Here is a 56,293-nt window from a genome sequence, read left to right as displayed (position 1 = left end):
CCCATTGTATCCACATCAGCGAACATTTCAGGAGAACCGACCCCAAAAAGGTTCAAGGATATCAGTCCCGAAATTTTAAAAGGAGTGGACTATGTGGTAAATTTGCAGGATGAAAAACAAGACCCTTCCCCATCTTCCATCATTAAATTGAGTAATGACGGACAGGTGAAGGTAATTCGGGAATAAATGACGGAGGAATTCCACAAAAATGCCATTCAAGACCCTATTTTTCAGCTCATTGGCCAAACCGCCGATGAATTGGGGGTAGATGTCTATGTGATTGGTGGATTTGTTCGCGACTATTTCTTAAAAAGAGGAACCCCGAAAGATATTGATGTGGTAGCCGTGGGCAGTGGCATTCAATTGGCCAAAAAAGTAGCTTCCAAACTAAAAGGCAAACCCGAAGTTTCGATCTTCAAGAATTTTGGAACGGCCATGATCAAGCATCAAGGTCTGGAACTTGAATTTGTGGGTGCTCGAAAGGAAAGCTACCATCGTGATAGCCGAAAACCTGTTGTGGAGGACGGTACGCTGGAAGACGACCAAAACCGGCGTGATTTCACCATCAATGCCATGGCATTGGCTCTGAACAGCGCCAATTTCGGACAACTTTTGGACCCATTCGGTGGTTTGGATGATTTGGACAAGAAAATCATACGTACGCCTTTGGAACCCGGCATCACCTATTCAGATGACCCGCTGCGGATGATGCGTGCCATCCGTTTTGCTACGCAACTGCATTTTACAATAGAACTGAAGTCGCTCCAAGCCATTACCGAAAACAAAGACCGTATAAAAATTATTTCCAAGGAGCGTATTGTGGATGAACTCCATAAAATATTGATGAGTCCAAAACCTTCCTTGGGTTTCAAACTCATGCACCAAACTGGGTTGTTGCCCCTTATTCTTCCCGAATTGACTGCCCTACAAGGCATTGAGGAGATTGAAGGCCAACGCCACAAGGACAATTTTTGGCATACCTTAGAAGTTGTGGACAATATTTCCGAGACAACCGACAACCTTTGGTTGCGCTGGGCGGCATTGTTACACGATATCGGAAAGGCACCAACAAAAAAATTCCATAAAAAAATCGGTTGGACCTTTCACGGACATGAGTTCGTGGGATCAAAAATGGTATACAAACTTTTTAAACGCATGCGGATGCCACTGAATGACAAGATGAAGTTCGTTCAGAAAATGGTTTTGATGAGTTCCCGACCCATCATTTTGGCTGAAGAACATGTCACCGATTCCGCGGTACGGCGATTGGTCTTTGATGCCGGGGATTATGTCGATGACCTTATGACCTTATGCGAGGCCGACATCACTACCAAAAATCCAAGGAAACAGCGAAAATACAAGAATAACTTTCAGTTGGTACGTCAAAAAATAGTGGAGGTTGAAGAACGTGACCATATCCGAAATTTTCAACCCCCGGTTTCTGGTGAGGAAATCATGCAGACCTTCAATCTTCAGCCTTCCAAGGAAATCGGAATCATTAAAGATGCCATCAAGGAAGCTATTCTGGAAGGTGAAATTCCAAACGACTATGAAGCCGCTTATCAATTTATGTTGGAAAAAGGCAAACAACTGAACCTAAAAGTCCATTCAGAATGAAAAAGAACAAATATGTGGTGTACTGGTTATTGACCGGCTGTGTGCTCATTTTTATCATGGTTTTGGTGGGCGGTATCACGCGACTCACGCATTCGGGACTCTCCATATCAGATTATAAACTGATTCAGGGCACCTTGCCTCCCATGAACGAACAAGCCTGGGAAGAGGCCTTTGAACTCTATAAGCAATATCCCGAATATCAAAAACTCAATTCCCATTTTGACTTAGAGGATTTTAAAGAGATTTATTTCTGGGAATGGTTGCACCGGGTCATTGGTCGATTTATTGGAATTGTCTTTATCCTGCCCTTCCTCTACTTTCTTTTTACCAAAAAATTGGACAGGCCTACCATCAAAAAATGTTTGGTGCTGCTTTTTTTAGGCGGATTTCAAGGCTTTTTGGGCTGGTACATGGTAAAAAGTGGACTGGTAGACCGCCCAGATGTATCCCACTTTCGGTTGGCGGCGCATTTAACCACTGCATTTATCACGTTTGCGTATAGTCTTTGGGTTGCGCTAGACCTTATCTATCCAACCCAAAAAGAAATTAAGAAGCCTATTCGAAACTTGATTCGCATTACCTATGCGCTTCTGCTACTCCAAACTATCTGGGGTGCTTTTGTCGCTGGGCTGGATGCCGGCTTTATCCATAACCACTGGCCACTGATGAGCGAGGGAAAATTGATTCACGAAACGGTGTATATTGAACAACAGCCAGTCATTAAAAACTTTTTTGAGGGAAAAAGTGGTGTACAGTTCGTTCATAGGTATATGGCCTATATCGTCGTAGGTTTCATCGCTCTAATTTGGGTACGATCACGAAAAATTCAGCGGACTCCCCTACAGGAAAAAGGATTGCAATCCTTGGTTTTTTTGGTATTTCTCCAATTTGTATTGGGTGTATTGACCATAATTTACGCCGTTCCACTATGGTTGGGTGTAGCCCACCAAATTGGCGCATTTTTCTTGTTGGCCGCTATGACGTTTACCCTTCATCGATTCTCCAAATAAGATTGAATTGTCGTAAATTTGTGCCCACTCTAAAATTTGATGGATGATTTACAAAATCAGGATTATTCTTGATGCTGAGGAAGATATCTTTAGGGATGTTGAAATTGAGGATAACAGTACCTTGGAAGAATTTCATAATGCCATAACCCAAGCCTTTGGCTTTGAAGGTTCTGAGATGGCGTCCTTCTATACGTGCGACGAAGAATGGAACCAAGATGAAGAAATTGCGTTGTTTGATATGAGCGACAATGGTTCTGATATCCGATTAATGAACGAAACCATTTTGGATGATGTATTGACCGAAGACAATCCCAAAATGATATATGTGTATGATTTTTTCAGCATGTGGACCTTTTTTGTGGAATTGGCCGATATTGTTGAAAAAGAGGATGGGCGACCCTATCCCAATGTGCTGTTCAGCTTTGGTGAATTGCCTGATTCTCCGCCGGAGAAAAACTTCGAATCCAAGCCGTCTACCGAATTTGATGATGATTATCTAGACAGTTATGACGACATGGATTTTGATGAAAACTGGAATTAAAAACCCTTTACCCATAACCATTTACCTTTTATCCATTACCCAAAACCCTTCACCTTTCACCTTAAAACCTTCACCCTTATGCTGAATTTATACAACGCCCAAATAGAACGGATTTCACTTCACCGTGTAGGCAACAAGAGCAAGAACGAAGCAGCATTTATATCCGCGGAGCCTTTTACATTAAATGATGAAATGGCCGGATTGCTAAAGGAATATTTTTTTAAGCCTTTTAGAGAGAAGGAAGAGAATTATTATAAGTTTTACAATGATGTGGATTTGGAATTCAATGAAATCTACAATGCCGTTTCGGAGATTTTTTTAGACAACTCAACGACACATGAGATTTCCAAAAAAATAACCACTCACCTCTTTGAACAATCCAACCACCCGCACATTAAGAGCGGCGAGGTGTACGTAGTGCATTTTTCGGATATGGTCATGGATAACCAAAAATTGGATGCCGTTGGGATTTTTAAGAGCGAGTTGAAACACGATTTTCTTCAGTTCAAGGAAAAAGAACAAAATTTGGAGATTTTGATTCGACAAGGGATCAACATCAATAAATTGGATAAAGGTTGCATCGTTTTCAATACTCAAAAAGAGGAGGGCTACAAAGTGTTGTCGGTGGACAGCAATCGCTACGATGCCAAGTATTGGTTAGAGAATTTTTTAGGGTTGATCCCATTAACCGATGAGAACTTTTATACCAAAAACTACCTAAAGTTCTGTCAAAATTTTGCCAAGGACGTGGTGCTCCCAGCTGAGGACAAGCAACAAGAAGTCCTCTTTATGAACCGGGCGGTGAACCACTTTGCCAAAAATGACAATTTTGAAGAAACCTCTTTTTTAAATGAGGTCATGGAAAACCCAGAATTGATTCCCGAGTTTAAACACTACAAGGTTGAAAAAGGGCCCAAATATAGCATTGAGGACGTTTCAAATTTTGATATTGCGAATAAGGCGGTTTCCGATGCCCGAAAGAAAATCAAGAATGTCATCAACCTTGATACCAATATCCAGATAAAATTGGATTTCATCAACCCTGACTCTGCGCAAAAATTTGTGGAAAAAGGTTGGGACGAGGAACGGCAGATGTACTATTATTTGGTCTATTTCAACAAGGAACAGAAGAGCTAGCTCAATTATCAATGGGCAATACACAATTGTACTAGTCGACAACTTTGGCCACTAAGAAATGTCATTGTTCATTACGCATTGATAATTGAACATTGATTAAAACTTCTTTTCAATTATCTGTTTCATACTTACATCCTCGTAATTTCGTTTCACAAAATCGAGGGCCGTGGCCAACACTTGGCCCATGTTCTCGCATTTCTTGAATTCCATGTCATGGGTGAATTCCTGTAGTTCCGTTTTCAGGCGCTCTACATTTTCGTGGACCGATATTTCATCAACCTTAACGCTATTAATCAAGCGTTTTATTCGATTTCCCGAACTGATGATTCGCTTTGCCACAATGGAACGCTCTTCAATCTTATATTGATCCACCGAATATTCCTGAAGCTTATTGGTGACCAACTCCACCATTTTAATATTTTCCTTGAAGAACTGTGGTAAATATACCTTAAACTTGCCCTCATAGCATTGCTGGTCAAAGTCTATGGCCCTGATGCGGTATACGACGTGGTCAAAATCATGGACTGGAACAATCACGTAGTTGTACGAGCGCATATCGCCCAACAAACGAATCATGCAACGCTCGTTGAACTTTACAAACTCCTTGGCCAATTGTGCCTTTTCGGACTCTGAACATTTGGGCAAAACATCCTTGATGAACATATCCCCGGGGATTCCAGCAATGTGCTCTTCAATTAGCGTGTCCTTATAGACCAAAAAGTTAAGATTATAGGGAGACAGCATGTGCTCCAACTCTAAACCATAAATACGGGAAGCATCGGTTTTTTTTACGTAGAAATAGGTGTAATTGTCATTCAAAATGTTCCTCACCTTAATGCGGAAGGGTTGGGAGTTCCCAAACGTGCAAAAATCAACGGCATCTACGTTAAGATATTCCACAATACGATTACTTCCATCAGAATGCAAAATGGAATAGACCTGTTTCAAGCTCATGTCGATTTCCTTTCGGTCAGAGTCCGAATAATACACCCTCACCCAAAGCGTATCCTCCCCATCATTGTCATAAACAACCACCGACCCGGCAAAACGTAGCAAGTCCTCGTAAAAAATAGGAATCTCTATTTTTCGGTTGTATCGTTCCAAGTACGCATCCAATTTTTTTTGGACCGGATAGGCCGGTTTTTTCTTGGACATCAATTTTTCCTCAGTCATTTTTCTTCAAGATTCAAGATATTGGACATAAGACGCTAGATAATGGAAACTGGACACCAGAAGGACTTCTGACTTCTGACTTCTGACTTCTGACTTCTGACTTCTGACTTCTGACTTTAAAATTTCCACATTTAACTTCTTCAGTCAATATTTTTGCTTTATTGTAACAAATTCCATAATACCTCGTCAAGTTACTATAAACAAATCAAAAAACGATTCCATCTTGGAAACTATACTGACCGTAAACCATCTTACCAAAAAGTTTGGATACCTCACTGCCGTAAAAGACCTTTCATTTACCATTGAAAAGGGAAATGTTTATGGCATTCTGGGGCCAAATGGGAGTGGTAAATCAACTACTTTGGGCATTATTTTAAATGTTGTTAACCGCACTTCCGGGAATTTTAGCTGGTTTGATGGCAATACATCCACCCACGAAGCTCTGAAAAAAGTCGGGGCCATTATAGAGCGCCCTAATTTCTACCCGTACATGACGGCCATTCAAAACCTGAAGCTGGTCTGTAAGATCAAGGAAGTTCCAGAGACGCGTATTCAGGAAAAATTGGAACTGGTTGGGTTGTGGGACCGAAGAAATAGTAAGTTCAAGACCTATTCTCTCGGAATGAAGCAACGTTTGGCCATTGCCTCTGCCCTACTCAATGACCCAGAAATCCTAATTCTGGATGAACCTACCAACGGGTTAGATCCCCAGGGCATCCACCAGATTCGGGAAATCATCAAAAAAATTGCGAATCAGGGCACCACTATACTTTTAGCATCCCATTTATTGGACGAGGTTGAAAAAGTATGTTCCCATGTCGTCATTCTTCGGAAAGGTGAAAAATTATATTCGGGCCCAGTGGATAGTATGATGGCCAGTCATGGTTTTTTTGAACTTCGCACAGCGGATATGGACCAACTAAAAGCCCTTTTAGAAAAAAGCGCCAGTTTCGGAAAAATAGAAAGCTTCAACGGAACAATCACCGCCTATTTAAAAGAAGAGATGGATGCCGAAGAACTGAACAAACTATTGTTTGAAAAAGGCATTGTCCTCTCCCATCTGGTCAAACGAAAAGAAAGTCTGGAAGAACAATTTTTAACTCTGACCAAAAACAACTAATCAAAAAAACGAATGGTACGTCTACTTCAAATAGAATTCATAAAACTTTGGAACAACAGGGCCAGTAAGATTTTAATCACCTCTTATTTTGTCCTGCTCACCTCAATCGCACTGATTGCGGCAATCAAGTTCGATATTGGACCAGTACAGTTCCACTTGGCCGATCAAGGTATTTTTAATTTTCCGTACATCTGGCATTTCAACACCTTTGTCACCGCAATTTTTAAATTGTTTTTGGCCATTGTCATCGTTTCCATGATGTCCAACGAATATAGCAACAAGACCATTAAACAAAACTTGATTGATGGATTGTCCAAGAAAGAATTTATCCTATCCAAGGTACTGACCGTCATTTCGTTTGCATTGATTTCCACTGTTTTTGTCTTTGTGGTCTCCATGATTTTAGGCTTGGTATATTCAGATTACAATGAACTGTCCATCATCTTTTCAGACTTTGAGTTTTTACTGGCCTTTTTTGTGAAATTGGTAGGTTTCTTCTCTTTCTGTCTCTTTTTGGGAATTTTTGTAAAGAGGTCCGCTTTTGCCCTAGGGTTTCTAATTCTTTGGACCATTTTGGAACAAGTTGTCTTTGGATTGTTGGGGTGGAAAGTAATGAGCTGGCCTGCCGCAAAAAGAGTGAAGGACTTCTTCCCATTGGAATCCATGATGAATTTGATCAAAGAACCTTTTACCCGACTTTCCGCTGTACAGAATATTGGAGACCAAATTGGGGAAAATATGCGTTTTGACTACCACACTTACTGGTACGAGTTTTTGATCGTCATCTTTTGGACGGCAGTTTTTATCTACTTGTCCTACGCATTATTGAAAAAGCGCGATTTGTAGTATATTGAAGGGATTTAATCATCCCAAGTGTTAAAAAAATTGCTCCTTTTTGTTGTAATCTCCATCTCCTTTTGGGGAAAAGCACAACAATGTCCAGATTTATTGGCTCCCACCAATGGCGCCACTAATGTAGCCTTGGATGCCACTATTTCATGGGAATCAGTAGACGGTGTACCAGCCTATCTTATTTCATTGGGAACAACGCCAGGGGGAACAGATATTTTATCGGCACAGAATGTTGGGAATTCGCCCCAGTACACCCCACCAACCGGACTGCCCGAGAATACCGAAGTATTTGTAACCATAACCCTTTTCTTTTTTGACCAGCCAGACATAATCTGCAACAGTCAAAGCTTTACCACTGAGACATTGACAAGTGCACCCGCTTGTACCCAAATGACCAATCCAGCGGATATGGCGGTTGATGTGAACCCGGCCACAAGTATCTCGTGGGACTACGTTTATGGAGCAACAGGCTACTACATAAGTCTAGGAACTTCTCCTGGTGGAACCGATTTGATGAATAGCTTTCACGCAGGAAATAATCTTAGTTTTATTCCACCGGGTGACCTTCCTGCGGACCAGACCATTTATGTAACTATAACCCCATTCAATCGAATTGGGGCAGCAGCATCCTGCCCTTCTCAAAGTTTTACTACCAGTGAAGTCTCGCCTTTACCCAGTTGTACCAATATGATCTATCCGCAAAACGGTGAAATCAATGTGCCTTTATCGCCTGTTTTGGAATGGAATGCGGTTTCTGGGGCAACAGGGTATCGAATTACCATTGGATCAACACCCAACAGTTCAGATATATTGAACAATGCCACCTTTTTTACCAATTCCACGCCCGTACTTAATTTTGTCCCTAACCAGACATTTTTCATCACCATAATTCCCTTCAATGATGCAGGTCCCGCACAGGTGTGCACCCAAGAAAGTTTTTCCACACTATTAGGTTGTGGCCCCTATTTAGATTTGGCTTCAGGGGAGTTTGTGACCTTAAATCCCGAAATTGATTTTCCCGAAACGCTGTCCTTTTGTGAAAACGAATCCCCCTTGATTATCACTTCCGACGACACTGCTGATGGCTATCGATGGTACCAAATTGACCAATTCGATAATGAAACAGTTATTTCCCAAACACAAGAAGTCTCCATTCAAGAGAACGGAAGGTATCGCTATGAAGCCTACAATCTGGTATCCCAATCGGGGAACATCATCGAATGTCCATCAACACAAGAGTTTACCATTGTTTCTTCCGAAGCTCCCGTCATCACGCGATTAAGAGTAGCTGGCAACGGTATTGACCAATTGCAGATTACCGTAGAAGTTTCGGGCGATGGAGAATATGAATACGCTGTGAACAATCGGGATGGACCGTATTCTGACAACAACACCTTTAGCAATCTGGAGCCTGGCACCCACACCTTTTACGTGCGTGATAAAAGCGGCTGTGGCATTGTGGAAGAAAGATTTGTACAGGATTTGACATTGGAAGGTTTTCCTAAATTTTTCACTCCAAATGGGGACAACATCAATGATTTTTGGCAATTCATACAGCCACCCAATGGAGAATTTGTAGTGCTGCAAAGCATCCGAATATTTAATCGATATGGCCATTTCCTAAAGGAAATATCCCAAAATTCGCAAGGCTGGGATGGCAATTTCCAAGGACGACCTCTCCCCGCTGGAGACTATTGGTTTTATGCCGTGGATGAGTCAAATCGGGAAATCAAAGGTCATTTTTCGCTAAAGCGATAATCTTTTCCCCTTTACTTTAATTTGGCACTTCCCTTTACTATTTTTATCAGATGAAATTTCAGGTAGTATCAGAGTTCCAACCTACTGGCGACCAGCCACAGGCCATCAAACAATTGGTGGAGGGCATTGAAGCAGGCGATCGGCACCAGACCCTTCTGGGCGTTACGGGTTCTGGAAAAACATTTACCGTGGCCAATGTGGTGGAATCCGTGCAACGACCAACCTTGGTTTTGGCGCACAACAAGACGTTGGCGGCCCAATTATATTCCGAGTTCAAGCAGTTTTTTCCGAAAAACGCCGTGGAATACTTTGTATCCTACTACGATTACTACCAACCAGAAGCCTACATTCCATCCAGTGGGTTGTACATTGAAAAAGACCTTTCCATCAATGAGGATATTGAAAAATTACGGTTGAGCGCCACCTCTTCCCTACTTTCTGGGCGAAGGGATGTGCTGGTGGTGGCCTCAGTTTCTTGCTTGTACGGTATTGGAAATCCGGTCGAGTTTCAAAAGAACGTGATTTCCATTCACAGAGATCAGGTTATTTCCCGAACAAAATTCCTGAAACAGCTCGTACAAAGTCTATATTCAAGGACAACTGCGGATTTTAGGAATGGAAACTTTAGGGTAAAGGGTGATGTTGTGGATGTGTTCCCAGGCTATGCCGATCACGCATTCCGAATTCATTTTTTTGGAGATGAAATTGAGGAAATTGAGGCTTTGGACCCTTTCAACAATAAAGTCATCGAAATTTATGACTCGTTGAACATCTACCCAGCGAATATGTTTGTGACCTCTCCTGATGTGCTTCAAAACGCCATTCGAGAGATTCAAGATGATTTGGTCAAGCAAATAGACTATTTTAAAGAGATAGGTCGACCACTGGAAGCCAAACGATTGGAAGAGCGCACCAATTTTGATTTGGAAATGATCCGCGAATTGGGTTACTGCTCCGGAATTGAAAACTATTCCCGCTATTTGGATGGTCGGGAGCCCGGAACACGACCTTTCTGCTTGTTGGATTATTTTCCTGATGACTATTTAATGGTGATTGATGAAAGTCACGTTACCATTCCGCAAGTTCATGCCATGTACGGTGGCGACCGTTCCCGAAAGGAAAATTTAGTAGAATATGGATTTCGGTTACCGGCAGCCATGGATAACCGACCTTTAAAGTTTGAGGAATTTGAAGCCCTTCAAAACCAAGCGATTTACGTGAGTGCCACTCCGGCAGATTATGAATTGGAATTGAGTCAAGGCGTGTACGTGGAGCAGGTGATACGGCCTACTGGATTGTTGGACCCTGTAATTGAGGTACGTCCGAGTGCCAACCAGATTGATGATTTGGTAGAGGAAATACAACAACGGGTTGAGCTGGATGAACGAACGCTCGTGACTACCTTGACGAAACGGATGGCGGAGGAACTCGCCAAATATTTGGCCCGAATCGATGTTCGTTGCCGCTACATTCACAGTGATGTAGATACCTTGGAGCGTGTTGAAATCATGCAGGATTTGCGTAAAGGTCTTTTTGATGTTTTAATCGGAGTCAATTTATTGCGTGAAGGTTTGGATTTACCCGAAGTTTCCCTAGTGGCCATTTTGGATGCCGATAAAGAAGGCTTTTTACGAAGTAATCGCTCATTGACCCAGACCGTGGGTAGAGCTGCACGTAACCTAAACGGTAAAGCCATCATGTATGCGGATACCATTACGGAAAGCATGCAAAAGACCATTGATGAGACGAACTACAGGAGGGAAAAACAGTTGGCCTACAATACAGAAAACAATATTACACCAAAGGCACTGAATAAAAGTCTGGATAGTGCACTGGCAAAAAACTCCGTATCCACCTATCACTTTCAAAAAGAGGAATTGCGGGCCGCTGAACCTGATTTGGAATACCTGACCGAAGATCAACGCGAAAAATTGATTCGAGAAAAGCGAAAAGCCATGGAAAAAGCAGCCAAGGAACTCAACTTTATGGAAGCTGCCAAGCTACGTGATGAAATAAAACAACTTCAAGAACAGGATTAAAAAGAAAGCGCGCTCCCACATTGCTGAAGGAGCGCGCAAACAAACTAACCAACTAACTAATCAACCCTACCTGCCATCAGACAGGCATCATAAAACACCTAAAATGGTGTGCTCTTTAATTTTTTATCCGATTGAAATCAATCGTTTTGGTTTTGGCAATGCCTCTTGTTTTTTTGGCAAGGTCAATTTCAATATTCCATCCTCATATTTCGCATCGATTTTGGAACCGTCAACGGTTTCAGGCAATGTAAAAGCTCTTTTAAATGAAGAATACGAAAATTCCTTTCGGGTGTAATTCTCTTTGGTTTCTTCATTCTCAGATTTAATCTCACTGGAAATAGTCAATACATCGTTGTCAACTTCAACGGTGAAATCATCCTTCTTCATGCCAGGAACAGCAAGTTCCAATTCAAAACCTTTCTCATTGTCCTTAATGTTTACAGCAGGAACGGAGGTGTTCCACTTTTCGGTTCCACCGAACCAATCAGGTCCCATAAAATCATTCATTACTGATGGAAAAAACAGGCTATTTCTTTTTACTAAACTCATGGTGTTATATGTTTTAAGATTAAACTTCTAAATCACCATACCATAGACAAATCATGTACCAACACAAAAATCATGCCGATATGTCATTGTTTTAACAGAAAATTATGTCAAAATGACATTAGTTGTAATGCGCCTTGAAGATATTGATGAGCACATCGGGCGGTATGACATTATTCGGATACTTATGCATGACCTGTAAAACCTGACTTATGGCCGCGGGTGGCAGTCCCATTCTAAGTCCAATGTTGTAGAGCGTATCCACTTCCTTTTTGTGCTGTTCCCGGTCGACATTCATTAAGAGCAGTAATCGGTGAAACTGTACAATACGCTCGGCTTGGGATTTTAATACCACTTTGGGAGATTTTTCTTTTAAAAGACCTTCAAAAGTTTCCTTGTCCACTCCCAAGTTTGAAGCAACCTTAAGTAAAAAACCATATTCCGATTCCTTGAGGGAATGATCCACCCTGGCAAAGGCTATCATTTCAGAAAGGATGCTCAATTTTTCCTCGTAGGTGCCCATGGGTTAGGTTTTGGTGTAACTTCTGTATAGATAACTCCAAAACACCTCTTTTTAGTACATCAGGAAAGGTTGAATTTTGTTGCGTTGCCCGAACACGCTGTTTTTCCTGTTCGCAAATAAAAAAGGGCGACATAAATATGTCGCCCTTTATAAGTCTGTATATAAGTTTTATCAGCTCAATACTTCTTTTACTTTATCAGCCGCTTCTTGGAATTGAACGGCAGAATGCACCGCCAACCCAGAATTGTCTATGATTTCTTTGGCCAACTCGGCATTAGTACCTTGAAGTCGTACAATAATGGGCACCTTAATGGCATCACCCATGTTTTTGTAGGCATCTACAACACCTTGCGCCACACGGTCACAACGCACGATACCGCCAAAAATGTTGATCAATATTGCTTTTACGTTAGGATCTTTCAGAATAATACGGAAGGCTTCCTCCACCCTCTTGGCGTCTGCGGTACCCCCAACATCCAAGAAGTTGGCTGGTTCACCACCGGCCATTTTGATCAAATCCATGGTGGCCATGGCCAATCCGGCACCGTTTACCATACAACCCACATTTCCATCCAAATCCACATAGTTAAGTCCGACCTCACGCGCTTCAACCTCAATGTGGTTTTCTTCACGAAGGTCGCGCATTTCGGCGTAGGTCTTTCTGCGGTAAAGCGCATTATCATCAATAGAAACCTTGGCATCCACAGCCATAATCTTATCGTCTGAGGTCTTTAAAACCGGATTGATTTCAAAAAGACTGGCATCACTTTCCTCATAGGCTTTGTATAAAGCAGAGACAAATTTCACCATTTCTTTAAATGCAGTTCCAGACAATCCCAAATTGAAAGCAATACGTCTCGCTTGGAAAGGCAAAAGCCCAGTCCCAGGGTCAATTTCTTCGGTAAAAATCAGATGAGGCGTCTTTTCCGCAACCTCCTCAATGTCCATCCCGCCTTCGGTGGAGTACATTACCATATTTCTTCCCGTAGCTCTGTTCAGTAGCACGGACATATAAAATTCATTGGTTTCACTATCGCCAGGATAATATACATCCTCAGCTACCAAAACCTGATGCACCTTTTTACCTTCCGCAGAGGTTTGAGGGGTAATTAGGTTCATCCCAATAATGTTCCCTGCCAACTCTTCAACTTCCTTCAAGTTTTTGGCCAACTTAACACCACCACCTTTACCACGGCCACCAGCATGTACCTGAGCCTTTATTACGTGCCAACCGGTTCCGGTTTCTTGTGTCAGTTGTTTTGCGGCATCAACCGCTTCTTTTGCATTTCGGGCTACGATTCCTCGTTGTATCCTAACCCCAAAGCTGGCCAAAATTTCTTTTCCTTGATATTCGTGAAGATTCATCTGTGAATTAACTTTTGTTTGCCGACAAAAATAGAAAACCCCATTGACAAATTCTAGGTGAAAGGGGATTAATTAGCCCTAAGGTATGCACTTGAAAGAAAGGTGGTATAATTTGTAACAAATCGGCTGCTACATTTTAAAATCCTCAAAGTCCAAAGGATCAAAATTCTTGAAGTGGCCGTTCATTTCAATGACCGCCTTGGTCCGATTCACCTGACTCAACAGCGATGTTGTGGAGTCTAAATGCTCTTTTATGTACAACAAACGGTCTTTTTCGCGGGGAATTTGAAGCAATTCGTATTCCTGCTCAAAAGAAAGCCCCATTTTGTGGGCCAAGGAATAACTATTAAACTGCTTTGGAGAGGTTTTCGTGAAAGGAACATCCATCAAGTCGTACAATACCTCAACTTTCTGCAATACCTCTTCGCGGAGGTCTTCATCCGCATCATTCTCAACATCCAAGAACTCCACTTCTCCTCCAGAATACAATTTACCCTCCATTTGATGCTCAAAAGACAATACCTTAAATACCTGTCTTCCCACGCAGACCACATCCATCTCTCCATTTTTGTAGGTATTCACAACCTCCACCAACTGCACTTCGGTTCCATATGACATGGCATTGTTAATGAACACCGGAATCCCAAAAGTAAGGGCCTCTTTCCTACAATCAGAAATTAACTGCTTGTAACGCTCCTCAAAAATATGCAAGGGCACTGTTTCACCTGGATAAAAAACCGATTGCAAGGGAAATAAAGGTAATTTCATTGTTGAAGTTTGCCTAAATGTACAATCCCAAATGCAAAGCCGCAAGTACCTTTGTTTTTAATTGTTATTTCTGAAACAATTTGTTATAAATAAATGAATTTGTTTTTTATTCTTGTAGAAACCGCGCACATCCTTTAGATTTGCGCGAAAGACTAAACGCAATGAACTCCAAAGACCTGTTAAAACTGACGGAGCAATTTGAAGCTCCGCTTTACGTATATGATGCCGACAAAATTGCTTCGCAATACCAAAGATTGACCAAAGCCTTTGAAGGGGTGCCCCAATTACGGTTGAATTATGCGGCCAAAGCACTGTCAAATATTAGCATTCTCAGGTTGATGAACCATCTGGGAAGTGGTTTGGACACGGTTTCCATTCAAGAAGTGAAACTGGGACTCATGGCAGGTTTTAAACCCGAATCCATTATTTACACGCCCAATGGAGTTTCTTTGGAAGAAATAGAGGAAGCTGCAGCTCTTGGTGTACAAGTGAACATTGACAACCTTTCCATTTTGGAGCAGTTTGGCAGCAAGCACCCCGATATTCCTGTTTGCATTCGCATTAATCCGCATGTGATGGCTGGAGGTAATTCCAAAATTTCGGTAGGACATATCGATTCCAAATTTGGAATCAGCATCCATCAAATTCCGCATTTATTGCGTATTGTGGAGTTGACCAATATGAACATCAATGGTATTCACATGCACACCGGAAGCGATATTCTGGATATTGATGTATTCCTCTATGCCTCTGAAATCTTGTTTGAAACCGCAAAGAACTTCAAGGATTTGGAATTCATTGACTTTGGAAGTGGATTCAAGGTTCCCTATAAAACAGGAGATATTGAGACCAACATAGAAGAATTGGGCAAGAAATTAACCACTCGTTTTAATCAGTTCTGCGAGGAATATGGGAAGAGTCTGACGTTGGCTTTTGAACCTGGTAAGTTTTTGGTCAGCGAAGCAGGACACTTTTTGGCCAAGGTAAATGTGGTAAAACAAACCACATCCACTGTGTTTGCAAGTATTGATTCCGGTTTCAACCATTTAATTCGGCCAATGCTTTACGGGGCCAGCCACGAGATTGTCAATATTTCAAACCCAAAGGGCAGGGAGCGCTATTACTCCGTGGTGGGGTATATTTGTGAGACCGATACTTTTGGCAGCAACCGTAGAATCAATGAAATTTCCGAGGGAGATATTCTTTGTTTCCGAAACGCTGGTGCGTATTGCTTTACCATGGCCAGCAATTATAACTCAAGATTTCGGCCTGCCGAGGTGCTTTGGTACAATGGCAAGGCCCATTTAATTCGAGAACGTGAAACTTTTGATGACATTCTAAGAAATCAGGTAGATGTAAAAGAGCTATTTGAAGCACCTAAAAAAGAAGCTGTGAAGTAGCATGGAAATCATTTCCCTTTTACTGTCCATAGTGTTTATTTTCCTGGCCGGACTTCATTTCTATTGGGCTGTTTTTGGGATTAAGGAACCAGAAGCGGTGTTGCCGACCAAAGTGGACAGTTCCAAAGTAAAATCCCCAGGAAAACTAATGGCGGTCTTGGTGGGAATCATACTCTTATTTTTTGCCTTTGTCTTCATCAATAAAGTTCTTATCTATGTAGACAAACCTTGGTTAAGCTATGTTCCAACGGTCATTGGAATCATTTTTATTTTACGGGCTTTTGGGGATTTTAAGTATATCGGCTTTTTCAAAACTGCAAAGAACAGCAAATTTTCGGCTTTGGACACGCGATATTACTCTCCACTCTGCCTACTATTGGGAGCGCTTATCTTTATTTTGGAGTTTTTGGGGTAGATACTTTTCTGGCACAATTTTCGTTATTTTTGTATGGATAGGACGACCAATGTCCAAAAAAGGAACTATGCGCGCTATTTTTACCCAAATCAGTTTATTTTTTTTATTGCTTGTAGGATTTCAATCCCAGGCCCAGGATATTAATTGGATTTCTTGGGAAGAGGCCGTGGAACTTTCCCAAACCGATGCCCAACCCAAGAAAATGTTTATTGATGTTTACACCGACTGGTGCGGGTGGTGCAAGAAAATGGACAAAGACACCTTCCAACACCCCGAAGTATCCAAATACATGCAGGACAATTTCTATATGGTAAAGATGGATGCAGAAGGCAAAGAGCCTATTGAATACCAAGGAAAAACCTTTAAGTATGTTCCTTCTGGAAGGCGTGGGTATCACGAATTGGCCGCTGCCCTGTTACAAGGCAAATTGAGCTATCCCACTGTAGTCTTTTTGGATGAACAATTGAATATGCTCTCCCCTGTTCCTGGCTACCAAAAGGTGGAGCCATTTCTACAAATTGCCCGTTATTTTGGGGACAATATCTACAAGGACAAAGACTGGCAGACGTATGCTGGGAAGTAGCCTTAAATTAAAAATTACCTACTATAATTAGGACTTTCTTTGGTGATGGTCACATCATGCGGATGACTTTCGTGGATACCACTGGAGGTAATCTTTACAAAGCGCCCATTTTCCTTTAAAGCGGCAATATCCTTGGCGCCACAATAGCCCATTCCGGCACGGAGTCCACCAATAAATTGATGCATGCTTTCGTAAAGGTCACCTTTGTAGGGTACGCGACCCACAATCCCTTCGGGAACCAATTTTTTGATATCATCTTCCACATCTTGGAAATACCGGTCCTTGCTCCCTTGTTTCATAGCTTCCACAGAACCCATACCGCGGTAGGATTTAAACTTTCTACCTTCGTAAATGATGGTCTCCCCCGGCGATTCCTTGGTTCCAGCGAGCAAAGAGCCCAACATTACCGTATCGGCTCCGGCGGCAATGGCCTTAGGAATATCCCCAGTATATCGAATTCCACCATCGGCAATTACAGGAACACCGGTTCCTTTTATGGCTGCCGCTACCTCCAAAACTGCGGAAAACTGAGGAAAACCAACGCCTGCTACCACACGGGTAGTGCAAATGGAACCTGGGCCAATTCCTACCTTGACCGCATCTGCACCTGCTTCCACCAAATATTTGGCCGCTTCGGCTGTGGCAATATTACCGACAACAACTTCCAACTCAGGGTAATTCTTTTTGACTTCTTTTAAAATACTAATCACACCTTTGGTGTGACCGTGGGCGGTGTCAATGATTATGGCATCCACACCTGCTGCCACTAATGCCCCTGCCCGTTCCACGGCATCTGCGGTCACCCCAACAGCTGCGGCTACCCGTAAACGTCCGTATTGATCTTTGTTGGCAATGGGTTTTTGGGTCAATTTAGTGATGTCCCTAAAAGTAATGAGTCCGATCAGCTCATCTTTTTCATTGACCACGGGAAGCTTTTCAATCTTATTTTCTTGAAGAATCACCTCGGCTTGTTGCAAAGAAGTTCCTTCACCCACAGTGACCAAGTTTTCTGAGGTCATAACTTCTGCGATGGGCCTATTGTCATTTTTCTCAAACCGAAGGTCACGGTTGGTCACGATTCCCAATAGTTTATTTTTTTCATCAACAATAGGTATCCCACCTATGCTATGTTCTTTCATATTAGCCTTGGCATCACGCACCAGAGATTCCAATGGAAGGGTCACAGGGTCCATGATCATACCACTTTCAGCTCGTTTCACTTTTCGAACCTTCATGGCCTGCTGCTCAATGCTCATGTTCTTATGAAGTACACCAATACCTCCTTCACGTGCCATGGCAATGGCCATACGCGACTCTGTAACAGTATCCATGGCCGCCGAAACAATGGGCACATTAATGGTAATGTTCCTCGTAAATTTGGATTGGATATTGACTTCTCTTGGGAGTACTTCGGAATACGCTGGCACAAGTAGGACGTCATCATAAGTAAGTCCTTCGCCAACAATTTTATTTAGGTGGGCTTCCATTGCAATTACGGATTAATTGCGTGCAAATATACCACTATTTTAATTGATTTATAGCCCTTCCTGTATTTGGTGTGAAACAGATTCAATTTATTTTTATTTAGACTTATTATAAATAATTAATATCTTTATGCCAAATCAGAGTTTATGTGTAATTCCCTACGTATTTTGAGTCAATCCAAGAACGGTATACTGACCTTTTGCAATAAAACCAAACTTTTTCAATTGATATTCAATAATTTATGTTTTGAATTGTATGAATGGGAATTGGAAGCCTTTAAAGACTATGTTAATGAGTTGGACATTCCCTATTGGGAGAATCAGCTAAAACATTGGACACAACAACGGAAAATCCCCATCTCAGTGGGGAAAAAACACTTTATTATCTTGGTGAACAAAGAAGAAGTTCACGAAATACTGCACCTGTTATCCTTCAAAAAACCCCACATCAAGTTTTTGGAGTATCAGGATATTGACTACCGTTTTATTGAAAATTGAGTTTTCTTCTATTTTCTCGCAGGACGTAAAGATTGCCACAAAACCATTGTTGCCGACCCAGTAAATGTAAGCGTCATTAAAATACCAGAAAAGATGACGATATACTTAAACCATGAGATGCCCTTCCACATCAAATAAATCCCACCAAAAGTCAGAATAACGGACAGAAATGGCTCAATGGTCAAGAATAGCTTCCATTTTTTGGAGCAATCTGTCATCCAGACCAATCCACCCAACAAAAAGAAAATCATAGACATGGAAAGGATATGGGTATGCACAATGGTTAGCATTTCACGGTCTCCTTTTTTAAATTTCATCACGTCAGCTGCCTCATCGTCTTCATTCCCCATATAATTTTCCTCGATTCCTGCTGGTGTAGTGGATTCGGTTTCCCTAATAAAAAGAAGCCCTGTAAAAAACCCTACGGAGAGGATAATGACAAATGATGCGATAAATACTCTGATTTCTTTTGGGAAAGTGGTCAATACCCCGTTGTAAGTCATCATGGAAGGTTTAAAATGCCGTTAAATATACCAATTTAGACTCAATCCAAATAAGGTTGGTGAAAATGAATCAGTGATATACTGAAAAAAGCTCAGTAGCTTTGTTATATGCAGCCTCATATACCATCCAGTTTACCCCGGTATCTGCCTTGGCTGTTGTAAAGTAGGAAAGCATTTTCTCTGTGGGCATATTGCCCGTAAGCTCATCTTTGGCCATAGGGCACCCGCCAAATCCTTGTACAGCACCATCAAAACGTCGACACCCAGCCTTATAGGCGGCATCTATTTTTTCGTGCCACTTGGTTGGTGTTGTATGCAAATGAGCCCCAAATTCAATATCGGGATACTTTGGAATAAGATTGGAAAACAGGTAATCTATCACCTCTGGTGTGGAACTTCCTATAGTATCAGAGAGGGATAAAATTCGGGTTCCCATGGCCGCCAATTTTTCAGTCCACTCCCCTACTATCTCCACATCCCAAGGGTCTCCATACGGGTTCCCAAAACCCATGGAGATATAGGTGACTACCTCTTTGTTATGGGTACTGGCCAATTCCAATATGCCATCCAAGGTTTCTACGGACTGTGCAATGGTCTTGTGCGTATTCCGCATTTGAAAATTCTCTGAAATGGAAAAGGGAAACCCTAAATAATCGATGGCTTTGTGTTGACATGCATCCTCAGCTCCTCTTATGTTGGCCACAATGGCCAAAAGTTTACTCTGGGTTTTGGACAGGTCCAATAAATCCAAAACTTCTGCGGTGTCCTGCATTTGCGGAATGGCTTTGGGAGAGACAAAACTGCCAAAGTCAATGGTATCGAATCCGCAGCCTAATAAAGATTGAATATATCTTGCCTTTTCCGTTGAAGGAATAAAGGTCTTAATGCCTTGCATGGCATCCCTAGGACATTCTATGAGTTTTATCTTTGACATAGGCCGACCGTAAAATTACCATTATTTATCTGATGGCAATGGGTAAAATACTTCTGAATCGGTACGGTAATAGAGGTCAAGCTTTACCTTCCGATAAGGCTTTGTTGATTTTTTTGATAAGACCGGGGCCTTCATAAATAAATCCTGTGTAGAGTTGGACCAAATCAGCACCAGCTTCCAATTTCTCCAATGCATCTTCTGCAGAATGGATACCTCCCACCCCAATAATCGGGAATGCTTTATTGCTCTTTTCTGCCAAAAACCGAATAACCTCGGTACTCCTTTGTGTTAAGGGTTTTCCGCTTAATCCTCCTTTTTCCTCAGTAATGAAAAGAGGGGTTTTAAGTCCATTTCTGGCAATGGTTGTATTGGTGGCAATCACCCCATCAATATGGGTATCCTTTACAATGTCAATAATGTCCAACAATTGGGCATCCGTAAGGTCTGGAGCTATTTTTAAGAGGATAGGTTTTTCTTTCTTTTTAGACTTTTTTGCCTGTTTGACATTCTGACTTTTTAATTTTTTCAGCAATTTGGTCAAGGGCTCTTTATCTTGAAGCTCCCGAAGTCCAGGCGTGTTGGGAGAACTTACATTTACTACAAAATAATCCACGTAGTCAAACAATGCTTCAAAACAGATAAGATAATCCTTGATGGCCTCTGCGTTGGGAGTAACTTTGTTTTTCCCAATATTTCCCCCAATAATTACCCTGTGTTCTTTCTTCAGCTGCTCCACGGCTTCAAAAACGCCTTTATTGTTGAATCCCATACGGTTGATGATGGCCTTATCTTCCCGTAAACGAAACAAGCGCTTTTTAGGGTTTCCCGATTGCGGTTTTGGAGTCAAGGTTCCTATTTCAACAAAGCCAAAACCAAAATTTGAAAATTCGTTGTAGAGTTTGGCATCCTTATCAAACCCAGCGGCGAGACCTACGGGATTTTTAAATTTCAGGCCAAAAACCTCTCGCTCCAATCTCTCGTCCTTAACATTAAAGGCAGCCCTGAACAAGGGTCCAAATCCCAGTTTTGAAAGTATCCCAATGGCCCAAAAAGAAAAATGGTGTGCGGCTTCAGCGTCTAATAAAAAGAGGACAGGCCGAATGAGAATTTTGTACATTCAATTGGTTTTGGACAAAAATAAAAACTCTTAAAACAGTATGTATGAAAAGATTCATTTTTCGTCAACTGACCTATTTATATAGATAGGACGCAAGGAAAGTTTAGTGCAAAGTTCGGTATAGAACTCATATTGTTTTGGATTAAGGATGGTCAGCAACCTTTTGTCCATCATCCGGACATTTTGTTTCATGCTGTCCAGAATATTCTGGTACTCCTCTGATACTTTCAACAGTTCATCAACAGAGCTTTCCTCATGCTTTTTTAGTAGATATTCGGCCTTTTCCTTTAACAATCCATTTCTTATTTTGAGTTCGGCGCTCCAATTTCTAAGTTGTTCCTGTTGTTCTTCGTTAAGTTGAAAAACTTCAGTAATGACCTCATCATCTTTTCCACCAACACCAAGAAGACAATCCTCTTGGGCAAAAACTGAAAAATTCAATAGCAGTAAAAGAGAAAAAACAGCTGTTCTCAACGGGTATGGGGTTTGAAAAAACAATGAAAGATAACAGTAAAAGTAGTTAGATGGTTAAAATCGCTCTTGAATATGCATTATTTTTGAGCAAACGCCCAATATGGAACAACTACTACCCCGATTTCTTGACTATGTGACGACAGATACGCAGAGCGACCCTTATTCAAAAACCACCCCCAGCACCGAAAAGCAATGGACCTTGGCCAAAAAACTGGTGATGGAGTTACATCAAATCGGTATGCACGAGGTTTCCATTGATGAGAATGCCTACATCATGGCCACATTACCCAGCAATACGGAAAAGAAAGTGCCCACCATCGGTTTTATCAGTCATATGGATACCTCCCCGGATTTCAGTGGAAAAAATGTGAAGCCACAGATCGTGGAAAATTATGATGGGAAAGACATTGTGCTCAATAAAGCGAAGAACATTGTGCTATCTCCTGATTATTTTGAAGACTTGCTGCACTACAAAGGGCAGACCTTGATCACTACGGATGGCAATACCCTTTTGGGCGCTGATGACAAGGCCGGAGTCGCCGAAATTGTGACGGCCATGGAGTATTTGGTGCAACATCCAGAGATCAAACACGGTAAAATTCGTATTGCCTTTACCCCGGATGAGGAGATTGGCCGGGGTGCCCATAAGTTTGATGTGAAGAAATTCGGTGCGGATTGGGCCTATACCATGGATGGAAGTCAAGTGGGCGAATTGGAATATGAGAATTTCAACGCCGCCAAGGCCAAAATCACCATTACCGGTAAGAGCGTCCACCCGGGATATGCCAAAAACAAAATGGTGAATGCCATTGGCATTGCCAATGAATTTTTAAGTCTGATGCCGCCACGGGAGGTTCCTGAGCATACATCTGGAATGGAAGGCTTTTTTCATGTACACAAAATAAAGGGCGAAATCGAAAAAGCGGAAATAGAACTCATTATCCGGGACCATGATGCCATCCATTTTAAGGCCCGGAAAGAGATGTTGGAAGACATCACCGAAAAACTCATCAAAAAACATGGTGACTATGTTGTGCTGGAAATCCAAGACCAATACCGGAACATGCGCGAAAAGGTAGAGCCGGTGTTTCATATTGTTGAGATTGCGGAAGAAGCGATGAAACAACTTGGTATAGAACCCATCATTAAACCCATACGTGGGGGAACGGATGGCTCCCAACTCAGTTTTATGGGATTGCCCTGCCCCAATATTTTTGCGGGCGGTCATAATTTTCATGGGAAATACGAGTATGTTGCTTTGGAAAGTATGGAGAAAGCGGTGAAGGTAATCGTAAAAATTTGCGAACTTACGGCTAGTCAAATCAAGTAGTTATGGAAAAATCTGAAAAAATAGCGGCCTACTACCAAAAAGAGCACATCTTTAAAGAAGGCATCGCAAAACTCAGGGAAATTGCACTAAAAACCGAGGCGAAAGAAGATTTTAAGTGGAGCATTCCCGTGTATACCCTCAATAGTAAAAATGTGTTTGGGATTTGTAAGTTCAAACAGCATTTTGGGGTATGGTTTTTTAATGGAGTCTTTTTAAAAGACCCCAAACAAGTTTTGGAAAATGCGCAGGAAGGCAAAACCAAGGGCATGCGGCACTGGAAGTTTCAATCTTTGGAAGAAATTGATGAAAAAGGAGTCTTAAGCTATATGAACGAGGCTTTGGAAAACCAAAAAAAGGGATTGGAAGTGAAGGCTGAAAAAACTAAAAAAGTTGCCATTCCCGAACAACTACAAGCCGAATTGGCAAAGAATACCACCCTAAAAACGGCTTTTGCAAACTTTACCCCCTACAAACAAAAAGAGTTCTGCGAGTACATTGCCGAAGCCAAACAAGAAGCCACCAAATTGCGTCGACTGGAAAAAATACTGCCCCTAATTGAAAAAGGAGTTGGATTGAATGATAGGTATCGGTAAGTTTTGATGTCATACTGTTTTAGCCCAATATTTTCATTTATAGATTCCAACTTTAGTCAAACCCCGTCAATGGGCAGATACAGGTCGCTATTATTCAATCAAACGAATGATATCTTATCGCATTTGGAAACAAGCTTAAAATTGAATAAATCCATAAATCTCCCCAAATACTTTTATATATCTAGAATTATAGATATATTTGCCTTATGGATTTGAAAGCCGCAACCGAAATCGGGAAATGTCTGTCTAACCAAACCAGAGTGCAAATAATGGAATGGTTGAAAGAACCTGGCAAACATTTTCCTCCACACGAGACTTTAAAGCATTTTAATGATGGCGTTTGCGTGACCTATATTCAAGAAAAAGCAGGACTATCCCAATCAACAATTTCAACCTACTTGACCAATATGGAAAAGTGCGGACTTTTAATTTCCACAAGACATGGAAAATGGTCCTATTTAAAGAGAAATGAAGAATTGATTGAACAGTATTGTCATTTTCTTAAAATTTAGTTTTCATTTAATTTAATACATCTACATATACCGAAATAAAGACATGAAAAACGTGTGCGTTGAACTTATAGACCCTATAAAAAATCTTGAGAAAGTACTTTATCTTCTCAAGCTCCTAAATCCAGAAATGACAGATAGTCAAATAGAAAAGTTATTACGTCAGATGTCCCAACTATCAAATTACAGGTGCTTTGGTCTCTTTCAAGAGCAAAAACTAATAGGCATATCATCTGGTTGGACAACGGTAAGAATCTATTGCGGCAAGCAATTGGAACTGGACAATGTGATTATTGATTCAAGAATTCAATCTAAAGGTTTTGGCAAATATTTTATTGATGAGATAAAAAGATGGGCATTCACTAATGAATACCAATCCATTGGATTAAATACATATGTGCAAAATGAACGTTCCCATAAATTCTATTTTAACCAAAACTTTAAAATCCTTGGATTTCATTTTGAACAAAAACTACATCAAGATAGAATATGAAAATAGTAATTATTGGAGGAAACGGAACTATAGGAAAAAAAATCGTTTCCCATTTTAAACAAGACAATGAAGTTTTAATAGCAGCAAGGACAAGTGGAGATGTAAGAGTTGATATCGCTGACGTCAACTCTATTAAAGCAATGTTTGAAACCATTGGAAAACTTGATGCAATTATTTGTATTGCCGGAGAAGCAAAATGGGATGATTTCCATAAACTTTCGGAAGAGGATTTTTTCATTGGTTTGAAGAGCAAGCTAATGGGCCAAGTAAATCTGGTTCGTATTGGTCAAAACTATCTAAATCCCAATGGTTCCATAACCTTATCCACAGGAATTTTAGCGGATGACCCAGTGGTAAAAACAACCAGTGCTTCAATGGTGAATGGGGGAATACACAGTTTTGTCAAGGCTGTTGCACTTGAAATTAAGAATGGCATACGAGTGAATGCTGTTTCGTCTGGAATGGTGGAAGACGCATATGAGAAGTATAAAGACTATTTCCCAGGGCATAATCCAATACCGATGAAAAAAGTAATTAACGGATATTTTAGGAGCGTAAACGGAAAGGGAAATGGGCAAATAATTAGAATATATGATTAAAAAAAGGGTGGATTGAATGATGCATATCGTCAGGCCCATTTTCAATCATCAATTACCCAATTCCAAAATAGATTTTAACTGGAAAAATCCTAACTTCACTCCTGTCTACCGACAGGCAGGTATCGGTCGATATAATTCATTTAAAAACGAACCATATCTTATAACGTTGTACGGAAGCTAAAAACTGAACTATATTGACAACAATGTGGACCATTTCTAAAACAATAAGTAACTTTCAAAAATTACTTTTCGGTAAAAAAGGAAATGATACAGGATTACAAAACAATAGATTTATTCGGCAAATTACTTTTTGAAACAATTATTTTAAAACCACCTTATAAAAAACCAAACCTTATGCCTAATGAAGCATGTTTTTTATACATACTAAAAGGTGAGTACGATTCTATTTCAGAAACTGAAAGACTTCGTGTTGAAGCAGAAGAGTCGCTTTTAATGAAATGTGGCAACTATACATGCAATATGTTGCCTTCTAAAACCTCTAATACGTATCAAGCACTTGCAGTTCATTTCTACCCTGATATACTATTAAAAATCTATGAAAACAAACTTCCAGATTTTCTTAAACAAAAACTTCCTCTAAATATTGGAATGTCTAAACTTAACAGCGACATCTTAATTCGAAAATATATAGAAGGTATTTTGTTCTATTTTCAAAATCCTCAATTAGTTACTGAAGAAATACTAATATTAAAACTCAAGGAAATCATCTTGTTGTTAAATCAGACTAAAAATGCCTCGGCAATTAGATCTATACTTTCTAATTTATTTAGCCCAAGCTTACATTCCTTTAGGGAAATTGTAAAGTCTCATTATTATGAAAACATTTCATTGGAAGAACTGGCTATCTTAAATAATCAAAGTCTTTCTACGTTCAAGAGAGAATTCAAAAAAATATATAACGCATCTCCAGCAACATATTTACGAGATAAAAAGCTAGAAAAATCTAAAGAATTACTAATTTCTACTGACTTAAGAACTACAGATATAGCCTATGAATGTGGGTTTTCAAATGTTTCTCATTTTTCAAAAACATTTAAAAATAAACATGGTGTTTCCCCCACATTATTCAAATTGACCCATTTAAACAAAACTTTGAACTAAACTTAAAACAGTTCCTTCTTCCCTGTTCTCACTTTTGCATTAATAACAATAAAAAATGTAAACATGAAAACAGTACTTATTACGGGATCCAGTAATGGATTTGGCTATTTATCAGCACTTACATTAGCCAGAAATGGGTTTAATGTATGGGCAACAATGCGTGATATCAATGGAAAAAACAAAACAAAGAAAGAAGAACTTGAAAACTTTGCCACAAAAGAAAACATCGCAATTACTATAGCAGAGCTAGATGTAACTAGTGATAAATCAACTCAAGATTTAGTAGAACGAATTCTAATTGAAGAGCAAAATGGTATTGATGTATTGGTTAATAATGCTGGTGTAATGTACGTTGGCATCACAGAGGCCTATAGTTTAGAACAAGTTCAAGAACAATTCGACACTAATTTCTTTGGTGTGATTCGAACTTCCAAGGCATTTCTTCCTCTTTTAAAAAGATCTATCGATGGTTTAATTATTAATATTTCTTCATTAGCTGGACGATTAGTGTTTCCTTACTTTGGAATTTATTGTGCCAGTAAATTTGCTTTAGAAGCTTATTCTGAATCATTGAAATACGAATTAAAACCTCTAGGTGTAGATGTTTCTGTTATAGAACCGGGTCCATATCCATCAGGTTTATTGTATAGTGGACCCAAAGAAGTTGACATTACTGCCTTAAAAAGTTATGGTGAAATGGCTGATGTTCCAAAAGCAATGCTTCAAAATTTTGAGCAATTCTACAAAAGTGATTCATCACCAAACCCACAAGAGATTCCAAATGCAATTTTAAACCTAATTAAAATGCAAAACGGCAATAGACCTATTAGACAAGCTGTAGGTATCGACTATAATACTAACGATCTAAATAATAGAACAAGCTCAATTCAAGAAAATCTAATTAAAGATGCTTTACAAATGGAACACCTTCTCTAAATTAAAAACAATGAAATTTTTAAATATAATTACAAGTATTGCTTTAGGTATGCTCTTATTCTTGTCATGCTCCTCTAAAGCGCAAAACACAAACAATAAAACAGAAAAAATGGAAATAAAAAATCAGGAAATAGTAAATGTAGCATTAATGTATATAAAGGATAGTGAAGAAGCACGTTTTGAAGAATACAAAAAGAAAGGTGGTGCCATTTTGAATAAGTATGGAGGGAAAATTGAGCGCATTATTAAGCCAAAAATGTTAGCAGAAGGAGAACTAGAAATGCCTGATGAAATTCATTTTGCTACTTATCCAAGTATAGAAGTATTCAACAAATTTAATGAAGATCCAGAATTCATAAAAATTAGAAACGAATATGCAATTCCTGCATTGGAAGACATTACTATTTTCACAAGTCGCAATACAAATTTTGAATTCAAAAAAGAAACTGGTGATAAATCAAAGACATATGGAGTAGCTTTAATCTATTTTGATGAAAAAGAAGAGGCTGTAAAGCAATTTGAAGAATATCACAATGAAGTTTGTGCAATAATGCCAGAATTTGGAGCTCACTTCGAACGGTTTATAGCTCCTTTTCAGTCAAAAGGAAATGTAGAGCAACCTGATGAAATTCATCGTTTCTATTTTGATTCTATGGAAGGGTTACAACAAATGGGGGGAGATAAACGAATGCAGGCTTTGTTTCCCAAAAGAGATGCTGCTTTAAAAAAGCTATACTTCTTTATTGGCGAGGCTAATTTATAATAACATATAGTTAATAAAGAAATCAGCTAGCGTACAACAACGTGCATAAGTAAAAGTAATAGCTATTTGAATTAAACTCAAATCGCTATTACTTTTACTTTGTAAATTACTTGCAGAAAAAATAATGTTTTTATTCGCTACTACTCACATACACCGATACGCGAAATTCAAAAACCACACTCCATTCTTTAAAATGAGTACTGTTTATCCCACCTTTGGCAATTCCCAACCATTATGGTATTCATTTCGTAAATGCGCATTGGCTGTGGCATTTGTAAATTGGTGTTCGTCAGCATTCCAGAACAAGCGTTCCCCTGTTTTATAGGCAATGTTCCCCATATGGCTTACCACAGCGGCATCATAGCCCACTTTTATGGGCGCATTGAGAATGGACTTGTCCCGAGATTTAACCGCATCCAAAAAGTTGGTGGTATGCAAGTCCAATCCGTTGGCGTCCACTTGTTGTAATGGCACCGGCTCTATTTTAGGGCCGTTATCCCGACTCCAATTGGGACGGTCTCTTTCCGGGATCACTTCCCATCCGCCTCGGTCCAAAACTAAAGTACCGTTGTTGCCGATAAAGGCAATTCCGTGGTTTCGGCCGTAGTTGCCCCCATCTATTCCCGTGGCGTGTTCCCACAACAATGAAAATCCATCAAATTCGTATACGGTCTGTAAGGTGTCTGGTGTTTCTGCAGCATCATCGGGGTAAGCAAATTTTCCGCCCATGGCCATCACCGACTTTGGTGTGGATGCTTTCATACCATAAAGCGCGTAGTCTATCAAGTGTACGCCCCAATCGATCATCAATCCGCCGGCGTAGTCCCAAAACCACCTAAAATCAAAATGGAAACGGTTTTTGTTGAAGGGTCGGTCTTGAGCCGGACCCAACCACATTTTATAATCCACTCCGGCAGGTACGGGACTATCGGGAACGGGAGGAATTGATTTCATCCACCCTTGATAGGCCCAGGTTTTGGCCAAACGTATCTGACCCAATTTCCCAGAATGCACATAATTGATGGCATCCACAAAATGGGGCTGACTACGCTGCCATTGTCCAATCTGCACCATACGGTCGCTGGCATTGACTTTATTCAGCATGACATCGCATTCCGTAATGGAGTTGGCAATGGGTTTTTCGCAATAGACATCTTTTCCCGCATCAATGGCGTCTACCAACAACAAGCAATGCCAATGGTCTGGTGTGCCAATAATGACAATATCGATATCCTTATCCTCCAATAATTTTCTGTAATCTGAATACCATTTGGGTTTCTTGATGCCTGCTTTTTCCAAATCGGCGGTACGTTGTTGGAGTACATTTTCATCCACATCGCTAAGCGCGACCACTTCCACTTCGCTGTTCTTGAGCATGGAAGACAAATCTGAAAACCCCATTCCTTTACAACCTACAACTCCAACTTGGATTTTATCATTCGGGCTCACGGTTTTCCGTATAGCGCCCAATACCTCCATTGGAAGAACCATGGTAGCTCCCATTCCGGCCATAAACAAGGATCCCCTTTTTACAAACTGTCTTCTCGTACCCATATCTTTTTAAATTTGGGATAAGATACAAAAAAACGTCCCTCGCAATTGGAATTGCGAGGGACGCCTCTAAAAATTACATATCTATTTTACTTCTTTTCGTCTGGAGCATTCAGTTTTTTGCTCATCTCCATGGAAATGGCAGAGCGGTCAAACTTGAGACGTCCGGCCATGGTCTCAATGACACAGGAAAAATCCTTGTCGTTCAATTCCACAATCTTGCCGTGAAGTCCACTTTTGGTGATGATCTTATCTCCTTTTTTTAACTCCGAAGTAAATTTTTTCTCATCCTTCTGACGCTTGATCTGCGGGCGAATCATAAAAAAATACGCCACGGCGAAAATCAATATCAGAGGTAAAAACTGTCCTAGGTTTTCCATTCAGGTTGTAAACTATTTAACAGGACCAGCTGGTGTCGCTTCCTTGGGGTTAACAAAAGCCTTAATACGAAGCATTTCTGTTCCTTTTTCGGTATTTGCGGTAACGGTGATGGTTTTGGTCACCTGGTTTTGTCCAGAACCGTTGAACTTTACCAACAACTCACCAGATTCTCCGGGAGCAATAGGGGTGTTCTTTGGGTATTGAGGAACAGTACATCCGCAGCTACTTTTGGCATCGGTAATGATCAAAGGAGCATCTCCCGTATTGGTGAATTTAAAAGAAGTCTCTTGGGGGGTTCCTTGAGCAATAGTTCCAAAATCGTGCTCTGCCTTTTCAAAGGTCATCACCGGAAGTTGCTTTTGTGCTTCATCTCTGCTGGTAGCACTTTCAACATTGTCAGCAACTATTTTTTTTGAGGCTTTGTCCTTGCAGGAAACACTCACTAATCCCACTGCTAGGAATAAAGTTAAAATTGTTGTTATTCTTTTCATGATAAAAATTTGTTTTCCCAAAATTAAACAAATATTGTTTATTGCAGCCCCCTACCTATTTTTTGTAGTCTTCCGGTGGATTTATATTCCTTGGCCAACTTGTCCAACACCCCATTGATAAAGATGCTGCTCTTGGGTGTGGAGTATTCTTTGGCAATCTCCAAATATTCATTTAAGGTTACTTTTTCGGGAATGGAAGGAAAGTTGAGCAACTCGCAAATGGCCATTTTAAGAATGATGGAGTCAATCTCAGCGATACGATCATTGTCCCAATTTGGGGTCTTGCCCTCAATCTCCTTTTCCCATTTGGCATCGTTGAGCAAGGTTTTGGTGAGCAGGTCATTGGCATACTCCATATCTTGCTGATCCTTCAGCAAAGCTGGAAGAAAAAATTTATCATTGGAATTTTCATTCGCCTTCCGCAAACGTTTCATTAAATAGGTGTTGACGATAGGAATGTCATCTACCCAAGTGAGTTTGTCATCCTCAAAATATTCGTAGATCTTATCATTGGGGGCTATGATATTCTTGAAAAGTTGTAAGATCACTTCACGATCATCCTCATAATCATCCTTGCCATTGGTCATGTAGTCTTTGTAAATAGCACTGCTGACAACCTCTTTGTAAATGATTTTTACATACTCCTCGTTCAGGTACCAATTGTTCAGCTTTCTTTTGGATAAAGCGGCCTTCAGTGATTCATTGTTGACAATTTGCAACAACAACCTGTTTTTTACGAATTTTTCTCGGTCGGGATAGTTGTCCTCCTCGGTAGCAAGATACTTTTTTGAGGTGCGGTTCACATGCCTGTTGGCCAATTGATGGAGTTCTGCCAAAAGGCTCAAAACAAGTAAATAGAGCACATACATGTTCTCTATACTCACTTTTAGGAACTTTTCCTGTTTTTCCAAGGAGTCGTCCTTGGATTGGATCAATGCATAAATGCATTGCATCACTTTTACTCTGATATGCCTTCGGGTAAGCATGTTTTAAAGAACTTTAAAGTCGTTTATTGGCTTTCACCCCGCAAAAGTAATCTTATATTTCAATCTTACCTACCAAAGTTGTTTTCTTATCAGTTTTATAACATTTACTTTGTTTTCGATAGTATATATTTGCTGGATTGTCTGCTTAAAAATGACGTTCACAAACCACCTTTCCCTTTCATGAAGGAACTAAAACACCTAAACAAATACTTTAAAAAATACTGGTTTAAGCTGTTGATGGGAATTTTGATCACCATCATTGCCCGGGTTTTTTCACTTGTAATGCCGTCTTATGTAAAGAAATCCATCGATGTGCTGGAGGGCATTTATGCCAAGACCATATCTTTCACAGAGGCCAAGACCAACCTTTTTGAGTATATCCTGATTATTATCGGTGCCGCCCTGTTATCCGGGCTTTTTACTTTTTTAATGCGGCAGACCATCATCAACGTTTCCCGCTACATTGAGTACGACCTAAAAAATGAGGTGTTTGACCATTACCAACTGCTCAGCCTCAATTTTTACAAAAAAAATAGGATTGGTGACCTCATGAACCGAATCAGTGAGGATATCAACCAAGTACGGATGTATGGAGGCCCTGCCATTATGTACGGAATTCAAACCTTGACTTTATTTGCCTGTCTAATCCCGTTGATGTTCATTAAAGCACCAACCTTGGCAGCTTATACATTGCTTCCTTTGCCGGTTTTATCTGTTTTGATTTATCAAATCAGCAAGGTAATCCATAAAAGAAGTACCAAGGTACAAGAGTTCTTATCCACACTTTCCACCTTTACCCAAGAATCGTTCTCTGGGGTGGCCGTAATCAAGGCGTATAGTCTTGAACCCAAAATCAATTCGGAATTAAGGGATATGGCGCAAGAGGGAAAAGACACCAGTATGGCGTTGGCCAAAGTGAACGCGTGGTTTTTCCCGCTGATGATTCTTTTGATAGGAATCAGTAACATTTTTGTGATTTACATAGGGGGTAGACAATACATCAATGGTCAGATTGAATCCATTGGTATTATCGCGGAGTTCATTCTTTATGTAAACATGCTTACCTGGCCCGTGGCCATTGTGGGATGGCTTACTTCCATCATTCAACGGGCGGAAGCTTCCCAAAAACGTATCAATGAGTTTTTAAAAGAAGTGCTTTCCATAAAAAACCATGTGAACCAAGAAACTCCGATTAATGGAAATATCGAATTCAAAAACGTTACGTTCACCTATGAGGATACCGAAATTACGGCGCTCCACAATGTGTCGTTTTCCATAAAAGCGGGCGAAACTGTGGCCTTTTTGGGAAAAACAGGTTCGGGTAAGTCCACGATTCTGGATTTGGTAGCCCGTCTCTATGATGTCACTTCTGGTGAAATATTGATTGATGGCACCCCGCTACAAAACTTGAACCTCAATAGCTTACGGAGTTCCATTGGGGCCGTACCCCAAGACGCCTTCCTTTTTTCGGACACTATTGAGAACAATATCCGATTTGGAAATGAAAATGCCACCCATGATGAAATCGTTGAAGTCGCAAAAAAAGCAGTGGTCCACAAAAACATTCAAGGGTTTGCCAAAAAATACAACACCATTCTTGGTGAGCGTGGCATTACATTGAGTGGTGGACAAAAACAGCGGGTATCTATTGCACGGGCCTTGCTCAAAGACCCAAAAATTTATTTGTTTGATGACTGTCTCTCCGCTGTTGATACAGAAACCGAGGAAGAAATCCTGAACAATCTAAAGCGCGAATCAGAAGACAAAACCACCTTGATTGTCAGCCACCGGGTATCTTCGGCCAAAAACGCTGATAAAATCATTGTATTGGAAAATGGCAGTATCATCCAAGAGGGCACCCATGAGCAATTGAACAACGTTGAAGGGTACTATAAAGAACTCTACATCAACCAACTCTCAGGTAAAGAATGATAAAAAAGTTGCTGGATTAGCTTTTTTTTTACATTTTTGGGAGAAGATACAACCAAAGTTTAAAACACACGAGACCAAATGGGCGAGAAAGATATAATGGATCAGGAAGAGATTTATTCGAAAGTCTTACGAGCAGGAAGAAGAACTTACTTTTTTGACGTAAGAAGCACCAAGGCTGGTGATTACTACCTAACCATCACAGAAAGCAAAAAGTTTACGCATGATGATGGCTCTTTCCACTACAAAAAGCACAAAATATACCTTTACAAAGAGGATTTTGAAGCTTTCAGGGAAATTATGGAGGAAATGATGGACTACATTATTGATGAAAAAGGACATGAAGTAATCTCTGAACGCCACCAAAAAGATTTTAAGAAAGAAGAAAACGACAAGTTCAGTGAGAATGGAAGTGCTCCAGGTAGTTTCACTGATGTAGATTTTGATGACATTTAAACATCACTCTTAAAAATAATGATAAACGACCTGTTCAATGCAGGTCGTTTTTTATTTTTAACACTACTAACTCAATTTTCACCTCATGAAAAAAAGCATCCTCCTTTTCTTAATGGTATTGGGCGGCTTCAACCTTACTGCCCAAGAAGTAACCTTAAACTATTATTTACCTGATGGCATTTCGTACGACCCAAACATTCCCAAACCTGCGGACATTATAGGACATGAGGTTGGAGAGTGGCATGTGACCCATGATAAATTGGTGCACTATATGTACCAACTTGCGGAATCCAGTGAAAGAATCACTATTGAGAACCGGGGAAGCACTTACGAGGGCAGGCCAGTACTCCTACTCACGGTAACCTCCCCCCAAAATCATCAAAATATAGAAACCATAAGGCAACAGCACATTGCTCTTTCCGAAGGAAACTCCGATACAAACACCACTGATATGCCCATTGTGGTCTACCAAGGGTTTTCCATCCATGGAAATGAACCCAGCGGCGCCAATGCTGGATTGGCATATGCTTATTACTTAGCGGCGGCACAGGGTCCTGAAATTGATGCCATGCTCGATAATATGGTCATACTCATGGACCCCAGTTTCAATCCAGATGGTTTGCAGCGATTTGCCTATTGGGCCAATGTCCATAAAAGTCAAAATCTAAATCCAGACAATAACGAGCGTGAATACCATGAAGTGTGGCCAGGTGGACGAACCAATCACTACTGGTTCGACCTTAACCGTGACTGGTTACCGGCACAATTGCCTGCAAGTCGGGCGCGTGTGGAATCCTTTCACAAGTGGCTCCCCAATATTGTAACAGACCACCATGAGATGGGTACCAATTCCACTTTCTTTTTTCAACCTGGTGAGCCAACACGGGTACACCCTTTGACTCCCAAAATGACCCAGGAGCTTACTGCAGAAATTGGAACATATCATGCCAAAGCTTTGGATAAAATCGGTTCGCTGTATTTTTCCGAGGAGAACTATGACGATTACTATTATGGCAAGGGCTCTACCTTTCCCGATGTGAACGGAAGTATTGGTATTTTGTTTGAACAGGGCAGTTCTCGAGGCCATATCCAAGAAAGTGAAAATGGGCTGTTGACCTTTCCCTTTACCATTCGAAACCAGTTTACTACGGCTTTATCAACCATTGAAGCTGGCCATAACATGCGGGTAAAACTGTTGGACTTCCAGAAAAAATTCTATGCGGATATGCGCAGTGAAAATTCGAGAAGCAAAACAAAAGCCCTGGTTTTTGGTGATAGCAAGGATGCCGCTAAAACATGGCATTTAGCGGAAATTCTAAACAGGCATAAAATCAAGTTCCACGAATTGGCCTCGGATGCCACAATTGGCGGAAAAGCTTACAAAAAAGGCTACAGCTATGTGGTACCCATGGACCAAAAGAACCCTAGGCTCATCAAAGCAATGTTTGAAAAGCGGACCACCTTTACCGATAGCTTGTTTTACGATATCTCTGCTTGGACTTTCCCATTGGCGTTCAACGTGGATTATGCCGAACTTTCATCATTGTCCAATGCTGGTCCAGAGGTCGTCAATTTTCAACGTCCAACTGGCAGGGTCAATCAAAAGAGCAATTATGCCTACGTATTTGAATGGCATGAATATTATACCCCTAAAGTCTTGAACGCTATCTTGGAGAAAGGCCTTCGAGCCAAAACAGCAAGAACACCATTTACGTTGGAAGGCACCCGTTACGACTATGGTTCCATAATGGTTCCGGTTCAAAATCAAGCGTTGGATGCCAATGAGCTCCACACTTTTTTAAGCGGGCTTGCCCAAGAAAGTGGTGTGACCATCCATGGGGTATCTACCGGCGTTGCCGAAGGCATAGATTTAGGGAGTGGGGACTTTGAACCCATCAAAAAGCAAAAAGTGGCCTTATTGGTTGGTGAGGGCACCCGCTCGTATGATGCTGGCGAAATTTGGCATTTGTTTGATACCCGCTATGACATTAAAATCACCAAAATCGGTACAGAATATTTCAACAACGTTGACTTGGATTCTTATACAGATTTGATATTGCCCGGTACAGGCTGGGGCGGTGGCACCATGCTCGACAAAAAAGGCGCCGAAAAAATAAAGGAATGGGTTAAAAATGGAGGGACGGTCATCGGTTACCGAACCACGGCCAATTGGTTCAACAGCAACGAATTCATGAGCCTGAATAGGCGAAAAGATACTTTGGTAGCGAAAAATATTGCCTTTGACCAAAAAGAGGACTTTACAGGGGCACAGGTTACAGGTGGTGCTATTTTTGAAGCCAATTTGGACCGCTCCCACCCCATTAATTACGGTTATAAAAATGATAAACTGGCCCTTTTCCGAAATACCAATATTTACTTGGAGCCGGAAAAAAACAGTTATGACAATCCCATTCAGTATACCAATGATCCGTTGATGAGCGGTTATATTTCTGAAGAAAATGCGGAGCTCATTAAAAATAGTGTACCTTTTAAGGTACAGCGTTTGGGCAAGGGAAGGGTAATTCTATTTACCGACAACACCAATTTCCGTGCATTTTGGTACGGTACCAACAAATTATTGATGAACGCTATTTTCTTTGGACAGATGATGTAAGGGATCAAACCCTGCTTCAACTAATTTTGTAAAGAATGCTATAATCATAAAAACAAAAACAATGGCCAGAACACCAAGCAACATGTTGCCCCTCGGCACCAAGGCGCCAGATTTTGAACTATTGGACACGGTTTCCGACCAAAAGCTTTCCTTAAATCAACTAAAGGGTGAAAAAGGGACCGTAGTTATGTTTATATGTAACCATTGCCCATTTGTAATCCATGTGAATCCAGAGATTTCTAAACTGGGTAGGGAATATCAATCCAAAGGCATCAACTTTGTGGCCATTTCCAGCAACGATGTGGAAAATTACCCGCAGGACGCTCCGCACTTGATGAAGGAAAAAGCCCAAGAAATGGACTATACCTTCCCTTATTTGTACGATGAAACCCAAGAAGTGGCCAAAGCCTATGATGCGGCTTGCACCCCCGATTTCTATCTCTTTGATGGCAATTTAAAATTGGTGTATCGCGGTCAGTTGGATGATTCAAGACCAGGAAATGGCTTGCCCCTTACCGGGTCTGACCTCAGAAATGCCATGGATGCTCTCTTGGAGGGAAGTGCCATCAGTGCCGACCAAAAACCAAGCATTGGTTGTAACATCAAATGGATTGAGACCTAAATAACTGGGCTATGAAAATAAGTCCAAAAATAGCATTGGAGAAGCTTTCAGCGCAAGACTCCCCATTTTTGGCCCTTTTTGAACACGGTTCGCTATCCGTTGAAATTTACAAACCTGAAAAAGTGGACTTGCAACAACCTCATTCCCGAGACGAGATTTATGTAGTGGTTTCGGGAAGTGGTGAATTTTTGAATGGGGACAAACGAACCTCTTTCTCTCCCGGTGATTTCCTATTTGTTCCGGCTGGAGTAGAGCATAGGTTTGAAAACTTTACAGATGATTTTGCCACTTGGGTAATTTTTTATGGTCCGGAAGGAGGGGAAAAGGACTCATGAGCCAAAAAATACTATTGGAAGAAGTAACTGCATGGACTTTAGAAACGTATATTTCTGTTGGCAAAAAATCGTATCGGGAGTACTATCTTCATCTCTGGGAAAATGAAGATCCCGCCCCATATATTTCCAATAGCTTTGCACCGCCGGTCGTGAAACATGAGTTGGCCGATCCCAATGTAATCAACTATTTGGTTAAGATGGGAGATGCTGTAGTGGGCATTGTTAAACTTATCAAGGATCAATCCTTGGATGAACTATCGCCAAAAGAGTCGTTATTGGCACAAAAAATCTACCTTCTCAAAGCATATGCCGGGATGGGCATTGGAAAAAGAGTGTTGCAGCTCATTGAAGACTATGCTCGAAAATTGAACAAAAAAACAGTTTGGTTGGACACCATGCAAAAGGGCAGCCCCATTGAATTCTATAAAAAGAATGGATTTGTAATCAAAAGAGAGAGCGAACTCCTCCTTCCGGGGGCAAAACCATCGGAAAAAGCGATGTGGATATTGACCAAGCAACTCTAGGTTACCACCCTTCGCGTTGAATTAAATTCTTGATGTGTGCAAAATGATGGCTTCCATGCCATGCGTAGCGTCCCACATTTACGGCCAAGGTGGTTTCTGTGTTACCCTCTGGATGGGTGAATTTACGCTGCAATTCTTCCCTAGACAATCCACGAAGTAGATACACTAATTTGGCATGAACCACTTTTAAATGATCCAAAGAAATTTGAATGGGAGCTGTTTTGGCATCAAAAAGTTCGGACCATGCCTTTTCATTGTAGGGTTTGATCACGGGATTGCTTTCGGTCAAAGCCCATTTAAACCTAATATAGCTATGGTGGTGACTATCCGAAATATGGTGCACCAATTGTCTAACTGTCCAACCCCCGGGGCGGTAAGGCGTTTCCAATTGAACCGCTGATAATGGGCTAACCATCGTTTCTAGTCGCTGGGGCAATGTCTCTAAAATGGTAATCCATTCCTCCAACTGCCCATCGGTGATTTTTTCTGGTACTTCAAATAGCCCAATGGGATATTTTAGTTGTTCCAAAGTTTCTTTTTCCATACATTAAAGGTAGTGAACTTCAGCCTAAAATAAATTGTACTTAAGCCCATATTCCCTAAAACAATACGTAATTTTAATACAGTTTTAACTGCGTTAAAATCACTACATTGATTTATCTACTAACTTTGTAGGGTAATCATTCAACAATCTAAAAAAACAACATATATGGCAACATTAAGACTAGGGGATACCGCTCCAGATTTTACAGCGGAAACCTCAGAAGGAAAATTAAATTTTTATGACTATTTAGGGGATGGTTGGGGTATTCTCTTCTCCCATCCAGCGGATTTTACACCGGTGTGTACCACTGAATTGGGAACAGCGGCCAAATTCAAGGATGAATTTGCGAAGCGCAATGTAAAAATGATGGCCTTGAGTGTGGATGGCGCTGCATCGCACAAGGAATGGATTAAAGACATCAACGAGACCCAAGGAACCAATGTCAATTTTCCCATTATTGCGGATGAGGACAGAAAGGTGTCCGATCTTTATGATATGATTCACCCCAATGCGGATGATACCCTAACAGTACGTTCTGTATTCATTGTGGGTGCAGACAAAAAGATAAAATTAATATTGACCTACCCTGCTTCAACGGGACGTAATTTTTATGAATTGCTACGTGTTGTGGATTCCCTTCAATTGACAGCCAACCATAAGGTGGCCACACCTGCCAACTGGAAAAATGGCGAAAAAGTTGTGGTTAGTCCGGCCATCCCAACAGACGAGGCGAAGAAAATCTTTACCAAAGGTGTTGAGGAGGTTAAGCCGTATTTGCGATTGACTCCAGACCCAACAGCATAATTTATTTTTCAAGAAAAAGTGTAAAAACCCTAATTCCCAATAAATTAAACGTACATTTGCGCTTTATTTAATTTTTTAATTTTTATTATGAGTAAAGGAACAGTAAAATTCTTCAACGATTCTAAAGGCTACGGCTTTATCACAGAAGAAGGTTCACAAACAGATCACTTTGTACACGTTTCAGGTTTAATCGATGAAATTAGGGAAGGTGATGCCGTAGAATTTGAACTACAGCAAGGTAAAAAAGGATTGAACGCCGTAAACGTACAAGTTATAGATTAAGGTAACCGCATACTTTTTTATAGATCAGGCCCGGGCAAATCGCCCGGGTTTTTTGTTTGCATTTTTTTTACTTCTCAACGCAACCTCTTTTCATTTTCATATCTAGTCTATAAACAACTTGTTCCCCACAACCATTAAATGCAACCTAATGAACACATTCTTTGGAGTGCTCCTGCTTCTTTTGATCATTAATGTACTATTGCTAATTTTAAGTGTGAACGGTTCCAAAGGCAGCTTTTTTGGAAAAGATTAGAACCTTTTCACAATAATAAGGGCAATATGGTAGGGTTTTTCTACGTTGAAGTGTTATCAACAAAAAGACCTATACCCAATGAATACATTTTTCAGCATATTATTCTTTTTGCTTGCCCTTAACCTTTGTCTTCTTTTGGTAAGTGTGAATAGAACAAAGTAAAAAAGCCTCCATTTCTGGAAGCTTTCTTTTTTTCTCCTATTTATTTAATGCTATTTTACATTCATCAGTTCCACATCAAAAATCAATGTGGCATTGGGAGGAATAACCCCTCCGGCACCAGCACTTCCGTAAGCCAAGTGCGATGGAATTACCAATCGGGCCTTATCACCAACCTGCAACATCCCTATTCCCTCGTCCCAGCCAGGAATTACTTGCCCTACACCAATGGTAAAATCTATGGGTTGATTTCGTTTGTAGGATGAATCAAAAACCTGTCCGTTGGACAGACAACCTTCGTAGTGCACCGAAACTGTTTTTCCCTTTTGGGCCTTCGTTCCATTTCCTTTTTGGATGATTTTATATCGTAATCCGCTGTTGGTTTTTTCAAAACCTGCTGCCAGCTCCTCCATTTCTGCCTCTGCTTGGGCTTTAGCTTCGGCGATTCGTCTTTCACGGGCACCTTCAAATGTTCTGAAAGCCTCAATAGCATTCCAATTTTCAGCATCTTTTCCCACACGAACAATTTCCAAACTTTCAATAGCATCACCTTGGGCTATGGCATCCACTACTTCCTGACCGTGCTCTACATGACCAAAAACGGTGTGCTTATTATCCAACCAAGGTGTGGCCACATGGGTAATAAAAAATTGGCTGCCGTTGGTACCTGGCCCTGCATTTGCCATGGAAAGTACTCCGGGGCCTTCATGGGTAAGGTCCGGATGAAACTCGTCATCGAACTTATAGCCGGGATCTCCGGTTCCGGTTCCCTGGGGACAACCACCCTGAATCATAAAATCTGGGATTACCCGGTGGAACTTGAGTCCGTTGTAGTAAGGCTTGCCTTGAGGTTTGGCAGAGTTTTCCATATCCCCTTCGGCTAGGGCCACAAAGTTGCCCACGGTACCTGGGGTTTTATTGTGTGTAAGTTTTACTAGTATTTCCCCTTTTGAGGTATTGAATTTTGCGTAGATTCCGTCTTGCATCTTTTTTGGATTATGGGATAGACGATAGCTCGACATCCATTTTTAAGGCTGCAAAGATACGCCATTATGTGCAAGGGTGAAAAAAATGAAATAACACTAAATTAATCAGCGAGGTGTATTCATATATTATTCAGGTTAGAACTGGCCAAAATCCAGTTTTAAAAAGATTGAAATGTGTGTTGCCAAAGAAAAGCTTTTTCACTATTCTTTAAAGTAAAGGGTCTTTAACAAAACTTGAACACTTCTTTCACTGCTTTTTGTCGATCTTAGGCGCTTGTTACCTATTGACAGTTGAACCGAGCATGGGCAAAAGAAAGAAGCAGGCCAAAGTATTGCGTATTTTTAGAAAGATTCACCGAACCACAGGGGCATTGTTGTTTATTTTTTTCTTTTTTATATCCATAACCGGATTGTTATTGGGGTGGAAAAAAAATACCAACGGGGCCATCTTGCCCGAATCCCAGAAAGGTACTTCCACAGAATTGGTGGAGTGGCTTTCCGTAGACAGTCTACATACCATTGCCTGTACCACTTTACACAACTCCGTTTCGCAAAATCTATCCCTGGAATTGGACCGAATTGATATTAGAAAGGACAAGGGTATGGTAAAGTTTGTATTTGTGGACCAATATTACGAGGTGCAACTGGACGGAGCCACAGGAAATGTCCTTTCGGTAGGACAGAGAAAATCTGATTTTCTTGAAAATGTTCATGACGGTTCCATTCTTGACCGGTATTTGGGAACATCAGGAATCATAAAGCTGATATACACCTCAATAATGGGAATCTCCTTGTTAATGTTCACCATTACCGGGTTTTGGCTGTGGTACGGCCCAAAACGCATGAGGCAATCCGGCAGGAGTAGCCAAAATCCATCCCAAAAGAACACTATGGGTACAGTTTCTTAAATTTAACTACACTATGGTGAAATAGAATTTTTATGGAAACTCTTAAAGTAAGCACCAAACCTGAAGTAATAACTATTTTCGATAATTACCCGGATCATGTTCGGAAAAAATTGGACTTTTTAAGAAATCTAATTATTGAAACCGCCAAAGAAACCAAAGAAATCTCCCAGTTGGGTGAAACCTTAAAGTGGGGAGAGCCCAGCTATATCACTCCTATTGGAAGTACCATTAGAATTGATTGGAAATCTAAAAACCCAAACCAATACGCCATGTATTTTCAATGTACCAGCAAATTGGTGCCTACGTTTAAAATAATCTATAATAACCTGTTCACTTTTGAAGGAAGCCGGGCTATTTTATTTGAAATGGATGACACCGTTCCCGTCAATGAACTGAAAAGCTGTATCGGTGCGGCGCTTCGATACCATAAAGTAAAACATCTACCCACCTTGTGTATGTAGCTTTTCCAATTATCCCTTAATTTTTTGCGTTGACAGCGTTCCGTATTTATCAACGAGGTAGACCAAACTGGCCATGGTAGCCGCTCCCAATTCCAGTTCCCGTTTGTTTACATGCTCAAAAGTGTCATTTTCCGCATGGTGATGGTCAAAATACCGTTGCGAATCGGGCACCAACCCAGCAAGAACGATACTTTCGTTCTTCATTGGTCCAATATCGGCCCCACCATACCCCTTCTCAAAAAGGTGAATCAAGTAGGGTTCAAACAGGCCTTTCCAGCTTTGTATTTGTTCTAAATTCTCATCGGAACAATCAAAAGAAAAACCTCTGGGCGTAAATCCACCTGAATCGCTTTCCAGGGCAAACACATGGTTTTCACCTTTGTTTTGGGCCATCTCGGCATATTTGTTTCCTCCCCTAAGACCGTTTTCCTCATTCATAAACAATACCACACGTAGTGTACGCTTGGGTTTATAGCCTGTTTCCTTTAACAATCGTAATACATCCATACTTTGAACACAACCTGCGCCATCATCATGGGAACCATCGCCCAAATCCCAAGAATCCAAATGGCCGCCAACTACCATTATTTCGTTGGGATAGGTACTCCCTTTAATCTCACCAATAACATTATAGGACTCCACATCCTCTAATTGTTTGCAGTTTTGACGGAAATAAAATTTGATATCCGGATTTAACTTTAAGGTAGTGCTCAACAGTTCTGCTCCGTTGGTACTGATTGCTGCAGCAGGGATTCTATCCTTTACCGGGGTATCGCCATAGCCCATGGAACCTGTATGCGGATAATCATCCAAACGTAAGTTCATCGACCGCACTATTACGCCCAAAGCACCATACTTTGCAGCTTCAGCAGCACCCGAATAGCGTTGGTCCACACAATTGGAATATGCGGCAAAAGTGTTTACCAAAGTTGCTTCCATGGGCCGATTATAAAAAACAATCTTACCCGCTATTTTATTACGACCCAGTTTTTCCAAGTCTTCAATACCTTGTACTTCAACAATATTTGCTTTTAAACCGCCACTTGGCGTACCTACAGACCCGCCCAAAGCACAGATGGGCAAATTGGTGGTTAGTCCGGGTTTGGTTTCCATATAGGCAAATTCAGGGGTACCCCTCACCCATTTAGGGACCATAACGGGTTGCAACCACACGCGGTCCAATCCCAAAGACTCTAATTCTTCTTTAGTGTATTCCACGGCCTCTTGGGCCTGAACTGAACCTGAAAGCCTTCCACCAATCTGATTGGAGAGATAGTTTAGCCATTCATAAGCCTTACCATCGGTTAGGGCCATATCATAAATGGCCCTTATTTGTTTTTCATCATCGGATTGCGCTAAAAAGGGGGTACTCGCCAACAAAAGGGCCAACAACAAAACTCTTCTCATTAGGTCTCTTTTTCCAGTTCTTGTTTAAAGGTTTCTAAATTAGCCTTTATTTCATCGTCAAGCTCAGGTTCCTCAATATCTTTGTACTTTTTTAACGCTTCATACAGGATAGAAGCCACTATTACGCGTGCCGCATCTTTATTATCGGCCGGAATGACATACCAAGGAGCGTGCTCTTTTGATGTTTTCTTCAGAGCCTCTTCGTAACATTTCTCATAGGCTTCCCATAATTTTCTTTCTTTAAGGTCACCAGGGGAGAATTTCCAGTTTTTTCGTTTCAGGTCTATTCTTCTCAGCAAACGCTGACGTTGTTCCTCTTTGGATAGATGAAGGAAAAATTTAAAGATAATGGTCCCATTTTCGGCTACATGTTGTTCAAATGCATTGATCTGCTGATATCGTTTTTCCCAAAAAGAGGCATCAATATCGGAAACCGACTCGATTCCCGGAATGTTTTCATTTAATATGTATTCTGGATGCACTTTGGTGACCAAGACATTTTCATAATGGGTTCGATTAAATACGGAAAACTTGCCGCGTTCGGGTAAGGCAATGTAATGCCTCCACAAATAATCGTGTTTTAGTTCCAGGGAAGTCGGCACCTTAAAACTATGGACGACTACCCCGCGAACATTAAAATCCTTAAAGACCTCGCGAATTAGACTGTCCTTTCCCGCAGTATCCATGCCCTGAAGACAGAGCAGAACTCCATACTTTCCATGGGCATAAAGCGTATCTTGGAAATCCCCCAATTTTTTGCGGATATTCTTTAATTCTTTCTTGAGCTCCTTTTTTGAAGCCCCAAAATCTTCATAGGTGTTTCTTTTCGCTAGTTCAATCCCGTTCTCAACCTGATATGAACCAAGGTGTATTTTTTCCATAGGAATGAATATAATCCTTTTTGGCAACTCCTTCAACCCTAAATCTGAAAGTGCAGTTCATCGATATTTTTACCACTTATGGTTATTGTAGGTATTTTCATCGATTTTATTAATCCCTTGACGACTCCCCAACATAACTTAGTGATAATCAATGACGCACTGTCCCAAATCCATTAGCGTTATGAAAACTAGAAAAGTTATCCTACTTGCTGTCTTTGTTATAGGCATTATTTTCTTATGGTTCATGTCATCCTTCACCGCTCGCAATGCCTGTGAGTATGCCAATTCCAACCTACAGTATATTAAGAGTAAAATTCAAGAAGCCATAGTGGCCAAAGAATTGGAAATGGCAAAATACTATGCCTATAAGGCCTTGAACGGAATAGAAAAAACCCGAGCCAATTTTGAGGATTGTGGTTGTGAAGGCGCCATTGAAAGTTTGGAGGGCACTTCTTATGAATTAAAACAAGCAACGAAAGCCGAGAGCTTGGAAACGTCCAAAAAATCCTTGCATTTGGCGTTGGAAAACACCTTGATCGGAATAAAAGTACTGCGTATTTTTGAACAGGAAGTTTCCAGTAATTATGGAAATGACGTTCTTGTCCTAAATACCCAAGATGCCCTCAATAACCAAGACAATATCTTCTTGACCCCGTCACACAGTGTACGTGAACAGGTACACAGTTGTCTTTTGGGGTTTGAATCTTCATTGGATAAAGTTGTCAAAGAAGTTGAATGTGATGAAGCCCAACGGTTTGTAAAGAATATCTACGAAGAAGCCCGATTGGTACTGCTCAACACAGAACTTTCCGAGCACAAAAAGCAATACCACCAACGTGTTTTGGTCTTGGCCCAAGATGCCTTGGAGCGATTGGGAGATTGTTCTTCAAAGTAATTACTTACTGGCAAAAAGCTTTACATCTTCCTCTGAGACTTCCTTACCTCCAAGGATGATCAATCGTTCCACCACGTTGCGAAGTTCCCGAACATTTCCGGTCCAGTCATATCCTTTGAGCAATTCTATAGCTTTTTTGGAAAAGTTTTTTTGTGCAATTCCTTGTTCGGAAGCAACTTTGGTTGAAAAGTGTTCAATGAGGAGTGGAATGTCATCCCGTCTTTCGTTTAACGCAGGTACTTTGATCAAGATAACGGCCAAACGGTGATACAGGTCCTCCCTAAATTTGCCATCCTCAATTTCCTTTTTTAAATCTTTATTGGTTGCCGCCAGTACGCGCACGTCAACTTTGATGTCCTTATCTGAACCAACGCGCGAAATTTTGTTTTCCTGAAGCGCCCTAAGAACCTTAGCTTGGGCCGATAGACTCATATCTCCTATCTCATCCAAAAAAATGGTGCCCTTATTGGCGGTTTCAAATTTTCCAGCCCTATCCTTTACCGCTGAGGTAAAAGCACCCTTTACATGCCCAAACAACTCACTTTCAATTAGTTCAGAAGGGATTGCAGCGCAGTTCACTTCAATAAAAGGAGCTGAGGAACGGTTGCTTTTTTGATGTAGCCAGTGGGCCACCAGCTCTTTCCCCGTACCATTGGAGCCAGTGATCAAAACCCGGGCATCCGTTGGGGCTACTTTTTCAATCATGTCTTTGATGACTCCAATCCCGTCACTTTCACCAATCATCTCATAGTTTTTGGACACCTTCTTTTTCAAGATTTTGTTTTCTACTACGAGTTCCTTTCGATCTAATGCATTACGAACCGTGGTCAACAGTCGGTTTAAGTCTGGGGGTTTGGAGATATAATCAAAAGCCCCCAACCGCATGGTATTTACGGCGGTATCCAAATCACCATGACCCGAAATCATGATAAAGGGAATTTCAGGCTTTATTTTTTTGGCAGCTTCCAAAACTTCCACGCCGTCCATTTTGGGCATTTTTATGTCGCAGAGCACCAAATCAAAGTCATCCTTTTTGATGGTTTCGATACCACTGAGTCCATCTTCTGCCTCCTGCACCTCATAGGTATCACTTTCTTCCACCAAAATTTTCACTAAAACCCGTCGTATAGCAGATTCGTCCTCAATAACCAATATTTTCGGCATAGTCTTTACGTTTAAAAAATTCCTATTTTGAACCCAGTCCTAATATAAAGATTTGACTCGTCATTCAACAAAAAAACATCCCCTTGATCATCATTCCGTAGTTTTCCTTCTTGTTCAAGTGAGCGTCCGGCCATAAGAAACAGTGACATGTTCTTGGAAAGGTTATACTGATAGCCGACCGTGGCCACCAAAGCAGTGAATGATATTTTGGATGCAATCTGACTATTGGGCAAAACTATATTGTCCTGAATATTTATAAAATACCCATCCAAGAATAATGCCATTTCCAAAGCATGCCTTTTGTTAATATGGTGCTTAAAGCTACTACGCGGAATTCCAAGGGTATAGGACCATTTGGGATGGAACTTGCGGTAATAGCTGATCAATGGCAATGGGACTGGCAATCCTGTTGTACTGTTATACGTTAAACCCAAAACAATTCTAAAAGGTCTATCTGCATTGGGCTGTTCCTTCCACAATGCCGCTGTGGCATTCATAAAAAAGTCATCGGTTATGGTTCCACTGGTAAAGTTGGAGGCCATTCGAGGGGTAAGGATAGTGACAAAGTTCCAATTTTCATTCCATCTGGTAATAAAACCCAAGTTCATATCAACAACGTGAAAACGAATCAGTTCACTTTTATCAAAAGGAAAGTCCCGGGAGTATCCTACATCAAACCTATTGTATTCCATACCAGTGATGAGGTAATCCTTCTTCTCATTTAATTTGATGGGCAAGTTAAAAAGTAGCTTGTAACGTTGTGTTTTTATTCCCGAATCATTTTCAGGGATATTCATGTAATCTATCCTGAAAATATCAGTGCTCTGCCCACTTACAAAATGGCTACAGAGTATTGCAAGGAAGACCAATAATCCCCTGGTTGCAGTATGGTATGTTAAGGTTTTTATTTCTTACGATTTTTGCTGAAAAATATGTACGTCGCGTTGCGGGAACGGAATAGTAACGTTATTCTCTTTGAATTTGGTATTGATTTTATAGCGCATTTCACTTTTTATCCTTGGATCGCTAAAACTATCGTTCGTAAAAAAGTGAATGGAAAATACTAAGGCTGAATCCCCAAAGTCATCAAAAAGTACGAACGGTTTGGGGTTTTTAAGCACTTGCTTTTGTTCCGTGGCAACTTGCTGTAAAATTTGGGTCACCAGTTCCACATCACTGCCATAAGCTACCCCAACACTCACCTTTTCGCGGGTTGTTTTATGGTTTTGGGTATAATTGTAGACAATGTCGCTTATAAATTTATGGTTCGGGAGAATCAATACTTTATCATCTCGGGTAATGGCACGGGTTGTTCTAAGTTTTATCTCGAAAACCTTTCCAACTTTGCCATCTACCTCCACAATATCACCCACTTGCAGGGACTTGTCGACAATAATAAAAATACCTCCCAAAATATCCTTGAAAAGCTCCTGCAAGGCCAGACCCAAACCGACAAAAAGCGCTGCTGAGGCGGTAATGATCAAAGTAATGTCAATACCCGCTGCACTGAGTGTCACCAAAACGGCCACCAAATAGACCACGTAGTGGATAAACTTAAAAATGCTGACAAACTTCTGTTTGTCTTCCCGTTCCATTTTTCGGGTGAGTAAATACCTTAGCCATTTTAAAATGAAATTGGCAGCAAAAAGGGCCAAGGTCAGCAACAACAACAATCCAACGGTCAAATGGATAGATTTTTCACCTGAACCAAGATGAAACCCCAAATCCAAGAATTCCTTAATGGATCCCCAGATATCTTTTTCAATGATTTCCTTTATTTCTTTTCCATCTTGCTGCATATCCTTATTTGTATCTTAACCACTTGACCAGTTCTTTGTAGGTAGGTTTTTTGCCGTACATTAAAATTCCCACCTTATATATTCGTGAAGCCAGCGACACAATTCCCAAGAAAGTCAAAATGAGCAGTGCAATAGATGACAGAAACTGCCACAAAGGCACTCCCCCTTCCCCTATTCCCCCAGGTAGGCGCATGAGCATTACAATAGGTGAAGTTAAGGGAAATAACGAAAATCCAACAGCAATTGGACCATGAGGATTACTAAAAACTGAAAAGAAACCAACGTAGATGGCTAACATCAAAGGTAATATTATGGGAAAAATAAATTGCTGCGTATCGGTTTCATTGTCCACTGCCGCGCCTATGGCCGCATAAATGGAGCTATAAATCAAATAGCCCAAAATAAAGTAAATAAAAAATGAAATGATCAACAAAGCCCATGGAATGTCCAAAATTTCTTTGGCATACATTATCATATCACTATCCATTGCTGCATATTGAGTCATTCCTGGCATGGGAGTGGAGTTACCGGACAGTTCCCCCAAATCAATACCCAAAAATGTAACGGCCAATAACATGAGAACGGATGCCGAGATAAACCAAATGGTAAATTGTGTGATTCCCGCCAAGGAGGTGCCGATAATTTTACCCAACATCAATTGAAAGGGTTTCACCGAAGAAATGATCACTTCAATGATCCTGCTCGTCTTTTCCTCGATGACACTTCGCATTACAAAACCACCATAAATAATAATGAACATCATAATGGCATAGCCGAATCCTCCTCCAATGAAGGCCTTGATCTCATTAATGCCCTTCACACTTTTTTCGCCATCAAAAGTGGCCAATTGAAGATCAAACGGTTGCTCCACCTTGGAAAATTGGTCAGAGGAAACCCCAAGTCTTTGCAATCGGTCTTGCCGCAACTGTCTTTGGAATATTGATTCCAATTGTTGGATTATGGCCGTGTTTGGGTTGTCTTTTGTAAAGAGATAAGCCGATTTAGCCACTTGCTCCACATTTTTCTTATTGGGAAGGTGCAAAAGACCATAATACCCCAGTGCATTGGTAGAATCTTTGGCTTCCTGTAAACTAATACCATCCAAATAGAGATAGGAAATTCCTTTGGCAGGCTTAAACTCATGCTGAAAGAAACTGCTTTCATTTAGCACTGAGACCACCCGAACCTCATCTGAATTTATTTTGGTGAGATAAGCAATAAGCACGATCATCCCTACAATGAGCAATGGACTCAAAATGGTCATAACAATAAAGGAACGGTTTCGCACCTTGGCCAAATACTCTCTTTTTATAATGAGACCGAGCTTATTTCCCATTGTCCTTATTATTTACGGTTTGGATAAATATATCGTTGGCCGATGGAATGGTCTCCTCAAATCGATTGACATTGGCTATTTTGGATAATTCCGCCAATACGCCAGACGTCTCTTCAGTGGGCAATTGAATCTTAAAATCCAACTGATGTTCTGTATCATCATACTTTGGGGTCATTATCTGGAACCTTTCGGTCAAGGTTTTTGTGAGGGCTTCGCCATTTTGCTGAACCTGAAGTCCAACATTGAAAATATTGTTCTTGTACGCCTTTTTAATCTCGGACAACTTTCCGTCTAAAATTTTCTCCGATTTATGAATCAAGGCTATGTATTCACAAAGCTCTTCCACGGACTCCATTCTATGGGTTGAAAAAATAATCGAGGTGCCTTGTTCCTTCAACTGAAGGATTTCATCTTTGATGATATTGGCATTTATGGGGTCAAATCCACTGAAAGGTTCATCAAAAATCAAGAGTTTAGGTTGATGCAGCACGGTGACGATAAACTGCACCTTTTGGGCCATTCCCTTGGAAAGTTCCTGGATTTTCTTGTTCCACCAATCACCAATGTCCAAACGATCAAACCAATATTTTAATTTGGTTTTGGCCTCAGCTTTGGATAACCCTTTTAAACGAGCAAGGTACAAAGCCTGCTCACCCACCTTCATGCTTTTGTAGAGACCGCGTTCTTCAGGCAGGTAGCCAATATGGGATATATGCTTTGGCGCCAAGGGTTCACCATCGAACAAAATTTCACCGGAATCTTGATAAATGATTTGGTTGATAATCCGAATAAAAGAGGTTTTTCCGGCACCATTGGGACCTAAAAGACCGTAAATGCAATTTTTGGGTATATTGAGTGAAATGTTGCTCAACGCAGTATAGTTTCCGTACGTTTTGGAAACATTTTTGGCAACAAGGATATGATCCATGTAAACTATTTTTTCAAAGATATGTAATTGGTCAAAAAAGGCAGTATCCTCTAAAAACAAAAACCCACCCTTAAAAATTTCAAGGATGGGAAAAAAATTGCTATGAAAAAGAAAATTAGATATTGGTTACCCAACATCAGTTTCAAATATACGTTTTTTATTTAAACAGAAATATTTTTATTGTTACGAGAACATGTCTTTTACCTTCTCAAAGAAGGATTTATCTGATTTTTCGGGCTTTGGAATAAAATTTTCATCGTTTTGCATACGCTCAAAAAACTCTTTCTGCTCCTTATTTAGTTCTTTTGGAGTCCATACATTAACATGCACCAGCAAATCTCCACTACCATATCCATTAATACTGGTGATTCCCTTGCCTCGTAATCGCAATATTTTTCCTGATTGGATTCCCGGCTCCAATTTAATGCGGACCTTTCCTCCAACGGCATCTATTTCTTTGGAACAGCCCAAAACTGCTTCGGAAATGCTGACATACAAATCATAGTGAAGGTTATCTCCTTCCCTTTTCAAGGTATCGTGTTCAACGGTTTCAATCGCTACCAATAAATCTCCGGGGACTCCGTTCCCAGGAGCTCCATTACCTTTACCGGCCACCTTCAACTGCATTCCGTCCTCAACCCCTGGCGGAATTTTAATGGAAACGGTCTCTTCCTCCACTTTTAATCCTTGAGCATCGGCACCGGAAGGCCTATTATCTATGGTTTGACCCGAACCTCCACAGGTGGTACAGGTAGTTGCCGTCTGCATCCGTCCTAAAATGGTATTGGTAATCTTCGTGATTTGACCACTACCGTTGCAGGTTGGACAGGTTTTATAGGTTACCCCTTCAGCCTGAACCTTTCTGCGGACCTTTACCTTCTTCTCAACACCATTGGCCACTTCATCCAAAGTCAGTTTTACACGGATACGAAGGTTGCTTCCTTTTACCCGGCGTTGTCCGCCACCGAAGCCACCAAAACCGCTGAATCCGCCACCAAAAGCACTGCCAAAAATATCCCCAAATTGACTGAAGATATCATCCATGTTCATTCCGCCGCCGCCAAAACCACCACTACCATCAAAAGCTGCATGGCCAAATTGATCATACTTGGCACGTTTGTCCGGGTTGCTCAATACTTCATAGGCTTCGGCCGACTTTTTGAACATCTCCTCTGCCTTGGCATCACCTGGGTTTTTATCGGGGTGGTATTCAATGGCTTTTTTCCGATAGGCCTTTTTTATTTCAGCTGCTGAAGCGCCTTTTGAAACTCCCAATATGTCGTAATAATCCTCTTTCATAAAATCTTAGTTTCCAACAACTACCTTTGGGTGCCTAATGATACGGTCCCCTAGTTTGAATCCTTTTTCCACCACATCGATGATCTTCCCCTTCAACTTTTTATTGGGTGCGGGTATCTGGGTGATGGCCTCATGGACTTCCGCATCAAAGGTATCGCCCTCTCCTACTTCAATTTGCTCCAATCCTTTGGCCTTTAGGGTCTCTTTAAATTTATTGCTGATGAGCTCCACACCTTTGAACATTTCCTTGTCCTCGGATTTGGACAGTTCTTTCAAGGCACGTTCAAAATCATCAAGAACAGGCAACAACGACACCATTACTTCCTGCCCCGCTGTTTTGAACAATTCCATTCGTTCTTTGGATGTTCTACGCTTAAAGTTTTCAAATTCAGCAAAAAGCCTCAAAAACTTATCCTTTTCTTTGGCCAAATCCTCACGCAACTGGTCTTCAACTGAAATTTCCTCCTTTTCGTCCGATGCGTTCTCTGCCTCTATATGTTCTTCGTTCAGCTCAGGATTTTCAACAGTTTGGGCATCTTGCGTTGCCTCATCCATTTCCTCAACCTTACTTTTCTTGCTCATATACGTTTTATTTTATTCTTTTTGAAGTGGCAAAAGTACTGCCAATTGTATAAAAATGTCAAAATGTCACCACAAAACATGAAAAAATCCGCCTAAGCGGATTTTATATCTATTCAACTGTACCAACAGTACTTAAACAAATTCCTTCTTTGTGGATTCCAATGCAGCAGTTTCCTTTCCTTCATTTTCAGTGTATAAGTCCTGAAACGTCACACAGATATTGGGGTATTGAAAAACAAAACCTTCGTTCTCTATTTTTTTACTACTTACCCGCTGACTGGAAAACAACAAATACGCCATTTCCCCCAGAAGCAATTTTAGTGCGAACTTAGGCACGTTGGGCATCCATAAGGGCCTATCCATAACTCTTGCCAGCTCTTTTGTCATTTTGGTATTGGTGACCGGGTTTGGAGCTACCGCATTGTAGGCGCCTTTTAGATTGTTCTCCAGAATAAAAACGAACATTTGGGCCAAATCTTCAATGTGTATCCAAGATTGCCATTGATCTCCACTACCCAACGGAGCCCCTATAAAATTCTTGATGGGTGCTGCCATTTGGGGTAAAGCTCCTCCTTCAGTGGATAAAACAATACCTATTCGAACTTTTGCCACATTGATATCAAACTTAGTAAAAGAATCGACTTCTGCCTCCCATTTTTTCGCCACTTCACCTACAAAGCTTTTGTCTACTTCGGTTTCGTCTTCATCATAAAACTTAGATAGAGAATTGGGGTAAATGCCTATGGCGGATGCTGAGACAAATGAGTCAACCAGTGAAATATCCACTTGCTCCATGCCCCTGTACAACGTCCGAAGACTGTTTATTCTACTGGAAAGTATTTTCTTTTTACGAAGAGGCGTCCATCGTTCGGCAATACTGGCTCCAGCCAAATTGATGATAGCACTTACATTCTTAAAGCACTCCAAATCTATTTTACCCTTATTGGGGTTCCAATAATACCCCTGGTATGTTTCCGAATTGGATATTTTATCTTTCCGTGTAGTTACGTAATTTACAGCAATACCTTGGTTATGTAAGACGCGCACAATTGCTTGTCCAACTAAACCGGTTGCCCCTGTTATCAACACCTTCATACAATCATTTTAATACAAAGTTACAAGTTTAAGTGACTGTTTTTGAGGCGTTAATTTAGGTTTAACACAAATGTTTAAACTTTAGGTGATTTTAAGAGTGTGAGTGAATAAGCTATTAACACAACATTGGCAAACCTTCATTTTTTTATGGCCCGGAGCATCTCCCGCTTGCCTGGAGGTCCCGGAAGCCGTTCCACCGTAAAACCCACGGTCTGCAACGCCCTACGCACACTGCCTTTTGCCGCATAAGTCACCAAAACCCCTTCCTTTTTGAGCGCTTTAAACATTTTTTCAAAAAGTTCCTCTGTCCATAATTCAGGCTGAACACGGGCGCCAAAAGCATCAAAATAGATAAGGTTGAACAAATCGGCTTCATTTACCTCGTAAAAATCCTTTTTTTGCTTGAGTAACGAAAAGTCCTCGGAAATTAAAAGACGTTCTTCCCAAGGGGATTGATGCATTTTTGCAAATACCTTTTGATGGTCATCTGCATTGAGTTGTGTACAGTAGTCGAGTTCGTTTGCTTCATCCATAGAAACCGGAAAGGCCTCCACTCCAACATAATCTACCTTTAATTCTTTTTTTGGAGCCTCCAAAAATGTAATAAAAGCATTGAGTCCTGTTCCAAACCCAATTTCCAAAATGTGGACATGGTCCTTTTTGAACAACCGCAGTCCGTAATCAATAAAAACATGATAGGCTTCTTGAATAGCTCCGTGCTTGGAATGGTATTGCTCGTTCCAATCCTCTATGTGAATAGTTTTTGACCCGTCTCCGGTGGTAATTATCCTTCGTTTCAAACTTAATCTTTGATGAGTACGCCATCCGCTTCAAAACGAAGAATATGGGCAGGCTCCGTAATTTTTGCTATTTCTACCTCAGAAGCACCACTGTCTTTTGCATAATGCTTTTGGTCCTCAACCGACATTTCTTCTAAAAAGGCCAATCCGTTCATATAAACAGTTTTATCCGCAGCATCCTTGGGTACAAAAAAACCGTAATCTTTAAAACGCACAAAAACCTCATCGCCTGAATCCAAAGCAACGTTCATCCAACAACCTTTGGCTTGGCAGACTTCTTTAATTTTTCCAGTCATCTGCGTCATAACCGTATCGGTGATAGCAAGTTGGTCAAACACGAGTTCTTGTTCGTGAATTTCTTCTTCAATGGTGAACGTTTCACCAAAATAATTTCCTGTTATGACCTCTTGGGCCATTATCATATTTACCAAAAACAGTAAGAAAACGGTAGGAAATATGTTAAATGGTCTCATTTTTTTCAGCTTTTGAGAAATTCTTGACCAAGAATTAAAATTAGAATCATGAAATAACGAAAACTAGCGATAAATAGCTAATTTTAACCTTCCAAAAGTTTTTGATATGGAAGCAGTGATGAACAACGTAACGATCGAGAAAGCAAAAACATCTAAAATTAAAGATGTAGATTTTGACAACCTTTCCTTTGGAAGTATTTATACCGACCATATGCTCGTCTGTGATTATAAAAATGGGCAATGGCAAACTCCAAAAGTGATTCCTTATCAACCCATTACCCTGGACCCGTCTTCAAAAATCTTTCATTATGGCCAATCTATTTTTGAAGGAATGAAAGCCTACAAGGATGAGAACGGCAGCGTTTGGCTATTCCGCCCATTGGAAAATTTTAAGCGCTTGAACAAATCGGCCAAAAGAATGGCCATGCCAGAACTTCCCGAATCCTATTTTATGGATGGGCTCACTACACTCTTGCAAGTAGATAGTGATTGGATTCCACAAAGTGCTGGTAGCTCTTTATATATTAGACCATTTATGTTTGCATCGGGCAATGGTTTTCATGCCTCTCCCGCTGATGAGTATAAATTCATTATCGCATTGGCTCCTTCAGGTTCCTATTTTTCCGGAAAGGTTAAGGTACTGATTGAGAAACAATATTCACGTGCAGCCAATGGTGGTGTTGGATTTGCCAAAACCGGCGGAAATTATGCAGGTCAGTTTTACCCAACACGTTTGGCAGCGGAAAAAGGGTACCAACAGGTAATTTGGACCGATGACAATAACCATGAGTATATTGAGGAGGCCGGTGCCATGAATGTCTTCGTCAGAATAAATGATACCTTATTGACCGCTCCTACCAATGATAGAATTTTGGATGGTATCACCCGAAAAAGCATTTTGGACATTGCCAAAGATGAAGGTATAAAGACCGAGATTCGCAAAGTTTCAGTAAAAGAAGTGGTAGAAGCCGCCAAGAATGGCTCCCTAAAAGAAATGTTCGGTGCGGGTACCGCTGCGGTGGTATCTCCTATATCAGCTTTTGGTTATGAGGGGGTTGATTATGATCTTCCCGAATTGGAAGACAGTTATGCTTCGTTGTTGAAAAAACGCATTACCGATATTCAATATAATAGAGCAGAAGACAA

61 protein-coding genes (2 of these 61 cut by a window edge) are annotated in these 56,293 nt (G+C 40.8%); 33 read left to right on the top strand and 28 right to left on the bottom strand.

Annotated features, from left to right (window positions below; translation table 11 throughout):
* From AB1A65_RS08415 to AB1A65_RS08395, 5 genes are all read left to right on the top strand, one after another.
* Nucleotides 1-186: the 3' end of an L-threonylcarbamoyladenylate synthase gene (locus AB1A65_RS08415; RefSeq protein WP_366587760.1), read on the top strand. It extends 375 nt beyond the left edge of the window; 186 of the gene's 561 nt are visible here — the last part of the coding sequence; the start codon falls outside the window, past its left edge; its stop codon occupies nt 184-186.
* Entirely contained in the window at nt 187-1,617 is a 1,431-nt protein-coding gene (locus AB1A65_RS08410) for an HD domain-containing protein (RefSeq protein WP_366587758.1), read from the top strand. It begins immediately after the preceding gene.
* Nucleotides 1,614-2,627, top strand: coding sequence for a COX15/CtaA family protein (locus tag AB1A65_RS08405; RefSeq protein WP_366587756.1), 1,014 nt, complete (start codon nt 1,614-1,616; stop codon nt 2,625-2,627). Before AB1A65_RS08410 ends, AB1A65_RS08405 begins: the two co-directional genes overlap by 4 nt.
* Nucleotides 2,628-2,670: 43 nt before the next feature.
* Nucleotides 2,671-3,168, top strand: a complete 498-nt coding sequence (locus AB1A65_RS08400) for a hypothetical protein (RefSeq protein WP_366587753.1) — start codon at nt 2,671-2,673, stop codon at nt 3,166-3,168.
* A gap of 78 nt (nt 3,169-3,246) precedes the next feature.
* Nucleotides 3,247-4,305: a nucleoid-associated protein gene (locus tag AB1A65_RS08395; RefSeq protein ID WP_366587751.1), complete on the top strand. Its 1,059-nt coding sequence runs from the start codon at nt 3,247-3,249 to the stop codon at nt 4,303-4,305.
* 96 nt (nt 4,306-4,401) lie between these two features.
* Here the strand turns inward: AB1A65_RS08395 and AB1A65_RS08390 are convergent, their stop codons facing one another.
* Nucleotides 4,402-5,478 carry a hypothetical protein gene (locus AB1A65_RS08390; RefSeq protein WP_366587749.1) on the bottom strand — a complete coding sequence of 359 codons (1,077 nt, stop codon included), beginning with the start codon at nt 5,476-5,478 and terminating at the stop codon, nt 4,402-4,404.
* Between the two features lie 223 nt (nt 5,479-5,701).
* Between AB1A65_RS08390 and AB1A65_RS08385 the strand changes: the two genes are divergently transcribed.
* From AB1A65_RS08385 to uvrB, 4 genes are read left to right on the top strand one after another with little or no spacing between them, the layout of a single operon-like run.
* The gene (locus tag AB1A65_RS08385) at nt 5,702-6,598 is read left to right on the top strand and encodes an ABC transporter ATP-binding protein (RefSeq protein WP_366587747.1); all 897 of its coding nucleotides are present in this window, start codon (nt 5,702-5,704) and stop codon (nt 6,596-6,598) included.
* 12 nt (nt 6,599-6,610) lie between these two features.
* Nucleotides 6,611-7,444: an ABC transporter permease subunit gene (locus tag AB1A65_RS08380; protein WP_366587745.1), complete on the top strand. Its 834-nt coding sequence runs from the start codon at nt 6,611-6,613 to the stop codon at nt 7,442-7,444.
* Nucleotides 7,445-7,471: 27 nt separating this feature from the next.
* Nucleotides 7,472-9,208: a T9SS type B sorting domain-containing protein gene (locus AB1A65_RS08375; RefSeq protein WP_366587743.1), complete on the top strand. Its 1,737-nt coding sequence runs from the start codon at nt 7,472-7,474 to the stop codon at nt 9,206-9,208.
* Nucleotides 9,209-9,258: 50 nt separating this feature from the next.
* Entirely contained in the window at nt 9,259-11,247 is a 1,989-nt protein-coding gene (gene uvrB / locus AB1A65_RS08370; protein ID WP_366587741.1) for an excinuclease ABC subunit UvrB, read from the top strand.
* Nucleotides 11,248-11,370: 123 nt separating this feature from the next.
* On the opposite strand, the gene AB1A65_RS08365 is transcribed toward uvrB, so the two are convergent.
* The 4 genes from AB1A65_RS08365 to AB1A65_RS08350 form a co-directional block, all read right to left on the bottom strand.
* On the bottom strand, nt 11,371-11,796 hold the full coding sequence (locus AB1A65_RS08365; protein WP_366587739.1) for an Hsp20/alpha crystallin family protein: 426 nt from the start codon (nt 11,794-11,796) through the stop codon (nt 11,371-11,373).
* 118 nt (nt 11,797-11,914) lie between these two features.
* The gene (locus tag AB1A65_RS08360) at nt 11,915-12,316 is read right to left on the bottom strand and encodes a TerB family tellurite resistance protein (protein WP_366587737.1); all 402 of its coding nucleotides are present in this window, start codon (nt 12,314-12,316) and stop codon (nt 11,915-11,917) included.
* Between the two features lie 171 nt (nt 12,317-12,487).
* Complete coding sequence (gene sucC, locus AB1A65_RS08355; protein WP_366587735.1) at nt 12,488-13,681, bottom strand: ADP-forming succinate--CoA ligase subunit beta; 1,194 nt, start codon at nt 13,679-13,681, stop codon at nt 12,488-12,490.
* A gap of 129 nt (nt 13,682-13,810) precedes the next feature.
* Nucleotides 13,811-14,449, bottom strand: coding sequence for an LON peptidase substrate-binding domain-containing protein (locus tag AB1A65_RS08350; RefSeq protein ID WP_366587733.1), 639 nt, complete (start codon nt 14,447-14,449; stop codon nt 13,811-13,813).
* 161 nt (nt 14,450-14,610) lie between these two features.
* Between AB1A65_RS08350 and lysA the strand changes: the two genes are divergently transcribed.
* The 3 genes from lysA to AB1A65_RS08335 all read left to right on the top strand — a co-directional run bounded on the left by lysA (nt 14,611) and on the right by AB1A65_RS08335 (nt 16,847).
* Nucleotides 14,611-15,849 carry a diaminopimelate decarboxylase gene (lysA, locus tag AB1A65_RS08345; protein WP_366587731.1) on the top strand — a complete coding sequence of 413 codons (1,239 nt, stop codon included), beginning with the start codon at nt 14,611-14,613 and terminating at the stop codon, nt 15,847-15,849.
* A gap of 1 nt (nt 15,850) precedes the next feature.
* Nucleotides 15,851-16,264, top strand: a complete 414-nt coding sequence (locus tag AB1A65_RS08340) for a DUF3995 domain-containing protein (protein WP_366587728.1) — start codon at nt 15,851-15,853, stop codon at nt 16,262-16,264.
* A gap of 67 nt (nt 16,265-16,331) precedes the next feature.
* The gene (locus AB1A65_RS08335) at nt 16,332-16,847 is read left to right on the top strand and encodes a thioredoxin family protein (protein WP_366587726.1); all 516 of its coding nucleotides are present in this window, start codon (nt 16,332-16,334) and stop codon (nt 16,845-16,847) included.
* Between the two features lie 14 nt (nt 16,848-16,861).
* On the opposite strand, the gene guaB is transcribed toward AB1A65_RS08335, so the two are convergent.
* Nucleotides 16,862-18,334, bottom strand: coding sequence for an IMP dehydrogenase (gene guaB / locus AB1A65_RS08330; protein WP_366587723.1), 1,473 nt, complete (start codon nt 18,332-18,334; stop codon nt 16,862-16,864).
* 144 nt (nt 18,335-18,478) lie between these two features.
* Here guaB and AB1A65_RS08325 point away from each other — a divergent pair, with 144 nt between their 5' ends.
* A complete protein-coding gene (locus AB1A65_RS08325) occupies nt 18,479-18,829 on the top strand; it encodes a DUF6686 family protein (protein WP_366587719.1) in 351 nt (116 codons plus the stop codon).
* 8 nt (nt 18,830-18,837) lie between these two features.
* Here AB1A65_RS08325 and AB1A65_RS08320 read toward each other — a convergent pair whose 3' ends face one another.
* The 4 genes from AB1A65_RS08320 to AB1A65_RS08305 form a co-directional block, all read right to left on the bottom strand.
* Entirely contained in the window at nt 18,838-19,332 is a 495-nt protein-coding gene (locus tag AB1A65_RS08320) for a hypothetical protein (RefSeq protein WP_366588070.1), read from the bottom strand.
* Between the two features lie 70 nt (nt 19,333-19,402).
* Complete coding sequence (locus AB1A65_RS08315) at nt 19,403-20,266, bottom strand: hydroxymethylglutaryl-CoA lyase (RefSeq protein WP_366587718.1); 864 nt, start codon at nt 20,264-20,266, stop codon at nt 19,403-19,405.
* A gap of 76 nt (nt 20,267-20,342) precedes the next feature.
* Nucleotides 20,343-21,383 (bottom strand): quinone-dependent dihydroorotate dehydrogenase, encoded by a 1,041-nt coding sequence (locus AB1A65_RS08310; RefSeq protein ID WP_366587716.1) that lies wholly within the window; start codon nt 21,381-21,383, stop codon nt 20,343-20,345.
* Nucleotides 21,384-21,437: 54 nt separating this feature from the next.
* The gene (locus tag AB1A65_RS08305; protein ID WP_366587714.1) at nt 21,438-21,857 is read right to left on the bottom strand and encodes a hypothetical protein; all 420 of its coding nucleotides are present in this window, start codon (nt 21,855-21,857) and stop codon (nt 21,438-21,440) included.
* Nucleotides 21,858-21,957: 100 nt separating this feature from the next.
* Between AB1A65_RS08305 and pepT the strand changes: the two genes are divergently transcribed.
* The 8 genes from pepT (at nt 21,958) to AB1A65_RS08265 (ending at nt 28,202) form a co-directional block, all read left to right on the top strand.
* Nucleotides 21,958-23,187, top strand: a complete 1,230-nt coding sequence (gene pepT, locus AB1A65_RS08300; protein ID WP_366587712.1) for a peptidase T — start codon at nt 21,958-21,960, stop codon at nt 23,185-23,187.
* Between the two features lie 2 nt (nt 23,188-23,189).
* Nucleotides 23,190-23,780, top strand: coding sequence for a DUF1801 domain-containing protein (locus tag AB1A65_RS08295; RefSeq protein WP_366587710.1), 591 nt, complete (start codon nt 23,190-23,192; stop codon nt 23,778-23,780).
* Between the two features lie 269 nt (nt 23,781-24,049).
* Nucleotides 24,050-24,292, top strand: coding sequence for a helix-turn-helix domain-containing protein (locus AB1A65_RS08290; protein ID WP_366587708.1), 243 nt, complete (start codon nt 24,050-24,052; stop codon nt 24,290-24,292).
* Between the two features lie 43 nt (nt 24,293-24,335).
* Nucleotides 24,336-24,782, top strand: coding sequence for a GNAT family N-acetyltransferase (locus AB1A65_RS08285; protein WP_366587706.1), 447 nt, complete (start codon nt 24,336-24,338; stop codon nt 24,780-24,782).
* Nucleotides 24,779-25,381, top strand: a complete 603-nt coding sequence (locus AB1A65_RS08280; RefSeq protein WP_366587704.1) for a short chain dehydrogenase — start codon at nt 24,779-24,781, stop codon at nt 25,379-25,381. The genes AB1A65_RS08285 and AB1A65_RS08280 overlap by 4 nt, the downstream gene beginning before the upstream one ends.
* A gap of 264 nt (nt 25,382-25,645) precedes the next feature.
* The gene (locus tag AB1A65_RS08275) at nt 25,646-26,503 is read left to right on the top strand and encodes an AraC family transcriptional regulator (protein WP_366587702.1); all 858 of its coding nucleotides are present in this window, start codon (nt 25,646-25,648) and stop codon (nt 26,501-26,503) included.
* Between the two features lie 63 nt (nt 26,504-26,566).
* Nucleotides 26,567-27,439 (top strand): SDR family oxidoreductase, encoded by an 873-nt coding sequence (locus tag AB1A65_RS08270; protein WP_366587700.1) that lies wholly within the window; start codon nt 26,567-26,569, stop codon nt 27,437-27,439.
* A 10-nt stretch (nt 27,440-27,449) separates the two neighbouring features.
* On the top strand, nt 27,450-28,202 hold the full coding sequence (locus AB1A65_RS08265) for a hypothetical protein (protein WP_366587698.1): 753 nt from the start codon (nt 27,450-27,452) through the stop codon (nt 28,200-28,202).
* A 204-nt stretch (nt 28,203-28,406) separates the two neighbouring features.
* Here AB1A65_RS08265 and AB1A65_RS08260 read toward each other — a convergent pair whose 3' ends face one another.
* The 4 genes from AB1A65_RS08260 to nusB all read right to left on the bottom strand — a co-directional run bounded on the left by AB1A65_RS08260 (nt 28,407) and on the right by nusB (nt 31,611).
* Complete coding sequence (locus tag AB1A65_RS08260; protein WP_366587696.1) at nt 28,407-29,756, bottom strand: Gfo/Idh/MocA family oxidoreductase; 1,350 nt, start codon at nt 29,754-29,756, stop codon at nt 28,407-28,409.
* Between the two features lie 86 nt (nt 29,757-29,842).
* Nucleotides 29,843-30,133, bottom strand: a complete 291-nt coding sequence (gene yajC / locus AB1A65_RS08255; protein WP_366587693.1) for a preprotein translocase subunit YajC — start codon at nt 30,131-30,133, stop codon at nt 29,843-29,845.
* A gap of 12 nt (nt 30,134-30,145) precedes the next feature.
* A complete protein-coding gene (locus AB1A65_RS08250; protein WP_366587690.1) occupies nt 30,146-30,625 on the bottom strand; it encodes a DUF1573 domain-containing protein in 480 nt (159 codons plus the stop codon).
* Between the two features lie 38 nt (nt 30,626-30,663).
* Nucleotides 30,664-31,611 (bottom strand): transcription antitermination factor NusB, encoded by a 948-nt coding sequence (nusB, locus tag AB1A65_RS08245; RefSeq protein ID WP_366587688.1) that lies wholly within the window; start codon nt 31,609-31,611, stop codon nt 30,664-30,666.
* A gap of 180 nt (nt 31,612-31,791) precedes the next feature.
* On the opposite strand from nusB, the gene AB1A65_RS08240 reads away from it, so the two are divergent.
* From AB1A65_RS08240 to AB1A65_RS08215, 6 genes are all read left to right on the top strand, one after another.
* A complete protein-coding gene (locus AB1A65_RS08240; RefSeq protein WP_366587686.1) occupies nt 31,792-33,543 on the top strand; it encodes an ABC transporter ATP-binding protein in 1,752 nt (583 codons plus the stop codon).
* A gap of 78 nt (nt 33,544-33,621) precedes the next feature.
* On the top strand, nt 33,622-33,996 hold the full coding sequence (locus AB1A65_RS08235) for a PUR family DNA/RNA-binding protein (protein WP_366587684.1): 375 nt from the start codon (nt 33,622-33,624) through the stop codon (nt 33,994-33,996).
* A gap of 85 nt (nt 33,997-34,081) precedes the next feature.
* On the top strand, nt 34,082-36,610 hold the full coding sequence (locus AB1A65_RS08230; RefSeq protein WP_366587682.1) for a M14 family metallopeptidase: 2,529 nt from the start codon (nt 34,082-34,084) through the stop codon (nt 36,608-36,610).
* Between the two features lie 61 nt (nt 36,611-36,671).
* Nucleotides 36,672-37,232 (top strand): thioredoxin family protein, encoded by a 561-nt coding sequence (locus tag AB1A65_RS08225; RefSeq protein WP_366587680.1) that lies wholly within the window; start codon nt 36,672-36,674, stop codon nt 37,230-37,232.
* Between the two features lie 11 nt (nt 37,233-37,243).
* Nucleotides 37,244-37,567: a cupin domain-containing protein gene (locus AB1A65_RS08220; RefSeq protein WP_366587678.1), complete on the top strand. Its 324-nt coding sequence runs from the start codon at nt 37,244-37,246 to the stop codon at nt 37,565-37,567.
* Nucleotides 37,564-38,091, top strand: a complete 528-nt coding sequence (locus AB1A65_RS08215; RefSeq protein WP_366587677.1) for a GNAT family N-acetyltransferase — start codon at nt 37,564-37,566, stop codon at nt 38,089-38,091. Before AB1A65_RS08220 ends, AB1A65_RS08215 begins: the two co-directional genes overlap by 4 nt.
* Before the next feature lies 1 nt (nt 38,092).
* Here AB1A65_RS08215 and AB1A65_RS08210 read toward each other — a convergent pair whose 3' ends face one another.
* Entirely contained in the window at nt 38,093-38,635 is a 543-nt protein-coding gene (locus AB1A65_RS08210) for a YfiT family bacillithiol transferase (protein ID WP_366587675.1), read from the bottom strand.
* Between the two features lie 165 nt (nt 38,636-38,800).
* Between AB1A65_RS08210 and AB1A65_RS08205 the strand changes: the two genes are divergently transcribed.
* On the top strand, nt 38,801-39,439 hold the full coding sequence (locus AB1A65_RS08205) for a peroxiredoxin (RefSeq protein ID WP_366587672.1): 639 nt from the start codon (nt 38,801-38,803) through the stop codon (nt 39,437-39,439).
* Between the two features lie 87 nt (nt 39,440-39,526).
* Complete coding sequence (locus AB1A65_RS08200) at nt 39,527-39,721, top strand: cold-shock protein (RefSeq protein ID WP_036379291.1); 195 nt, start codon at nt 39,527-39,529, stop codon at nt 39,719-39,721.
* Nucleotides 39,722-40,186: 465 nt separating this feature from the next.
* On the opposite strand, the gene AB1A65_RS08195 is transcribed toward AB1A65_RS08200, so the two are convergent.
* On the bottom strand, nt 40,187-41,119 hold the full coding sequence (locus AB1A65_RS08195) for a peptidylprolyl isomerase (RefSeq protein WP_366587669.1): 933 nt from the start codon (nt 41,117-41,119) through the stop codon (nt 40,187-40,189).
* A 302-nt stretch (nt 41,120-41,421) separates the two neighbouring features.
* On the opposite strand from AB1A65_RS08195, the gene AB1A65_RS08190 reads away from it, so the two are divergent.
* Together AB1A65_RS08190 and AB1A65_RS08185 are read left to right on the top strand one after the other, a co-directional pair.
* On the top strand, nt 41,422-42,027 hold the full coding sequence (locus AB1A65_RS08190; RefSeq protein ID WP_366587667.1) for a PepSY domain-containing protein: 606 nt from the start codon (nt 41,422-41,424) through the stop codon (nt 42,025-42,027).
* Between the two features lie 32 nt (nt 42,028-42,059).
* Entirely contained in the window at nt 42,060-42,488 is a 429-nt protein-coding gene (locus AB1A65_RS08185) for a DUF1801 domain-containing protein (RefSeq protein WP_366587665.1), read from the top strand.
* A gap of 9 nt (nt 42,489-42,497) precedes the next feature.
* Here AB1A65_RS08185 and AB1A65_RS08180 read toward each other — a convergent pair whose 3' ends face one another.
* Together AB1A65_RS08180 and AB1A65_RS08175 are read right to left on the bottom strand one after the other, a co-directional pair.
* Nucleotides 42,498-43,895 (bottom strand): M20/M25/M40 family metallo-hydrolase, encoded by a 1,398-nt coding sequence (locus AB1A65_RS08180; protein ID WP_366587663.1) that lies wholly within the window; start codon nt 43,893-43,895, stop codon nt 42,498-42,500.
* Nucleotides 43,895-44,776: a PPK2 family polyphosphate kinase gene (locus AB1A65_RS08175; protein WP_366587661.1), complete on the bottom strand. Its 882-nt coding sequence runs from the start codon at nt 44,774-44,776 to the stop codon at nt 43,895-43,897. Before AB1A65_RS08175 ends, AB1A65_RS08180 begins: the two co-directional genes overlap by 1 nt.
* 181 nt (nt 44,777-44,957) lie before the next feature.
* Between AB1A65_RS08175 and AB1A65_RS08170 the strand changes: the two genes are divergently transcribed.
* Nucleotides 44,958-45,671 carry a hypothetical protein gene (locus AB1A65_RS08170; RefSeq protein WP_366587658.1) on the top strand — a complete coding sequence of 238 codons (714 nt, stop codon included), beginning with the start codon at nt 44,958-44,960 and terminating at the stop codon, nt 45,669-45,671.
* Here the strand turns inward: AB1A65_RS08170 and AB1A65_RS08165 are convergent, their stop codons facing one another.
* From AB1A65_RS08165 to AB1A65_RS08120, 10 genes are all read right to left on the bottom strand, one after another.
* On the bottom strand, nt 45,672-46,835 hold the full coding sequence (locus AB1A65_RS08165) for a sigma-54 dependent transcriptional regulator (protein WP_366587655.1): 1,164 nt from the start codon (nt 46,833-46,835) through the stop codon (nt 45,672-45,674). It lies immediately after the preceding gene.
* Between the two features lie 11 nt (nt 46,836-46,846).
* Nucleotides 46,847-47,632, bottom strand: a complete 786-nt coding sequence (locus AB1A65_RS08160) for a DUF6268 family outer membrane beta-barrel protein (protein WP_366587653.1) — start codon at nt 47,630-47,632, stop codon at nt 46,847-46,849.
* Nucleotides 47,633-47,746: 114 nt separating this feature from the next.
* Nucleotides 47,747-48,634, bottom strand: a complete 888-nt coding sequence (locus AB1A65_RS08155) for a mechanosensitive ion channel domain-containing protein (protein ID WP_366587651.1) — start codon at nt 48,632-48,634, stop codon at nt 47,747-47,749.
* Between the two features lie 4 nt (nt 48,635-48,638).
* Nucleotides 48,639-49,970 carry an ABC transporter permease gene (locus AB1A65_RS08150; RefSeq protein WP_366587648.1) on the bottom strand — a complete coding sequence of 444 codons (1,332 nt, stop codon included), beginning with the start codon at nt 49,968-49,970 and terminating at the stop codon, nt 48,639-48,641.
* Nucleotides 49,960-50,898 (bottom strand): ATP-binding cassette domain-containing protein, encoded by a 939-nt coding sequence (locus tag AB1A65_RS08145; RefSeq protein ID WP_366587645.1) that lies wholly within the window; start codon nt 50,896-50,898, stop codon nt 49,960-49,962. The genes AB1A65_RS08150 and AB1A65_RS08145 overlap by 11 nt, the downstream gene beginning before the upstream one ends.
* 183 nt (nt 50,899-51,081) lie before the next feature.
* Nucleotides 51,082-52,197, bottom strand: coding sequence for a molecular chaperone DnaJ (dnaJ, locus tag AB1A65_RS08140; protein WP_366587643.1), 1,116 nt, complete (start codon nt 52,195-52,197; stop codon nt 51,082-51,084).
* Nucleotides 52,198-52,203: 6 nt separating this feature from the next.
* A complete protein-coding gene (locus AB1A65_RS08135) occupies nt 52,204-52,779 on the bottom strand; it encodes a nucleotide exchange factor GrpE (protein ID WP_366587641.1) in 576 nt (191 codons plus the stop codon).
* A gap of 132 nt (nt 52,780-52,911) precedes the next feature.
* Complete coding sequence (locus AB1A65_RS08130; RefSeq protein ID WP_366587639.1) at nt 52,912-53,874, bottom strand: TIGR01777 family oxidoreductase; 963 nt, start codon at nt 53,872-53,874, stop codon at nt 52,912-52,914.
* A gap of 137 nt (nt 53,875-54,011) precedes the next feature.
* Entirely contained in the window at nt 54,012-54,674 is a 663-nt protein-coding gene (gene mnmD / locus AB1A65_RS08125; RefSeq protein ID WP_366587637.1) for a tRNA (5-methylaminomethyl-2-thiouridine)(34)-methyltransferase MnmD, read from the bottom strand.
* Between the two features lie 2 nt (nt 54,675-54,676).
* Nucleotides 54,677-55,147 (bottom strand): DUF4920 domain-containing protein, encoded by a 471-nt coding sequence (locus AB1A65_RS08120; protein ID WP_366587634.1) that lies wholly within the window; start codon nt 55,145-55,147, stop codon nt 54,677-54,679.
* Between the two features lie 106 nt (nt 55,148-55,253).
* Here AB1A65_RS08120 and AB1A65_RS08115 point away from each other — a divergent pair, with 106 nt between their 5' ends.
* A protein-coding gene (locus AB1A65_RS08115) for a branched-chain amino acid aminotransferase (protein WP_366587632.1) crosses the window boundary here: on the top strand, nt 55,254-56,293 show its 5' portion. 28 nt of this gene lie beyond the right edge of the window; only the first 1,040 of its 1,068 coding nucleotides appear in the window; it begins with the start codon at nt 55,254-55,256; its stop codon lies off the right edge, out of view.

The sequence above is a fragment of the Allomuricauda sp. ANG21 genome (assembly GCF_040705235.1).
In the GTDB taxonomy this organism is placed as follows: Bacteria; Bacteroidota; Bacteroidia; order Flavobacteriales; family Flavobacteriaceae; genus Flagellimonas; species Flagellimonas marina.
This window is presented reverse-complemented; position numbering and strand designations above follow the sequence as displayed.

What these genes read in the sequence shown, in the direction of transcription:
- guaB (WP_366587723.1), bottom strand. Translation starts at nt 18,334, where the DNA reads ATGGAAGCCCACCTAAATAAAATTGTTGGCGAAGGACTTACTTATGAT.
- AB1A65_RS08170 (WP_366587658.1), top strand. Translation starts at nt 44,958, where the DNA reads ATGAAAACTAGAAAAGTTATCCTACTTGCTGTCTTTGTTATAGGCATT.
- AB1A65_RS08360 (WP_366587737.1), bottom strand. Translation starts at nt 12,316, where the DNA reads ATGGGCACCTACGAGGAAAAATTGAGCATCCTTTCTGAAATGATAGCC.
- AB1A65_RS08235 (WP_366587684.1), top strand. Translation starts at nt 33,622, where the DNA reads ATGGGCGAGAAAGATATAATGGATCAGGAAGAGATTTATTCGAAAGTC.
- AB1A65_RS08390 (WP_366587749.1), bottom strand. Translation starts at nt 5,478, where the DNA reads ATGACTGAGGAAAAATTGATGTCCAAGAAAAAACCGGCCTATCCGGTC.
- AB1A65_RS08395 (WP_366587751.1), top strand. Translation starts at nt 3,247, where the DNA reads ATGCTGAATTTATACAACGCCCAAATAGAACGGATTTCACTTCACCGT.
- AB1A65_RS08220 (WP_366587678.1), top strand. Translation starts at nt 37,244, where the DNA reads ATGAAAATAAGTCCAAAAATAGCATTGGAGAAGCTTTCAGCGCAAGAC.
- AB1A65_RS08410 (WP_366587758.1), top strand. Translation starts at nt 187, where the DNA reads ATGACGGAGGAATTCCACAAAAATGCCATTCAAGACCCTATTTTTCAG.
- AB1A65_RS08240 (WP_366587686.1), top strand. Translation starts at nt 31,792, where the DNA reads ATGAAGGAACTAAAACACCTAAACAAATACTTTAAAAAATACTGGTTT.
- AB1A65_RS08150 (WP_366587648.1), bottom strand. Translation starts at nt 49,970, where the DNA reads ATGGGAAATAAGCTCGGTCTCATTATAAAAAGAGAGTATTTGGCCAAG.
- AB1A65_RS08275 (WP_366587702.1), top strand. Translation starts at nt 25,646, where the DNA reads ATGATACAGGATTACAAAACAATAGATTTATTCGGCAAATTACTTTTT.
- uvrB (WP_366587741.1), top strand. Translation starts at nt 9,259, where the DNA reads ATGAAATTTCAGGTAGTATCAGAGTTCCAACCTACTGGCGACCAGCCA.
- AB1A65_RS08325 (WP_366587719.1), top strand. Translation starts at nt 18,479, where the DNA reads ATGTGTAATTCCCTACGTATTTTGAGTCAATCCAAGAACGGTATACTG.
- nusB (WP_366587688.1), bottom strand. Translation starts at nt 31,611, where the DNA reads ATGCTTACCCGAAGGCATATCAGAGTAAAAGTGATGCAATGCATTTAT.
- AB1A65_RS08205 (WP_366587672.1), top strand. Translation starts at nt 38,801, where the DNA reads ATGGCAACATTAAGACTAGGGGATACCGCTCCAGATTTTACAGCGGAA.
- AB1A65_RS08135 (WP_366587641.1), bottom strand. Translation starts at nt 52,779, where the DNA reads ATGAGCAAGAAAAGTAAGGTTGAGGAAATGGATGAGGCAACGCAAGAT.
- AB1A65_RS08185 (WP_366587665.1), top strand. Translation starts at nt 42,060, where the DNA reads ATGGAAACTCTTAAAGTAAGCACCAAACCTGAAGTAATAACTATTTTC.
- AB1A65_RS08230 (WP_366587682.1), top strand. Translation starts at nt 34,082, where the DNA reads ATGAAAAAAAGCATCCTCCTTTTCTTAATGGTATTGGGCGGCTTCAAC.
- AB1A65_RS08285 (WP_366587706.1), top strand. Translation starts at nt 24,336, where the DNA reads ATGAAAAACGTGTGCGTTGAACTTATAGACCCTATAAAAAATCTTGAG.
- AB1A65_RS08250 (WP_366587690.1), bottom strand. Translation starts at nt 30,625, where the DNA reads ATGAAAAGAATAACAACAATTTTAACTTTATTCCTAGCAGTGGGATTA.
- AB1A65_RS08335 (WP_366587726.1), top strand. Translation starts at nt 16,332, where the DNA reads ATGCGCGCTATTTTTACCCAAATCAGTTTATTTTTTTTATTGCTTGTA.
- AB1A65_RS08315 (WP_366587718.1), bottom strand. Translation starts at nt 20,266, where the DNA reads ATGTCAAAGATAAAACTCATAGAATGTCCTAGGGATGCCATGCAAGGC.
- pepT (WP_366587712.1), top strand. Translation starts at nt 21,958, where the DNA reads ATGGAACAACTACTACCCCGATTTCTTGACTATGTGACGACAGATACG.
- AB1A65_RS08380 (WP_366587745.1), top strand. Translation starts at nt 6,611, where the DNA reads ATGGTACGTCTACTTCAAATAGAATTCATAAAACTTTGGAACAACAGG.
- AB1A65_RS08340 (WP_366587728.1), top strand. Translation starts at nt 15,851, where the DNA reads ATGGAAATCATTTCCCTTTTACTGTCCATAGTGTTTATTTTCCTGGCC.
- AB1A65_RS08160 (WP_366587653.1), bottom strand. Translation starts at nt 47,632, where the DNA reads ATGAATATCCCTGAAAATGATTCGGGAATAAAAACACAACGTTACAAG.
- AB1A65_RS08130 (WP_366587639.1), bottom strand. Translation starts at nt 53,874, where the DNA reads ATGAAGGTGTTGATAACAGGGGCAACCGGTTTAGTTGGACAAGCAATT.
- sucC (WP_366587735.1), bottom strand. Translation starts at nt 13,681, where the DNA reads ATGAATCTTCACGAATATCAAGGAAAAGAAATTTTGGCCAGCTTTGGG.
- AB1A65_RS08365 (WP_366587739.1), bottom strand. Translation starts at nt 11,796, where the DNA reads ATGAGTTTAGTAAAAAGAAATAGCCTGTTTTTTCCATCAGTAATGAAT.
- AB1A65_RS08400 (WP_366587753.1), top strand. Translation starts at nt 2,671, where the DNA reads ATGATTTACAAAATCAGGATTATTCTTGATGCTGAGGAAGATATCTTT.
- AB1A65_RS08175 (WP_366587661.1), bottom strand. Translation starts at nt 44,776, where the DNA reads ATGGAAAAAATACACCTTGGTTCATATCAGGTTGAGAACGGGATTGAA.
- AB1A65_RS08265 (WP_366587698.1), top strand. Translation starts at nt 27,450, where the DNA reads ATGAAATTTTTAAATATAATTACAAGTATTGCTTTAGGTATGCTCTTA.
- AB1A65_RS08290 (WP_366587708.1), top strand. Translation starts at nt 24,050, where the DNA reads ATGGAATGGTTGAAAGAACCTGGCAAACATTTTCCTCCACACGAGACT.
- AB1A65_RS08190 (WP_366587667.1), top strand. Translation starts at nt 41,422, where the DNA reads ATGGGCAAAAGAAAGAAGCAGGCCAAAGTATTGCGTATTTTTAGAAAG.
- AB1A65_RS08405 (WP_366587756.1), top strand. Translation starts at nt 1,614, where the DNA reads ATGAAAAAGAACAAATATGTGGTGTACTGGTTATTGACCGGCTGTGTG.
- AB1A65_RS08260 (WP_366587696.1), bottom strand. Translation starts at nt 29,756, where the DNA reads ATGGGTACGAGAAGACAGTTTGTAAAAAGGGGATCCTTGTTTATGGCC.
- AB1A65_RS08310 (WP_366587716.1), bottom strand. Translation starts at nt 21,383, where the DNA reads ATGTACAAAATTCTCATTCGGCCTGTCCTCTTTTTATTAGACGCTGAA.
- AB1A65_RS08145 (WP_366587645.1), bottom strand. Translation starts at nt 50,898, where the DNA reads ATGGATCATATCCTTGTTGCCAAAAATGTTTCCAAAACGTACGGAAAC.
- AB1A65_RS08155 (WP_366587651.1), bottom strand. Translation starts at nt 48,634, where the DNA reads ATGCAGCAAGATGGAAAAGAAATAAAGGAAATCATTGAAAAAGATATC.
- lysA (WP_366587731.1), top strand. Translation starts at nt 14,611, where the DNA reads ATGAACTCCAAAGACCTGTTAAAACTGACGGAGCAATTTGAAGCTCCG.
- dnaJ (WP_366587643.1), bottom strand. Translation starts at nt 52,197, where the DNA reads ATGAAAGAGGATTATTACGACATATTGGGAGTTTCAAAAGGCGCTTCA.
- AB1A65_RS08200 (WP_036379291.1), top strand. Translation starts at nt 39,527, where the DNA reads ATGAGTAAAGGAACAGTAAAATTCTTCAACGATTCTAAAGGCTACGGC.
- AB1A65_RS08165 (WP_366587655.1), bottom strand. Translation starts at nt 46,835, where the DNA reads ATGCCGAAAATATTGGTTATTGAGGACGAATCTGCTATACGACGGGTT.
- AB1A65_RS08195 (WP_366587669.1), bottom strand. Translation starts at nt 41,119, where the DNA reads ATGCAAGACGGAATCTACGCAAAATTCAATACCTCAAAAGGGGAAATA.
- AB1A65_RS08350 (WP_366587733.1), bottom strand. Translation starts at nt 14,449, where the DNA reads ATGAAATTACCTTTATTTCCCTTGCAATCGGTTTTTTATCCAGGTGAA.
- yajC (WP_366587693.1), bottom strand. Translation starts at nt 30,133, where the DNA reads ATGGAAAACCTAGGACAGTTTTTACCTCTGATATTGATTTTCGCCGTG.
- AB1A65_RS08295 (WP_366587710.1), top strand. Translation starts at nt 23,190, where the DNA reads ATGGAAAAATCTGAAAAAATAGCGGCCTACTACCAAAAAGAGCACATC.
- AB1A65_RS08280 (WP_366587704.1), top strand. Translation starts at nt 24,779, where the DNA reads ATGAAAATAGTAATTATTGGAGGAAACGGAACTATAGGAAAAAAAATC.
- AB1A65_RS08180 (WP_366587663.1), bottom strand. Translation starts at nt 43,895, where the DNA reads ATGAGAAGAGTTTTGTTGTTGGCCCTTTTGTTGGCGAGTACCCCCTTT.
- AB1A65_RS08270 (WP_366587700.1), top strand. Translation starts at nt 26,567, where the DNA reads ATGAAAACAGTACTTATTACGGGATCCAGTAATGGATTTGGCTATTTA.
- AB1A65_RS08210 (WP_366587675.1), bottom strand. Translation starts at nt 38,635, where the DNA reads ATGGAAAAAGAAACTTTGGAACAACTAAAATATCCCATTGGGCTATTT.
- AB1A65_RS08215 (WP_366587677.1), top strand. Translation starts at nt 37,564, where the DNA reads ATGAGCCAAAAAATACTATTGGAAGAAGTAACTGCATGGACTTTAGAA.
- AB1A65_RS08320 (WP_366588070.1), bottom strand. Translation starts at nt 19,332, where the DNA reads ATGACTTACAACGGGGTATTGACCACTTTCCCAAAAGAAATCAGAGTA.
- AB1A65_RS08120 (WP_366587634.1), bottom strand. Translation starts at nt 55,147, where the DNA reads ATGAGACCATTTAACATATTTCCTACCGTTTTCTTACTGTTTTTGGTA.
- AB1A65_RS08225 (WP_366587680.1), top strand. Translation starts at nt 36,672, where the DNA reads ATGGCCAGAACACCAAGCAACATGTTGCCCCTCGGCACCAAGGCGCCA.